General features: G+C 64.0%; 35 protein-coding genes and 2 pseudogenes. 14 read left to right on the forward strand and 23 right to left on the reverse strand.

Annotated elements, in window-relative coordinates; translation table 11 throughout:
- Positions 1 to 79 precede the first annotated feature (79 nt).
- Together K3M35_RS22705 and K3M35_RS22710 are read left to right on the forward strand one after the other, a co-directional pair.
- Positions 80 to 337, forward strand: a complete 258-nt coding sequence (locus K3M35_RS22705) for an alpha/beta fold hydrolase (protein WP_259444374.1) — start codon at positions 80 to 82, stop codon at positions 335 to 337.
- Between the two features lie 136 nt (positions 338 to 473).
- Positions 474 to 1,430 carry a 3-carboxyethylcatechol 2,3-dioxygenase gene (locus tag K3M35_RS22710; protein WP_220667001.1) on the forward strand — a complete coding sequence of 319 codons (957 nt, stop codon included), beginning with the start codon at positions 474 to 476 and terminating at the stop codon, positions 1,428 to 1,430.
- Positions 1,431 to 1,536: 106 nt separating this feature from the next.
- Here K3M35_RS22710 and K3M35_RS22715 read toward each other — a convergent pair.
- From K3M35_RS22715 to K3M35_RS22740, 6 genes and pseudogenes are all read right to left on the reverse strand, one after another.
- A pseudogene (locus tag K3M35_RS22715) lies at positions 1,537 to 1,990 on the reverse strand (ParA family protein); the annotation flags it as partial.
- Between the two features lie 179 nt (positions 1,991 to 2,169).
- A complete protein-coding gene (locus K3M35_RS22720) occupies positions 2,170 to 2,559 on the reverse strand; it encodes a DUF5313 family protein (RefSeq protein ID WP_024102225.1) in 390 nt (129 codons plus the stop codon).
- The gene (locus K3M35_RS22725; RefSeq protein WP_072740544.1) at positions 2,556 to 3,086 is read right to left on the reverse strand and encodes a MarR family winged helix-turn-helix transcriptional regulator; all 531 of its coding nucleotides are present in this window, start codon (positions 3,084 to 3,086) and stop codon (positions 2,556 to 2,558) included. The genes K3M35_RS22720 and K3M35_RS22725 overlap by 4 nt, the downstream gene beginning before the upstream one ends.
- Positions 3,087 to 3,545: 459 nt before the next feature.
- On the reverse strand, positions 3,546 to 4,160 hold the full coding sequence (locus tag K3M35_RS22730) for a TetR family transcriptional regulator (protein WP_039584677.1): 615 nt from the start codon (positions 4,158 to 4,160) through the stop codon (positions 3,546 to 3,548).
- A gap of 897 nt (positions 4,161 to 5,057) precedes the next feature.
- Positions 5,058 to 6,146 carry a helix-turn-helix domain-containing protein gene (locus K3M35_RS22735; protein WP_037215951.1) on the reverse strand — a complete coding sequence of 363 codons (1,089 nt, stop codon included), beginning with the start codon at positions 6,144 to 6,146 and terminating at the stop codon, positions 5,058 to 5,060.
- Positions 6,147 to 6,160: 14 nt separating this feature from the next.
- A complete protein-coding gene (locus tag K3M35_RS22740) occupies positions 6,161 to 7,240 on the reverse strand; it encodes an alpha/beta hydrolase fold domain-containing protein (RefSeq protein ID WP_308257107.1) in 1,080 nt (359 codons plus the stop codon).
- Positions 7,241 to 7,298: 58 nt separating this feature from the next.
- Here K3M35_RS22740 and K3M35_RS22745 point away from each other — a divergent pair, with 58 nt between their 5' ends.
- Entirely contained in the window at positions 7,299 to 8,480 is a 1,182-nt protein-coding gene (locus K3M35_RS22745) for a serine hydrolase (protein WP_006553291.1), read from the forward strand.
- Positions 8,481 to 8,807: 327 nt separating this feature from the next.
- Here K3M35_RS22745 and K3M35_RS22750 read toward each other — a convergent pair whose 3' ends face one another.
- From K3M35_RS22750 to K3M35_RS22760, 3 genes are all read right to left on the reverse strand, one after another.
- Positions 8,808 to 10,316, reverse strand: coding sequence for a sigma-54-dependent Fis family transcriptional regulator (locus K3M35_RS22750; protein WP_228044734.1), 1,509 nt, complete (start codon positions 10,314 to 10,316; stop codon positions 8,808 to 8,810).
- 683 nt (positions 10,317 to 10,999) lie between these two features.
- Positions 11,000 to 12,061 (reverse strand): alpha/beta fold hydrolase, encoded by a 1,062-nt coding sequence (locus tag K3M35_RS22755; protein ID WP_024102233.1) that lies wholly within the window; start codon positions 12,059 to 12,061, stop codon positions 11,000 to 11,002.
- Between the two features lie 119 nt (positions 12,062 to 12,180).
- Positions 12,181 to 13,779, reverse strand: coding sequence for a flavin-containing monooxygenase (locus K3M35_RS22760; RefSeq protein ID WP_374107779.1), 1,599 nt, complete (start codon positions 13,777 to 13,779; stop codon positions 12,181 to 12,183).
- A 1,265-nt stretch (positions 13,780 to 15,044) separates the two neighbouring features.
- Between K3M35_RS22760 and K3M35_RS22765 the strand changes: the two genes are divergently transcribed.
- Positions 15,045 to 15,938 (forward strand): MHYT domain-containing protein, encoded by an 894-nt coding sequence (locus K3M35_RS22765; protein WP_308257108.1) that lies wholly within the window; start codon positions 15,045 to 15,047, stop codon positions 15,936 to 15,938.
- A gap of 111 nt (positions 15,939 to 16,049) precedes the next feature.
- Here the strand turns inward: K3M35_RS22765 and K3M35_RS22770 are convergent, their stop codons facing one another.
- The 3 genes from K3M35_RS22770 to K3M35_RS22780 all read right to left on the reverse strand — a co-directional run bounded on the left by K3M35_RS22770 (position 16,050) and on the right by K3M35_RS22780 (position 18,942).
- Positions 16,050 to 17,495, reverse strand: a complete 1,446-nt coding sequence (locus K3M35_RS22770; RefSeq protein ID WP_039584682.1) for an NAD-dependent succinate-semialdehyde dehydrogenase — start codon at positions 17,493 to 17,495, stop codon at positions 16,050 to 16,052.
- A 135-nt stretch (positions 17,496 to 17,630) separates the two neighbouring features.
- A complete protein-coding gene (locus K3M35_RS22775) occupies positions 17,631 to 18,500 on the reverse strand; it encodes an alpha/beta fold hydrolase (protein WP_019288297.1) in 870 nt (289 codons plus the stop codon).
- 34 nt (positions 18,501 to 18,534) lie between these two features.
- A complete protein-coding gene (locus tag K3M35_RS22780; RefSeq protein ID WP_039584279.1) occupies positions 18,535 to 18,942 on the reverse strand; it encodes a hypothetical protein in 408 nt (135 codons plus the stop codon).
- Between K3M35_RS22780 and K3M35_RS22785 the strand changes: the two genes are divergently transcribed.
- Together K3M35_RS22785 and K3M35_RS22790 are read left to right on the forward strand one after the other, a co-directional pair.
- Positions 18,941 to 20,128 (forward strand): LysR family transcriptional regulator, encoded by a 1,188-nt coding sequence (locus K3M35_RS22785; RefSeq protein WP_269324910.1) that lies wholly within the window; start codon positions 18,941 to 18,943, stop codon positions 20,126 to 20,128. The two genes, K3M35_RS22780 and K3M35_RS22785, sit on opposite strands and share 2 nt — an antisense overlap.
- Positions 20,129 to 20,430: 302 nt before the next feature.
- The gene (locus K3M35_RS22790) at positions 20,431 to 21,447 is read left to right on the forward strand and encodes a nucleoside hydrolase (RefSeq protein WP_072740543.1); all 1,017 of its coding nucleotides are present in this window, start codon (positions 20,431 to 20,433) and stop codon (positions 21,445 to 21,447) included.
- A gap of 264 nt (positions 21,448 to 21,711) precedes the next feature.
- Here K3M35_RS22790 and K3M35_RS22795 read toward each other — a convergent pair.
- The 6 genes and pseudogenes from K3M35_RS22795 to K3M35_RS22820 form a co-directional block, all read right to left on the reverse strand.
- Positions 21,712 to 22,805 (reverse strand): annotated as a pseudogene (locus tag K3M35_RS22795) (hypothetical protein).
- 331 nt (positions 22,806 to 23,136) lie between these two features.
- Positions 23,137 to 24,516 carry an MFS transporter gene (locus K3M35_RS22800; protein ID WP_039584280.1) on the reverse strand — a complete coding sequence of 460 codons (1,380 nt, stop codon included), beginning with the start codon at positions 24,514 to 24,516 and terminating at the stop codon, positions 23,137 to 23,139.
- A gap of 54 nt (positions 24,517 to 24,570) precedes the next feature.
- Positions 24,571 to 25,581 (reverse strand): 2Fe-2S iron-sulfur cluster-binding protein, encoded by a 1,011-nt coding sequence (locus K3M35_RS22805; protein ID WP_039584281.1) that lies wholly within the window; start codon positions 25,579 to 25,581, stop codon positions 24,571 to 24,573.
- Positions 25,578 to 26,510 (reverse strand): PdxA family protein, encoded by a 933-nt coding sequence (locus tag K3M35_RS22810; RefSeq protein ID WP_235367005.1) that lies wholly within the window; start codon positions 26,508 to 26,510, stop codon positions 25,578 to 25,580. Before K3M35_RS22810 ends, K3M35_RS22805 begins: the two co-directional genes overlap by 4 nt.
- 77 nt (positions 26,511 to 26,587) lie before the next feature.
- Complete coding sequence (locus tag K3M35_RS22815) at positions 26,588 to 27,058, reverse strand: aromatic-ring-hydroxylating dioxygenase subunit beta (RefSeq protein WP_006552196.1); 471 nt, start codon at positions 27,056 to 27,058, stop codon at positions 26,588 to 26,590.
- Positions 27,055 to 28,320: an aromatic ring-hydroxylating dioxygenase subunit alpha gene (locus tag K3M35_RS22820; RefSeq protein WP_039584283.1), complete on the reverse strand. Its 1,266-nt coding sequence runs from the start codon at positions 28,318 to 28,320 to the stop codon at positions 27,055 to 27,057. Before K3M35_RS22820 ends, K3M35_RS22815 begins: the two co-directional genes overlap by 4 nt.
- A 92-nt stretch (positions 28,321 to 28,412) precedes the next feature.
- On the opposite strand from K3M35_RS22820, the gene K3M35_RS22825 reads away from it, so the two are divergent.
- Positions 28,413 to 29,219, forward strand: coding sequence for an IclR family transcriptional regulator C-terminal domain-containing protein (locus K3M35_RS22825; protein ID WP_174556300.1), 807 nt, complete (start codon positions 28,413 to 28,415; stop codon positions 29,217 to 29,219).
- Positions 29,220 to 30,048: 829 nt separating this feature from the next.
- Here the strand turns inward: K3M35_RS22825 and K3M35_RS22830 are convergent.
- The 4 genes from K3M35_RS22830 to K3M35_RS22845 are packed head-to-tail and all read right to left on the reverse strand — an operon-like array spanning position 30,049 to position 34,035.
- Positions 30,049 to 31,026 (reverse strand): PDR/VanB family oxidoreductase, encoded by a 978-nt coding sequence (locus tag K3M35_RS22830; protein WP_039584285.1) that lies wholly within the window; start codon positions 31,024 to 31,026, stop codon positions 30,049 to 30,051.
- Positions 31,027 to 31,028: 2 nt separating this feature from the next.
- Complete coding sequence (locus K3M35_RS22835; protein WP_064060771.1) at positions 31,029 to 31,535, reverse strand: hypothetical protein; 507 nt, start codon at positions 31,533 to 31,535, stop codon at positions 31,029 to 31,031.
- Complete coding sequence (locus tag K3M35_RS22840; protein WP_064060770.1) at positions 31,532 to 32,719, reverse strand: zinc-binding dehydrogenase; 1,188 nt, start codon at positions 32,717 to 32,719, stop codon at positions 31,532 to 31,534. The genes K3M35_RS22835 and K3M35_RS22840 overlap by 4 nt, the downstream gene beginning before the upstream one ends.
- Positions 32,720 to 32,751: 32 nt before the next feature.
- On the reverse strand, positions 32,752 to 34,035 hold the full coding sequence (locus tag K3M35_RS22845) for an aromatic ring-hydroxylating dioxygenase subunit alpha (RefSeq protein ID WP_006552202.1): 1,284 nt from the start codon (positions 34,033 to 34,035) through the stop codon (positions 32,752 to 32,754).
- Positions 34,036 to 34,349: 314 nt separating this feature from the next.
- Here K3M35_RS22845 and K3M35_RS22850 point away from each other — a divergent pair, with 314 nt between their 5' ends.
- The 4 genes from K3M35_RS22850 to K3M35_RS22865 all read left to right on the forward strand — a co-directional run bounded on the left by K3M35_RS22850 (position 34,350) and on the right by K3M35_RS22865 (position 39,132).
- Positions 34,350 to 35,180 carry an IclR family transcriptional regulator C-terminal domain-containing protein gene (locus tag K3M35_RS22850; RefSeq protein WP_248846222.1) on the forward strand — a complete coding sequence of 277 codons (831 nt, stop codon included), beginning with the start codon at positions 34,350 to 34,352 and terminating at the stop codon, positions 35,178 to 35,180.
- A gap of 253 nt (positions 35,181 to 35,433) precedes the next feature.
- Complete coding sequence (locus K3M35_RS22855) at positions 35,434 to 36,678, forward strand: nitrate/nitrite transporter (protein WP_039584292.1); 1,245 nt, start codon at positions 35,434 to 35,436, stop codon at positions 36,676 to 36,678.
- On the forward strand, positions 36,675 to 37,469 hold the full coding sequence (locus K3M35_RS22860) for an IclR family transcriptional regulator C-terminal domain-containing protein (RefSeq protein ID WP_039584294.1): 795 nt from the start codon (positions 36,675 to 36,677) through the stop codon (positions 37,467 to 37,469). Before K3M35_RS22855 ends, K3M35_RS22860 begins: the two co-directional genes overlap by 4 nt.
- A 397-nt stretch (positions 37,470 to 37,866) precedes the next feature.
- Positions 37,867 to 39,132, forward strand: coding sequence for an MFS transporter (locus K3M35_RS22865; RefSeq protein WP_228044743.1), 1,266 nt, complete (start codon positions 37,867 to 37,869; stop codon positions 39,130 to 39,132).
- A 204-nt stretch (positions 39,133 to 39,336) separates the two neighbouring features.
- On the opposite strand, the gene K3M35_RS22870 is transcribed toward K3M35_RS22865, so the two are convergent.
- Positions 39,337 to 40,812 carry an aldehyde dehydrogenase (NADP(+)) gene (locus tag K3M35_RS22870; protein WP_220667002.1) on the reverse strand — a complete coding sequence of 492 codons (1,476 nt, stop codon included), beginning with the start codon at positions 40,810 to 40,812 and terminating at the stop codon, positions 39,337 to 39,339.
- Positions 40,813 to 40,974: 162 nt separating this feature from the next.
- On the opposite strand from K3M35_RS22870, the gene K3M35_RS22875 reads away from it, so the two are divergent.
- The 3 genes from K3M35_RS22875 to K3M35_RS22885 are packed head-to-tail and all read left to right on the forward strand — an operon-like array spanning position 40,975 to position 44,409.
- Complete coding sequence (locus K3M35_RS22875) at positions 40,975 to 42,111, forward strand: CaiB/BaiF CoA-transferase family protein (protein WP_220667003.1); 1,137 nt, start codon at positions 40,975 to 40,977, stop codon at positions 42,109 to 42,111.
- A 50-nt stretch (positions 42,112 to 42,161) separates the two neighbouring features.
- Positions 42,162 to 43,280: an acyl-CoA dehydrogenase family protein gene (locus K3M35_RS22880; RefSeq protein ID WP_064060769.1), complete on the forward strand. Its 1,119-nt coding sequence runs from the start codon at positions 42,162 to 42,164 to the stop codon at positions 43,278 to 43,280.
- Between the two features lie 7 nt (positions 43,281 to 43,287).
- On the forward strand, positions 43,288 to 44,409 hold the full coding sequence (locus tag K3M35_RS22885) for a CoA transferase (protein ID WP_308257109.1): 1,122 nt from the start codon (positions 43,288 to 43,290) through the stop codon (positions 44,407 to 44,409).
- Positions 44,410 to 44,461: the final 52 nt, after the last annotated feature.

The following is a 44,461-nucleotide window of genomic DNA, read 5'->3' on the forward strand; positions in this document are numbered from 1 at the left end:
CGCCGCCGACGCCAAGCCAGGCTCGGCAGATTGACCCCTGTCGAATACGAGACCATCATGACCACACCAGCCACTCAGGCTGCGTGACCGAACCTGTCACCTGATCGTGCAGCAGTCCCTGATCACCGATGCCACCCTCCAAGGCATCACCGTGCCAACGATGGTTCTGTGGACCACCAAAGATCCCTCCGGTCCGGTCGACGAAGCAGAGCGCATCGCCTCCCACATCCCTGGCGCCAAGCTGGCGGTCATGGAGAACTGCGGACACTGGCCCCAGTACGAAGACCCCGACACCTTCAACAAACTGCACCTGGATTTTCTCCTCGATCGCAGTTGACACAGATGCAGCCGGTGCCGCCCTCCCCTGAAACCCCTGGCGGCACCGGCCGGACGCACCCATCCGACGAACCTCATCCGCTCTCGCTCGAACCATCCGGGCAGAGGCCGTGAAGTACCAGAAAGGAGGCTCCGCGATGCCTGTGGCGCTGTGCGCGATGTCGCACTCCCCCCTGATGGGACGCAACGACCCCGATCAAGAAGTCATCGACGCCGTCGACGCCGCCTTCGACCACGCGCGCCGATTCATCGCCGATTTCGCCCCAGATCTGATCGTGATCTTCGCCCCCGACCACTACAACGGGGTCTTCTACGACCTGCTGCCACCGTTCTGCATCGGAGCCGGCGCGCAGTCCGTCGGCGACTATGGCACCGAAGCCGGCCCCCTCGACGTCGACCGCGACGCCGCCCGCACTATTACGCGCGAAGTACTCGACAGCGGTATCGACGCCGCGCTCTCCGAACGCATGCACGTCGACCACGGTTTCGCCCAGGCTCTACAACTACTCGTCGGATCGATCATCGCAGTACCGACCGTGCCGATCTTCATCAACTCCGTCGCCGAACCCCTCGGCCCCGTCAGCCGAGTTCGGCTGCTCGGCGAAGCTGTCGGACGAGCAGCCAACAAACTGGACAAACGCGTCCTGTTCGTCGGATCCGGAGGGCTCTCCCACGACCCACCGATTCCGCAGTTCACCAGCTCGCCTGAGCAGGTGCGCGAACGGTTGATCGACGGCCGCAATCCGAGCGACGCCGAACGCAAGGCCCGCGAACAACGCGTCATCACCGCAGGTCGAGACTTCGCTGCCGGTACCGCCACCATTCAGCCGTTGAACCCCCACTGGGACCAGCATCTTCTCGAAATTCTGGCATCCGGCGAACTCGAACAAATCGACACGTGGACCAATGACTGGTTCGTCGAGCAGGCCGGCCACTCGTCCCATGAGGTGCGCACCTGGATCGCCGCCTACGCCGCGCTCCACGCCAACGGCCCCTACCAGGTCACCTCGAGCTTTTACCGCGCAATCCCGGAGTGGATAGCAGGATTCGCAATCACGACAGCCCTCACCCTCTCCTCGAACCACACGAAATGACCGGCACCTGAACCCACGAAAAAGGTTCCTGTCGTTGTTCGACAAATCCGACTGAGCGCGACCATCACCGCACCGCCGCGGCTATCAAGCAGTGCACTACTGCAAGCTCGCGGGTCTGTTCGAGGTCGACCTTGCCGTCGCGGGGATCCCAATTGTTCACCACGACAATGAATTTCTTGCCGAGCGGTTCGATGACCTGCTTGATCGTGCGCGCGGTGGGATCGAGACACAGCGGCTCGGGTTCGATCGGAACGATGACCAGATCGGCGACCTCGAGCACCGCGCGCAACGCGTCGGTGGAACTACCGGTGCCGAGGACATCGGTGCCGTCGTCGGCACCGGACAGGTCGATCCAGCCCGGGGTGTCGACATAGACGTGCTTGATGCCGGGCAACTTGTCGAGATTGCGTAGCACGTCGAGGTTGTCGTGGACCTGGTCGATCATGAACGGCAGTTCCTCGACACGTGAGGCCCCACCAGGCTGCAGAGCCCTGGGGGTCGACGGAGATCGCGGCGACCGGGGACTGAACATCGTCGTCGTCACCGCCGGCGAGTTGATCTTCTTCTTCCCGGCTTGCGCAGCACCGCTACTCCGAACGACGACTGTCGCCGCCATATGCAGTACGCACTCACCCTCCGGTTACACCGGGGATGGACCTGCTGCCCGACAACCCGCCGACATGGGTGAGATAGGCGCCGGTCCGCAACCCTGACTCCGCGTCAGGGTTGCGCACATTGCCTAGGCTGCGCGACCGAACCGACGTTCGTAGTCCTCGCGTTCACGCGAGGCACGCGCCTGCGCCTTCGCACCGAGCAGATCAGGATCGAGACCGTGTTGCTGAAGTCGATGACGTTGCCAGATGCTCATCAACGCCACAGAAAAGTACGTCCAGGGCAAGAGCAGCAACATCATCATGGAGACGGGAATCCATACCGGTCCCGGGATCAGCAGGAACAACAGCAGCAGCGGGATGACCGGTACATTCCACCTGAGAAGATAGCGGCGCACGCCGCCCGGCCCCAGGATGTCGTTACGGACCCAGTCCTGCATCTGCGGAGGCAGGGGGCGGCCAACCACATAGGCCAGGCGCTGAATTACGGTAGGTCGTGTGCGAAGTGGGGTCGTCACAGCGTTCCCTTCGTTGTATCCGGTGGCTCGGATGGATCTCGGGACGGACGTCGATCCGAACTGGTTATTGCATGTGCTGCAGCATCATTGAGAAGGGTCAGTGCCCGATGCAGCTCCTGGAGCTCCGCCGGCGAAACACCGAGCTTCTCGACCACGGCGACCGGGACTTTCTGGGCTTCGTTCCGCAGGGCTCGACCTTGGGCAGTGAGATCGATGACCAGTTGACGTTCGTCTACACGACTGCGCGAACGAGTGATCAGCTGTGAGGCTTCGAGGCGCTTCAACAAAGGCGAGAGCGTGGGCGAGTCCAGAGCCAGCGCTTCGCCGATCGCCTTGACCGACATCGGAGCTTTCTCCCACAGCGCCAACATCACCAGGTATTGCGGGTGAGTGAGGCCTAGAGGCTCGAGGATAGGCCGGTAGACAGCCAGGACGGCCCGGTTGGCAACGGCAAGCGCGAAGCAGACCTGCCGGTCCAACGCCAGGAGGTCGTCGTTCCCGATCGAAGCGAGGTCACCTGTGGTCACAGGACGAGCATACCGGACTCAGTCGTGCGCGAACGAATCGTGTGCGAGCAATATTTGAGATGTGCATCACCGGCACGACCTGCGATGCAGTTCGATATCCGAACAAGTGCGCCTCGCACCTGCGCACCCACTCCGATCCCTCGAAGTGTCGCGAATACCGAACCCAACGGCGCCACGCGCATCACCGGCCAGATACTTCATCAGTTCCCATTGGGTCGAGCGGCGACGAACCCTGCCTGGCCTGCGGGTCGGCACGATGCGGCGCCTCACGATCGACGGCCGGCATTCCGGACGGCGACGGGTCGGGAAACGGTGGGTCCCGTCCGGGGGCAGACCACCACCGCCACCGGCGGTGCATCGATCCGGTACATCGATCCGGTACATCGATGATGCGCACGTCACTGGACCTCGGGTACATCCCGCACGTAGGTCCGCCACTGCAGAGGAGGCCGATGCGCCTTACTTGTAAGGTTGTTCGTCGATCCACTTCTGCAGGCTGTACCCCAGCGAAGTCAACGACTTATCGAGCGTGGTCAACACCTCACCGGGGGATGCGGGAGACCTCACTCCCTCGCGCAGGACGGCGAGCACCACGGACTGCACCGCACCCCCGACAGCAGCCGGCACCACCGCCGCCGGACGCGTACCGATACGGGACGCAACGAACGTCGAGACGACCTCGGACCACACCAACCACCGTTGAGCACCCTCGGCCTGCAATTCCGGTGAGGCGTCGAGGATCCGAATCTGGGCGGTCCAGACGCCCTCGTCGTCGAGTCGGGCCGCTACCGTATCGATCACCCCGACCCGGATCGCCTCCATGACCGGCACCTCGTCGTCAACCGTGCCGAAGGAGCGCTGGAGGTCGCGGGTACTTTCCTCGAAAGGAAACCACACGAGTGCCGCTTTGCTGGAGAAGTACCGGAAGAAGGTGGTCTTGCTGATCCCCGCGGCCGCAACGATATCCATGATCGACGTCTCCGCATAGCCTCGTTCGAGGAACAGTTCGAACGCGGCGACCTCGACCTGCGCGCGAGACGACACCTGAGGACGCCCACGTCTGCCGGTAGCCATCGCATTCCCCCCTCTTTTCGACCCGAGACTTGATTTTGGGTACTCGGTACCGTAAATATAGGCGACGCGCGATGTGACCGATAAACATGATCTTGCAACACCACCACGATCCGTCACCCCCTGTAGGCGGACCGTGGTTCCCGGTCGGTGAACCGACCCCGTCCCGGATGCCCTGCCTGTCCCCCCCCTCCAACGGGCAGGGCATCCGGGAACTTCCACACCGACCCGTGTAGGGCGGGTTGTGTCCTATCCGTTCGATTGAGGGGCCCGCCATGCCCCATCGATGCCGTTCGTCGGCGTTTGCTTGCGGGACAGCCGGTACGCCGATCGCTCCCACCGTCGGAGCGCTCTCCCTTATCGGAATCCTCTTTACGCTTTCCCACGAACGAGGGCAGTGCCGCTCACAGAGACCGATTCGGGAGTCCGACTGCTCGTTCGGCGCCGGGCATGATCGACTTGATTTTCGGAACCGGGTAGCATAATTATAGTTGAATGCTCGATTACCGCTGCTGTCGTCCGAGCTGAACCGCCCGGACGATCACCTCCGGCACGTAGATGGCAGGTCTGATCGCGATCGGCAGACCCGTTCTCCCGACGGGACGCCTCGGCTCCACCGAACGACATACGACCAAGGAAGACCGTTCTCTGATGATTTCCAGCCTCGTAATCCGGCCTCTGGCTCGCGCAATCGCAGTCGTACTGATCGTCGCCGATACCGCCCTCGCCACCCGAGTGCCGGCCCTGCCCGGCTGGGATGAAGACGGCTCCGTCGCCCGGAGCTGACGTCGCAGGGACATCACCCGCACAACGCTGTGCCGCTTCCGGCGATCACCGACACGCCAACGCACCGAACCGGCACCGAGATGACCGAGACCACATCATGAAGCGTTGACGGCCTCATACCGTCGCGCGGCGAGCAGGACCGAGCACGGCGACATTGCCGGGTGCCGCAGCCGCCGGCAGGTCGAGGACCGTCGACGTACGCAAGCGATGCAGCAGGAACGCTGCCCCGAGCCGGCTGCGCCCGAATCCCTCGAACGGGTTGAAACCGAGTGTCGCAGTGATGGTATCGATCCTGCTCTGAAGCGTGCTGTGGTGGATGTTGAGCAGTCGCGCCGCTTCCCGAACGGACTGCGCAGCGACGACGGCATCGATCGTCTCCATCCCCCAGGCGTAGTGTGCGATGGCCTCGACACGGTCGGCGTCGCTGTGCGGAGCGTGCTCATCGGCGTCGGCAAGCAGTTCGATCAGACCCCCGTAGGAGTCGGCCACAACCTGGGGTTCCTTCGGGGTTCGGCACAGGCGCAGAGCGACCATCGCGGTCCGGAACGACCGATCCAACGAGTCCGGCGGCGTGGCTGTTCCGATACCGCACGGCGAAGCGCCGAACGGCGGGTACCGCTCCGGCACAACGATGGCGTGGACCGGACCGAACGGGGTGGCGATCACGTCCTCCGGGCCGGCGGGATGATTGCGCCACACCGCGAACAGCGGTGCCACAACGAGGCGATACAGGCCCGTTGCCGACAATCCGAGCGCACTCGCCGCGGTCAAGCGCTCGTCGGGAATGCTCTCGCGACCGGTGAGTATGCCGAGGTGGCGGCGATTGTCGATCTCCCGGGCTCCACGCCCGTTCCGGATCCGCACAGCCAGTGCCAAGCGCTCGAGGATGAGTGCGTCGTTCGGCCCAGCAGCACCGTCGCGTTCGAGCCAGACGTCGATGCCGTCCTCCGACGCCACGTGCAGGTTCGAAGGATCTGTCGGCGATTGACCCTGCACTGCTTCACCTTTCGGAGTGACTCGTAGAGTCCGCGGCGGGACGCTCTGCCGGAACCCTGCAGTACAACCGGCCAGCGCGGCAGCGGTTGCGAGCAGGGCACGGGTGTTGACGTTGCCGACGATCAACTCGTCGAAGCACGCGATGACACGCAGACCCAAACTGGCGCTGGGATCGAGGCGGGCGATCCGTCCGAGTAGCTCTTGCATATTCGTTCCTGCCCTCAGTCCGCAAGGATTTTCTCGACCCAGGTGTTGCGGGTCCGGATCATGGACCGGCCCACGCTGGTGTGCGGGGCGAAAATGTCGCACGCGTGAAAGGCGCCGGACCATACGTGCAACTCGGCATCGCCACCGGCTTGCCAGATCCTGTTGGCATAGCCGATCGCCTCGTCCCGGAAGATCTCGGCCGCACCGACGTCGATGAAGGCCGGCGGCAATCCGCGCAGATTCTGCGCGCGGGCCGGGGCTGCATACGGCGAGACAAGGTCGGTGCCCCGCTGCTCACCCAGCAGGGCGGTCCAGCCGGTTTCGTTGCTGATCCGGTCCCACACACCGATACCGTCGAACTGCTCGATCGAAGCGGTCGTGCACCGGTCGTCGAGCATCGGATAGTCGAGCACCTGCCCACACAACCGGGGACCACCGCGGTCCCGCGCAGCCAGCGCGAGACCGGCTGCCAGTCCGCCACCGGAGCTGGCACCTGCGACCAGGATCCGGTCCGCCCGCACGTCCAGATCGGTGACATGCGCAGCCAACCACTCCAGGGCGGCATACATGTCCTCACGCGGGTAGGGGTCGGGATACTCAGGGGCCAAACGATACTCGACCGTGACAAGAACCGCCCCCAGTTCGGTCACCCAGTCCAGCACCAGGTCCAGGCCGCTGAACATGTCTCCGAACATCAATCCTCCGGAGTGCGCGTACAGCACCGCAGGACGGGGCCCGCTGAAGTCCCGGGAACGAAGCACCGCAGCGTTGACGGCAGCGCCATCACCCCCGGGGAAGGTCACGTCGTTCACCGCGATCCGTCGGCGGTCGAATTCCTCGTCCATCGGAGGGGACGCATAGGACGTACGCATGAACTCGATCAGGTCCGCAGTGATGGTCGGAGGGAACATACCGCCTACCACAGCCAATCCCGCCTTGAGTTCGGCATCGAATGGTGGACGGGGCACTGCTCGGGCCATCGTCACCTCCTCGAAGACTCGCATCGAGGATACGGCGGCCGCTCGACCGAGGGACCCGCCATTCGGCGGGGAAACAGAGCGAAACTGCGCCGCTGCGTCGGTTGAGACACCCATCACACTCTTGTGAAACTTGGAGCAGCGTCACTGTCGACCGAACGAGAGGAACAACCCCATGTCCGATACCCAACGCGTCGTCGACTCAGCCCGCGAAGTCATCCACACCACGGTGAACAGCGGTGCCGTGCCCGGAGTAGTAGCGGGCATGACGAACGACCAGGAAACCCTGTTCATCGAGTCCGCTGGGGTACGGTCTGTCGACAACGATCAACCGATGACCGATGACACCGTCTTCAGCATCTTCTCGACCACCAAAGCCCTCACCGGCACCGTGGCGCTGCAACTCGTGGAATCCGGTGATCTCGACCTGGATTCCCCGGCCGAGGAGTACGCGCCCGCGATCGGCGAACTCCAGGTCATCGAGGGCTTCGACTCGAACGGCGAGCCGATGCTGCGAGCACCGAAGACCGACATCACGACCCGCCAACTACTGCTGCACACCGCCGGCTTCGGATACGACTTCTTCAACGAGACGTACAACCGCCTCGCCGAGAACCACGGTCAGCCCAGCATCGTCACCGCCACCAAGGACGCGCTCGAGACACCGCTGCTGTTCGATCCCGGCACCCAGTGGGAGTACGGCTCGAATATCGACTGGGCAGGCCAGGTGATCGAAGGCATCGTCGGCACCCGCCTTGGCGAGGCGCTGAAGACACGAGTCCTCGACCCCCTCGGCATGACATCGACGTCCTTCACTCCGTCCGACGACATGCGCGCGCGTCTGGCGACCATGCACCAGCGCACCGACGACGGACTCCAGGCCACCGATTTCGTCATCCCCACCCCGCCCGAGGTCGACATGGGTGGGCACGGACTGTTCTCCACCGTCGGTGACTACCTCGCCTTCATCCGGATGTGGCTCAACGACGGCGAGGCAGACGACGGCACCGTCATCCTCCGCCCCGACACCGTCGAGTGGGCGACCAGAAACGACCTCGGCGACCTGACCGTGAAGATGCTTCCGGGTGTCATCAGGTCTCTGTCGAACGACGCCGAGTTCTTCCCTGGCCAGCGCAAGGGCTGGTGCTACACGTTCATGACCAACGAAACCGAAGCACCCACGGGCCGTCCCGCAGGCTCTCTCGCCTGGGCAGGCCTGGCCAACCTCTACTACTGGATCGACCGGCACAACAAGATCGGAGGCTACTGGGCGACGCAGATCTTCCCGTTCGCCGACCCCAGCTCGCTCGGTGGTTACCTCGACATGGAGACCGCCGTCTACCGAGCCCTTTCCTGACCCCGGTTCCATCCCGGGCCGCGGCACCGGACATCGACCTCGATCCGTTGACCGCTCGCGTAACCGGCGCGCTCGCCGAACAGCCACACGACGACATCAACGAGATCGGGTGAAATCCCCACCCGACGCACGGACACCACACCGCTGCGGGTGTCGAAACACCCGCAGCGGTGTGGTGTTGCCACGCTGTTCGAGGTCTGGGTGCAACAGGTCGAGCGCGAACACCGTCGTCTCCCACGGGCTTGCCGCGAGGGCCGCACCTTCCGACAGTCACCGCTACCGCACGCAAGGCCATAGGACGACTCTCGGATCACGCATTCTGCGCGATCACACGTGGATGCCGAACGTGTCGATCTTGCGGTAGAGAGACGACCTTGCGATCCCCAGCAATTTCGCGGCGGCGACACGATTGCCACCGCTGTCCCGTAGCGCAGCCACTATGGCATCGCGCTCGACTCTTTCCATTGCCGTCATCGTCCGGCGAGGCGCGGAGCTGAGCGCTGGAGGCAGATCAGCTACTGCGATCGTTCCCGCGGGCTTGGCGCGAAGTACGTGATTGAGAGTGCCGACCAGTTCACGGACGTTGCCGGGCCAGTGGTACTTCTTCAGGGTTCGCATCGTGTCGTCGCTGAAAGCGGTTTCGCGGTGAGGTGCAAGGTGCATTCGGATGATGTCCGGGATGTCATCGGGGTGATGACGCAATGCGAGGACCTCGACGGTGGCGATGAAATGCTCGGCGAGAGCAGAATCCTGAAGTGCTTCCCCATCAGTGGATGTGGTCGCGACGATCCACCGAGCGGGGTACCGGTGCTGGTCGGCGGATATGAGGTCGGCAAAGAGCTCATCGGTGCTCGCGTCGAGTCGGTCGATGCGACGAAGGACGATCGTGGTCGCCGCGGAGTCGAGCGCAGTGCGCAATTCCTCGTGAGCGGACTTTTCAGCAGAGCAATCCACGACGACAATCGGGGCCTGCGGATTCTTGTACAGGTGCATGCCCCGAACGAGAGTGAGTTTGCCGCTTCCTGGTTCACCTTTGAGGATCACGTTGGCATCTGTCGCGGCGAGGGACGTCAACTCCCCTCGACACCGGTTCCATTGGAGCGAAGACCCCGCCACCCCCGGAAACACGGGAACCGTGCGCCGGGGTTGCATGATCTTCGTGGGACACGATGTCGCCTCGACTTCGAAGACGATGCCGGCGATGTCGCCGCCATGTTCGACGAGAGTGCGCTTGACGGTGATGCTACCTCCGGACGGAAGGCGCAGGTCGAACTGGGCAACTCGTGACGGATCGAGCATCGACTGTGCTTCCTCGCGGAGAAAAGCCTCGTCGATCGGGTCGAGAAGGCGCGAGCCGATCTCGTTCGACATGAAAACACCGCAACTGAGTGAGTACACCGCCGTCTGCCGGCGCCGACAGGCGACGAGGAACTCGCCGAGCACGAGTTGTTGCTTGATCGATCCCGTGGCGCGAAGAGCCGACTCGATATCACGAGCCGCTCCAAGGGCGAGCTGGCGCATCAACGGGTTCGATGTGTGGGTCAAGCCTGTGATGTCGATCAGTCCTTCGACACGGCCGGTGGTGGGGTTGTGAATGGGCGCGCCGGCACAGGTGAAATACTGGATCGATTCGTGATAGTGCTGAGCGCCGTCGACGTAGACGGCCATCCCGGTCTCGAGGGCTGTGCCCACTCCATTGGTACCGACGAGCTCTTCGGCGTAGGTGAACCCGGGAGCGAAGTACACCTTGTCCAGCTTCGCGGCGAGGACGGGATCATTGTCCCGCCGGACCAGCACACGCGCATGCTCGTCACTCAACGCGACACTGAGGGACATGTCGGACAGGTCGTCATGGAGCCGATCGAGGATCGGCAGGGCGCATCGCACCAGTCGTCGGCGAAGATCGAGGTCTTCGACGTACTGCAGCTGTGGAAGGTGCGAGCCGTCCGGGATGACACCCGCCTGACGTGAGCGTCGCCATGACTGTGCGATGAGGGGTGAGACGTCCTCGGAGGGGGAACCGGCGAGGTCATGGAGATGCCGGGCGGTGGTCACGCGGCGCCGGCGGTTATCACTGTCCATCACATTTCCTTGCAGGTCGCAGTACTGCCATCCCCCTCAATGTGCCGCACATCACATTCTATGAATGTCCCAGAATAGGACATCGATCTGCCGTCTCCAACGGCAGTAGCGGGGCGGGTACGGCCACCCCGCCGGCCGGAGATCGGCACTCGCGGTCCGCACCGCGCCTACTCCTCGGACCACCGACTGCCGCGATCCGGGGTGCACACCACCATCAGGAGACTGACGTCAGGTCGTCGACGGCGACCGGATCACCGGGCTCGGCTTCACCCCCCAGGGGAAGCCGAGCCCGTTCCATCACCTGCCCCGCCCTACGCATAGAGGTCGACATCGCCGGCAACCGCGCAAGAATCTCGATGTTCTCTGCCGCCACGACCGCCGGCGGGCACACTCACTACCGTCCCGCCCACGTGAACCGTTGTCGTGGCGGCACCGCTTCAGACCTCGATCGCGAGAAGATCCGCAAGGTGGCGGTCGATCTGCGGCATGTAGGTCGGAGCGACAGCGAACAGGCCCAAATGCCCGAGCACATCTTCGACCACGCGCAGTTCACTGCCCTTGATCAGTTCCTGCTCGGCAGCACAGTCGCGGACCGGGAACAACTGGTCTTCGTCAATGGGAATCACGAAGGTCTTGGCGGTGATCCGTCCGAGTGCAGCGGCCAGGTCTCCCCCGGTATGCCGAGAGACGTCGCCGCGTTGCCAGGCCCAGGATTGAGTGAGGAGTGCGTTGGGATCCATCGCCGTGAAGTAGGGCTCGAGGAATCCGGTCAGGAACGCGTCCAGGGATTCGAACTCCATTGCTCGCCATACTTCTTGCTTCCAGAACTCGGTCGAGAATCCGAGCACTCCCCAGATGTGAGCCTGCCTGGTGAGGCCGTCGACGACCTGCGTATGCGAGGTGTATTCGCCGCCGTTCCAGCCCGGATCCGACAGGATCGCTTCGCGCATGATCTCCGCGATCAAGAAATCACCGGGAGTGTTGCGTGCCGTACCGGCAATCGGTGCGGCGCGCAGAACCTTGTCGGGGAACCTCACTGCCCATTCGTAGGTCTGTTGAGCTCCCATGGAGCCTCCCGTCACCAACGCGAGGCGTTCGATACCGAAATGCTCCCGGAGCAGCCGCTCCTGGGCCACGACATTGTCCCCGATCCGAACACGAGGGAAGTTCGACATGGCGATCTCTGCGTTGACGCCGGTGGCGTTGTGGGGAGACGTCGACAGACCGTTGCCGATCTGATCCACGCAGACGATGAAATACTTGCTCGGGTCGAGAGCATGGTCAGGACCGATGTATGCGTCGCGCCAGATCTGGTGGGTCCCCGAGTACCAGGTGGGGATGAGGATTGCGTTGTCCTTGGCTTCGTTCAGCGTTCCGAACGTTGCCACTGCGAGCCGGCAGTCCGGGATCGAGCCACCCTCCTCGAGGTCGAGGGCTCCGATGCCGATCAGGTCGTAATCACCGTGGAAGTCGTGCGTGTAGTACGGGTTGTCGATCATCGAGATCGTCCTCCTGAGCTATGAGAAAGCGGTAGCAGCGCGTGCTCACCCGATGACATGTGCGTACGCCGCCGTGAGACGAGCAGTGGTCGACCGCAGGGGTCGGATATCCGAGAAGGTCAGCTCAGCTGGAATCCCTTGTAGCCGGCCGCGGCGGCCGCGAGAGTGAGTTCTCGATAGGTGCCGACCCCGCCGGTGTAGGACAGCACGCGACGAGGTTTTCCGGGAACGTTCGCGCCGTTGTACCAGGAATTGGTCTTCGAGATCAGCGTGGCATTCGCGGTTTCGTCGTGGTGGGCGACCCATTCGCCCTCACCCTCGACGGTCGGTTCGATGACGGTGTACCCGTGCTCACGCATGTGCCGGATGCATTCGGTGATCCATTCGGTCTGTTGCTGCAGACAGGTGGTCATGTTGCACAGAGCCGCGGAGGGGGCGAGTGGGGCACCGGTGGTCAGCATGTTGGGATAGCCGTGCACCATCAGGCCCATCGTCGTGCGGATGTCACGCGACCAGTCGCTCGTGAGCGATCGGTCCTCACGTCCACGGATGTCGATTCGTGTCAGCGCGCCGGATCCCGCATCGAATCCCGTGGCCAGGATGATGACGTCGACTTCGTGCAGCGTGCCGTCGTCCAACAGGATCCCTTCCGGGACGATTCGGCTGATCGGATTGGTGCGCACCCCCACTGCTTCGACATTCGGACGGTGGTAGACCTCGAGATAATTGGTTTCCAGCGGTACCCGGTGTGTACCGAAGCCGTAGTCGGTCGGAATCAACAGTTCACACAGCTTCGGATCCTTCAGTCGCGCACGCATCTTCTCTCGCACGAACTCGGACACCTGCTCACTGACCTCGTCATCGGAGAACACCTCCGCGAAAGAAGCGAGCCAGAGCTTGAGTGAACCGTTGTCATAGATCTCTTCGAGCCTTTCCCGCCGTTGCTCGGGAGTCAGGTCGACCCATGCATGCTCGAAGTCGTACTCGAAGCCACTGAACGTATGCGGCAACGTCGCGCGAAGTTCCTCGAAGCGCTCCTTGTACGCGGCAACATCCCGGTCGTCGTAGGACGGATTCTTCATCGGCAGGGCGTACTGCGGTGTACGGATGAACACCTTCAGATGTTCGACCTTGTCGGCGATGGTCTGGATGACCTGGATCCCGGTGGCGCCGACACCGATCACTGCGACCCTCTTGCCCGCGACATCGGCGCCCTCCTTCGGCCATCGAGAGGTGTGGAAGATCGGGCCGGCGAAGCTTTCCTGGCCCTCGAACACCGACGACATCGGTGCCGACAGCATGCCGGCGCAGGTGATCAGGAACTGGGTGGCAATCGTGTCCCCGCGATCGGTGCGCACGATCCATCGCTTCGAGTCCTCGACGTAATGCGCACTGGTGATCGTCGTCGAGAATTGGATGTCGCGACGCAGATCGAGACTGTCGGTCACATAATGCAACCACTGCTCGATCTCGGGTTGGCCGGGGAAACGCTGACTCCAGCTCCAGTTCTTGTACAGCTCATCGGAAAACAGGTACTGGTAGATGTAGGCCTCCGAATCGAATCGAGCACCCGGATAACGATTCCAGTACCAGGTGCCGCCGACGTCGGAGGCGGTATCGAAGGCGCGCACCCGCAGCCCCAGCTCGCGAAGCTGATGCAGCTGATACAAACCGGCGACTCCCGCACCGATGATCAACGCGTCCAGCTCGAGTGACACCTCGGTATCAGCAAGTCCGACCGCAGAGGAAGAGTGAGGCGACATGTCCTAGCCTTTCTGTAGTTCAGGTCACGTGGAAGCCATCATCGTGATGTGCGCCTCACTCAGCTGTCCCATCTTCGGACACTTCCCGGCTTCGCTGGCATGGATATCACCGAGTCCGGCGCCTCTCGCATCGCCAGCACCCCAGCAGAACCGATCTACAACTCGGGGATGTTTTCGACGACGCGGTGGGCAACCTTCGACACAGAGGCCTGTAATACATCCGAAATATACTGTCGTGCAATGATTCCTACCACCAGTCCAGTTCCGGGCCCATCTTGCCGCATGCTCGACACCGCCGCGATCGCGATCTCGATTCGGGTCGCTGTCGCACCGATATGAGCACACAGTCGGCGATCCGACACATTCCGGCCTTCCAACCGCGACCGTTGGCTGCCACAGAATCCGAACTCTGTTCTGGTAGCTGCAATTCGAATTGACATCGACTGATCCCTTGCGGCCGGGATCCGCCACGAAGACGGGACGAATCACAGCCTCCCGACGACCCGAACGAAGGGGACATTCGACGAAACATGGACACCAGACCGACCGGGCCTGTTCAAAATACGCATGATCTTGCAGAAAACGAATAATCTGCACGAGCACCGCCTGATCTTCTCGTCGGCGATCTTCTGCTGACGAGGAGAGCCGACGGGGCACGACACTTCCGGCGCAGGGGGCCGGAGTCGTCGATTGCCCCGTCGGCGGTCAGGCGACCGGCCGCGTCACCGGTCGCGATCGAACTCAACGCGATGACGGAAGGAAACGAGCGGGAATCCGACACCGACGGACAGCGTGGCGTCCGCCACCGCCACGGCCGGCGTCCGCCGAAGGAGAGGCCAATCGTTTTTGCTACGGCCTCAGCCTTAGTCCGTACATGGACGCAGACTCGTCCATACATCGTGCAGCCGACGAACTCGACCTTTGACTGCCTGAGGGAGATCGGGCGTACAGCCCTTCACGGTGCGCCGCGTCGAGTCGGCAACCATTCAGCGAAGGAACCGCCGCGACCGAGGAGGCGAGGCTGTCCGGGTCGCTCCGTTGTCTTGGTCTGGTTTGAAACATAAGTCGCGTTAGGTACGCTGCTGTCGCTGCTCGGGGGGCCGAGATCGCAGTCCTGCCCGGACGGTTCGGCACGCGACCGCCGGCGCAGGTGCTCGAGCGTGCCTTGGTAAGGAACACTGATGTCACACGAAATGCACCATTTCGATCTGGGACTGTGGGTGCTCTTTCTCGCCTACGGCACCTCGATCGCCGGGTCCTTCGTCGGCCTGTCCTGCGCTCGCCGAGCCGCTACCACCCCCCTCGGTCCGACGCGCTGGCGCTGGTTGGTGATGGCAGCCCTGTCCATCGGCGGTGTCGGGATCTGGATGACCCACTTCATCGCCATGATGGGCTTCGCGGTGCCCGGCACCATCATCCGCTACGACCCGATGCTGACGATCCTCTCGGCGGTCATCGCTATCGGCGCGACCCTGTTCGGGCTGTGGCTGGTCGATCTACGGGCCTTGGCCGGGCGTCCGATCCTGGACAGGTCGGCGTTACTGATCGGCGGCGCCGTGATGGGCGTCGCGGTGAGCCTGATGCACTACTGCGGCATGGCCGCTATCCGCATTCGCGGCGAACTGTCCCACGACCCGGTACTCGTCGCCGCCTCGGTGGCTATCGGGATCGGGGCGTCCATCGCCGCGTTGTGGTTGGTACGAACGGCATTCATTCGAGCCACCCGTCTGCTCGGCGCGCTGGTGATGGGTTGTGCAGTGGCGGCATTGCACTACACCGGCATGGCTGGAGTTCACGCGTCCTTGGACCCGACGGCCACCATGCCGGAGGGCGCGACGCTCCTCGATTTGATGCTTCCGGCATACATTTTCGGCACGATCATACTGGCCGCGCCGCTCGTCGCATTGGTGCTCGCTCGCCAGAGTGCCGACACCGAGGTCGACGAAGCGATCGCCACGTGGAGCGCGGAGATCAATGATGCTGTCCCCTACCCCGGTGGCCGGGGGCAGGAGGCCACAGCTGAACTCGACACTGGTCGGGACGTTCCGCGTCGACCTGCCGATCCCCTTCGCAAGGGTGATGTGCAGGTAGTGCCACACGAACGAGTGCGGTAACCACCTCTCTGGTGAAGGACCCACCGTTCGGCGGGTCCTTCACCAGACCCCGGCGCACGAGTGTTTGTTGAGGGCAGGGGCATTCGCCGGTCTGGATGCTGCCACCGGTGATCAGTGTGCGATGTACTTGGTGGCGAGATACTCGTCGATACCTTCGACCGATCCTTCGCGGCCGAAGCCGGACTCCTTCACCCCTCCGAAGGGTGCGGCCGCGTCGGCGATGATGCCTCGGTTGATTCCGACCATGCCGGTCTCGAGTGCGTTGGCGACTCGGGACGCTCGGTCGAGATTCTGGGTGTAGAAGTACGCAGCGAGGCCGTATTCGGTGTTGTTCGCCGCCGCGATCGCTTCGTCCTCCGTATCGAAGGTGGTGATCGCGGCTACCGGGCCGAAAATCTCCTCACGCAGCAGCCGCGCGTCGGGACTCACGCCATCGAGAACGGTCGGGGAATAGAACGTTCCCGGCCCGTCAGGACGGCCACCGCCGATGCGGATACGTGCACCCTTCGCGACGGCGTCTTCGACCAGAGCATCGACGGTGGCGCACTGCTTCGCGGTGATCAGCGGTCCGATATCGGTTCCTGCGTCGAGACCGTGTCCGGTGCGCAAGGCACCGATGCGTGCGGTGAACTTCTCGCTGAACTCTTCTGCGACGCTACGTGCGACGTGGAATCGGTTGGCTGCTGTACATGCTTGGCCGCCGTTGCGGAATTTTGCAGCCATCGCGCCGTCGACCGCTGCATCGACATCAGCGTCATCGAACACGAGGAAGGGGGCATTGCCTCCGAGTTCCATCGACATCCGCAGGAGCCGATCCGCCGATTGACGAACCAGCAGCTTGCCGACACCGGTGGATCCGGTGAACGTGATCTTGCGCAGATCAGCACTGTCGATCAGTGGTGCGGTCAGCGCTGCAGCATCGGAGGTCGGCAGAATCGACAGCACACCCTCGGGCAGACCCGCATCGGCGAAAATCTGACCGACGAGCAGCATCGCCAAAGGCGTTTCGGCCGCTGGTTTGACGATGATCGAACATCCGGCCGCCAGTGCTGGACCGATCTTGCGCGTGGCCATGGCCAACGGAAAGTTCCAGGGGGTGATGGCCAGTACCGGCCCGACCGGTTCTCTGGTGACGACGATGGTGCCGGTTCCCGAGGGGGACGGCGAGACTCGCCCGCTGATTCGGTTCGCTTCCTCGGCAAACCAGTGCAGGAATGATGCGCCGTATTCGATCTCCGCATACGCCTCGTGGAGCGGTTTACCCATCTCGAGAGTGATGGTGCGCGCGAGGTCGTCTGCCCGCTGGTGGATGAGTTCGAATGCGGTGCGCAGTATTTCGGCACGTCGACGCGAGGGAGTCCGCGCCCAGTCCCCCTGCACAGCAGTGGCGTGTTCGAGAGCTCGGCGTCCATCCTCGGGCGCGGCATCGGCGACATGCGCAATCACGGCACCGGTCGCGGGGTCCTCTACGGGGAAAGTGGTGCCGGTAGACGAATCGACGAGTTCTCCACCGACCCAGAGTTGGGTGGGGACGCCCGCGGGGAGAGTGTGGGTCATAGCTCCTGCCGAGTGTGTGAAGGTTCATCGCCACGCCCGACCAGTCGGCACCCGAACCGGGAGCCGAGGCCGATGCAGGTCGCTCGGGTGTAGCCACGCGCATTCGGTGGCCACACCCGAGCGGGCGAGCGGGTACTAGCTGGTGGTGATGGACTTGCGTGCCTTGTCCTGGAGGGTTTCGAGTGCCCGGATGAGGTATCCACGGAAGACAGTGTGGTTTTCGCTCATCGGGAAGTGGCCGATCTCCTTCATCTCGATGAACTCGGCGTTCGGGATCTGCGCCGCGGTCCGGGCGCTGTCCTCGGGGGTGGTGAGGTAGTCGTAGTCACCGGTCAGCATCACAACCGGGCACCGGTCACCGTCGATGTCCGCGAGCTTTCCGCGCAGGTCGTGATCGACCGAGTAGAAGTGCAGGTCACCGCGGAAGGACTCGGAACCCTGGCTGTAGTAGAACCAGGTCTTCCAGCGATCCGCCTCCGGCGACTGAGGTGCCATCAGGTCCCACACGCCGCTCGCGCAGACCTGTGCCGCGTTGGCGTGGGGGTGCTGCCACCAGTCGAGGTAGAAGCCCGGCGAATAGTCCGCACCCTCGACAGGGATGACGCCGGCGAAGCGGTCAGGGTGCCGAAGCGCAAGCTGCAGGGCGATGTTCCCACCGAACGAGGATCCCATGAAGATCGGGTTCTCCAGTTCGAGCGCGTCGCACAACGCCACGATGAAATTGGCGAAGTGGTCCGCGGAAAGCTGGTACTCCTCGGTCCACCATTCGGTGTTCTCCGGCGGATCGGACTTGCCGTGCCGCGGCAGGTCGTAGGCGATGACACGGTAGTTGGCGGTGATCTCCTCGTCTTCGAGCAGACCGCGCCACTGGTGGTTGTGGCAGCCGGCGGTGTGCTGGCACACCAGCGGCTGGCCGGTGCCGTTCTCGAGGTAGAAGACCTTATACAGCAGTCCGTCGACGTCGACGTCGACGTAGTGGCCGGTGACCGGGGAAATCTTGCTCATCAGTGTTCCTTACGGCTCAAAGGGGGTGGGAGGATCAGACCGGGACGCCGACGGTGCGCAGGAGTTCGATCTGGCGGGTGATGCACCGCAGGTTCTGCATCAACACCAGGATGTCGCCTTCGAGCTTCATGTCGCGCTGGAAGCTCGCGGCCCAGATGCCGTGGTACATCGGGGCGGGCACCGGGACGCCGAAGTTGCGCCAGGTCTCGGCGCTGGCACGCAGCGCGAACTGGTACGGCACATCCAGCGGACCGGGGTCGATCGCGATGTCCACCACGTTGCCGCGGCTCATCTGGATGACGAACGTGTGGTCGGTCATGTCGAGCAGGTACGAGCAGGTGAAGTACTTGCCGTGTGCCTGGATCTCGAGGTCGGTGTTGTTCGCCTCGGTGAACGAGGCAGCCCAGTCGGCCGTGTCGAGGGCACGCGTAGTGACGGTCATGTGGGATTCCTTCGATGAGGGAGACAGCGAGGCCGAGTGCGAGCACTCGCTCCGGTATGCCGACCCGAATCCGGAAAGTGCTGGCCTCCCGGATGCCGTGCCGGCCATGACAGCCATCACACCTCGTGTCCGCCGGGTGCGTCCAATACCTATCCGGCCCGGATCGATAGGCAATGACTACTGGTCTCCCGGGGTGGTGTTGGCTATCTTCGGAAACATGCAACCCCAGCTCGACCTGCGACTTCTGTCCTATTTTGTGGCAGTTGCGGAAGAGTTGCACTTCGGGCGCGCAGCCGCCCGTCTGCACATCGCTCAGCCCTCATTGAGCGTGCAGATCCGCAAACTCGAGCAGAACCTCGGCGCGGTGCTGCTGCTGCGCAGCAGCAGGCATGTCGAACTGACCCCTGCCGGCCAGATCCTGCTCGACGAAAGCCGCCGGTTGCTGGCGAACGCCGAACGAGCCGTCAACCTCACCCGCGAAGCCGCCCACGGCGTCAGTACCCGCAAGTTGGTCATCGGCTTCCAAGGCAACGCAGCTGCCGAGCTCACACCGCACATTCTCAGTACGTTCCAGTCGCTGCATCCGGGCATCCAGGTGCAGATGCATTCCTACGATTTCTCCGACCCGTATGTCGGGTTGGCCGACGGATCCTCCGATGTCGCCTTCGTCCGGCCCCCGCTGTTGATGCAGGACTGGCTGGGCATGGAAGCCCTGTTCGTCGAACCCCGGGTGATGGTCGTGTCCGCGAATCATCCGCTCGCCCAGTTGCCCGAGGTGAGCGTCGAACAGGTCACCAACGAGTTCTTCGTCGCACGCAAAGCCCCCGAGAACTGGCGAAACTACTGGCTGGCCACAGAATCGCGCCAAGGCGAACCGGTGCGGGTCGGCGCAGACGTCGCCACCGTCGACGAATGCTTCGAAGCGATCCTCGCCGAGCGCGGCGTGGCATTCTCACAAGCCTCGACGCAACGCTTCTACAGCAGACCGAGCCTGGCATTCGTGCCGGTGACCGACATCCCGCCCACGGCGCTGTCCATCGCCTGGCGCACGGATGTCGCGTCCAAACCCGTACAGGATTTCATCGACACAGCACGCGCTGTGGCCTCGCTCCACACCGTGCCCGGAGCATGGTCCACCCGGCCTCACAACTCGATCACCGAAGGTGCCCACCGCACGACAGGCTGACTTCTCCTGGCCCCTCGAATCAGCATTCCGATCACTGGTGTCTTCTTACCGAACCCATTGCTCAGCGTGCGAGACCTGACCCCGCTATCTCACCGGTCTTCCCCTTCGATGCTCCTGCGCCGGAGTCGCCGAGAGCCACGAGCCCGCGTCCTTCGACACCTGGCTCGTCTCGTTCTTTCATGCGTTGCCGCCGCGGGACCCCGTATCGCCCCTGGGACGGCATCGTCCTCGGCGACCCGGCCCGGCCCGAGGGTCACCGTGTCACAGAGAACGACAACAGCTTTCAAGATAGAATCGTTTCTATGGGAGAAAATTCAATCAGTGGGGACCCCGTCTTCTACGTCGATTGTGATCCGGGAATCGATGATGCACTGGCGTTGATATACCTCATCAAATGCCATGCCGATCTGCGTGGCATCGGAGCAGTTGCCGGCAATGTCGCCGTGGACCAGGCCGCAGAGAACGCGCGTCGCTGGCTCGCGCTGACCGGCCGCCCCGATATCCCGGTCGCAGTAGGAAGACAGGAACCGATGACCGGGGAGTTTTGGGGAGGTGCTCAATGGATCCACGGACCCAACGGGTTCGCCGGCCTGGACTTACCTCCGTCCCAAACGCCCACGGACCATATGGCCGCCGCAGAACGGCTGGTCGCAACGGCTCACGAGATCGGGTCCCGGCTTCACATCATCGCTCTCGGCCCACTGACGAACATCGCGGTCGCACTGGCGATCGACGAAACCCTCCCAGAAACTGTCGGTGCCATCACCATCATGGGCGGCGCTCACCTCGTTCCCGGCAATGTCTCCCCCCACGCCGAGGCCAACATCTTCGCCGACCCCGTCGCCGCATCGCAAGTGTTCTCTGCCCCCTGGCGGAATCTCACGCTGGTACCGCTCGACATCACGAATAATCACAGTCTTTCCCGAGCCGACGTGGACCTGCTGCAGACCGCATCCACCGATCCGGCAGTCCAACTCGCTGCAACGATGCTCGCCTACTATCTCGACCGACACCCGGAGTTCGACCACTCCAAATGCCTGTTGCACGACCCCCTTGCCGCAGCGATTGCCCTCGGTTCGGTCAGCTTGAACGAGTCCCCCTCATGCACGATTTCGGTAGAAACCGACGGTGAGCATCGTGGCCGCACGCTCGTGACCTTCGACGAGGACGCATCACCGGACACGTCGGCATCGCGGCACCGCATCGCCTTGTCCGCGACTGCCGATTTCGGCCCCCTTCTCATGAGCGCCCTGCTCCCGAATGCCCAGACACTTCGGGAGCCTGACGCACAGATCATCTCTTTGCCCAGTTGCCCATAATGAGCGCCGACCAGGTCACCGACAAGGCCCCCTTGCACGGACACCACCCGAAAACCGACGAAAGCATTGGCTGGCTCAGACGAATCACGACAACTCGGTCACCGATCACCCCACCACAGGCCGGCTCTCACCTACGACGTCGAGACCGCGTTCTTGTCACAATGGCCCCGTCTCACCGAACCCCGGTCAAGGTGCGAAACCTGACCACAACCATCTCCACTGATCCGTCTTTGACGTTCCCGCCACCGGATGCCCCGAGGACACCTACCCCGTCTCGTTCGACGCCTCGCTCATCTTCTCCATGCGTTGCCGTTGACGGACCCCGTATGCCGTCTCTCGGACGGCGGCGTCGTCCTCGAGCCCCGACCCGAGCGCCCCCCAATGGTCGCAATGGACGTCAGCAACCAGGTGAGCGTCAGATAGTCGGAGAAGCTCACCCCGTGCCCGAGAACACGGGACAACAGTTCCGGGGGAAGAGTCAAACTCGCAGTAGCCAACAGCAGACAAAACAGAGCCACGTGCAGCACGACGACACCAACGGTCAAGGTCACCACGGTCGCGGTATTGTACAGCACCGAACGGTCACGCTCCTCCGGTGATTTCGGACGCTCCCACAGTTCATGGTCGAGGATCAGCCAGAGAATCATCGCCATGATCGACAGGACCGTCACCGCACTCATACGCCACGGTCCCATCGTGTCGGCGAACAACCAGATCGTATTGGTGGCCAAGGCGATCGCCCCCGTGGCGAACGCGCCGACGAGAACCTTCGACAGTCCGGTCACCAGCCGCCACGGCCGGTTGGCACGCACCATCCCCGACAACAACCGCAGTCGCCGCAGTCCCGAAGGCGCAAAATACCGGATGCCGTCCTCGATCTGCGTAGACGGAAACTGCCGCGCGGCCCCGGGCGTGAGTTCCGGCTCACCGAGTATGTGGGTGATCGCAAGTTCGGTGACCGTGCGAACGCGACGCTCGATGCCGAAACCACCCACTCCCGCGACCGAGACGAGCGCGAATTTGTGGTCGGCGCTGACGTCGGCCACCACAGGCAGGGTGTCATCGCGGCGCGGCAGATCGGTGAGGTAGACGACGATGTCTTCGTGTTCCGAAGACGGATCGACCGTGTCGATGACCTCCGCGAACTCCGCTTGCTCGTCGGGAAGATACGGTTCGTTGCGCACACACACCGTCCACCGGCGCTCGACGCGAGCAGAGCTGCGCAGGCGTTCCGGCAGGTACTCCGCAATGCGTTCGGCCAGTGCCGCCGGCTCGCCCGGATCCGCGATCAACAACACCGAGACCTGCTCACCGCCGGCACCGGAACGCGATCCTTGCAGATGCTCGTTCGCCGACACCGTCTTCGCGTACCCGCTCGGTACCCCCGCAAACTCCATGCAGTCGCACGCACATTGCCGTGCAGCGCGACGTCGGCTGTCACCCGACGAACTCGCGAGCTTCCGCGATTCGCGATCTCCATCAACAACCCTGGGCACGGGCCGCCCTTCGGTTCGTCGACCTGACGAAAAGCGAACCGAAGGACGGCCCATGCCGTGGAGACGCATAACGGCAGCACTCACCGAACACCGACAGAGACGGCTCTACCCGGACCGACCCGCAAGCGGGTACGCGGACATCCGTTCGCGGAGCAGCCCCGGCTCCGACTCCTCGGCATGTCGCCGACTCGTACTACTTGTGCGCCAGCGACTGACTTTCCGCCACCGCACGGTCGGGGTGTTTGTCGCTCCGGACCCATCGACCCAGGAGCAGTACCGCCACGCCGGCCACGAGCATGGGAATCGACATCGCATAGAACACTGCACTGGCGGACCACCCCATCCCGAGAGCCGCTCCGACCACGATCGGCCCGACAATTCCACCGATGCGGCCCACACCCAATGCCCAACCGACACCGGTCGAACGCATCGATGTCGGATAGAACACCGCAGACAAGGCGATCAAGCTCTTCTGTCCGCCGCTGATACACACACCCGCAAAGAAGTTGGCAGTCAGCAGGACCCACAACGGCGCACTCAAAGCAAGACCGGTCAATGCGACGAACGCGAATCCGACGATGTACACCGTTCCGAGGGTGAGATACGCACCGAGTCGGTCCATACACGGCCCGGTGACAAACGCCGCAGCGATGCCGCCGACAGTCGTCAGGGTCGTAGCGGTGACCACCGTACCCATGTCGTAGTCCAGGCTCGTCATGATCGACGGTAGCCAGCTCTGCAGTGCGTAGAACTCACCGAGATTGATGACGAAGACCAACCACAGCAGCAGCGTGCCCAACACCCGGTCACGGGTGAACAGGTTCCTCAGTGCAGTGCGCTGTTCGTCAGGCTGCTTCTCTGCCTCGTAGGTGAAGTCGGAGCCGGCGGCGAGACCGGGATCGATCCTGCGCAGGATCGACCTGACCCGCTTGGGTTCGGCACCTTTGTTGATCATCAAGGTGAGCGAGTCCGGCAGAAAGCGCAGCAATGCCGGGAGCAGCAGAAGCGGTGCTACTGCGCCGACGACGAGCACCGAGCGCCAGCCGAAGATCGGGATCAGCCAACCGGAGACCAACCCTGCCGCGACGAAACCGAGGGAGAAACCGCAGTAGATCGCCAGGACGAAGGTCGCTCGAAGACGCTTGGGGCTGTATTCGCCCGTCAGCGCGATGGCACTGGGCGCAGCAGCACCGAGTCCCATTCCGGTGATGAAACGCAACGCCATCAGCTCGGTGACGTTCTGCGACCAGGCCGCGGCCAACGTGCCGAGCGCGAAGAGGACTGTGCTCGCAATAATCATCCGGCGGTGACCGAACCGCTCGGACAGCGGCGAGAGCGCCAGATAGCCGACCATCAGACCGGCGAGAGCGGCAGAGAAGATGGGCCCGAGCACTTGTTTCGACAGACCCCACTCCTCGGCGATGTGGGGCGCCATGTAGCTGATGCTCTGGGTGTCGAAGCCGTCGATGAACATGACCAACCCACACAGGCCGATCACGATGTACTGGTATCGACTCACCGGCCGCGAATCGATGAAATCCGGCAGTGTCACGCGCGATGGTGCGATGGACATGAGTGCCTCACAGTGTCTGGTACCGGGATTCCCGGATGTGGTGGTGGTAGCGGATCACGCGGTGACAACAAGATCGCCCGACGGTACGAAGGCGTCGCAGTAGAAGTTGTCCGGTGCCAAACCGGCCTCGTGGACGAAATCCTCGCGTGCCGCCGAGGTCATTGCGGGACTTCCGCATGCATAGACCTCGTGGCCGCTGAGGTCTGCATAATCCTCGAGCACGGCTCGATGAACGAGACCGGTGCGACCGGTCCAGTCCTCGGCGGGATGCGACAGGACCGGAGTGAAGCAAACCCGATCCGAAACCGAGGGCCACTTCTCGGGCAACTCGGGCAGGTAGATGTCCTCTTGCCGTCGTGCACCCCAGTAGAGATGCAACGACCGCTCTCCCCCGCGTTTGAGGTGGTCCTCGACGATCGACTTCACCGGGGCGAAGCCGGTGCCGCTGGCGACGAAGATGACGGGCCTGTCCGAGTCGGGGTTCAACGAGAACTCGCCGTAGGGCAGCTCGATTCTCAGTTTGCTTCCCTTCTCGAGCGTGCGAAGCACCTCCTCGGAGAATCGTCCCCCCTGCACGTGACGAATGTGCAGTTGCACTCCGTCGTTCTCGTGCGGCGGATTCGCCATCGAATAGTTGCGGCTGTCCCCGTCGTCGAGAAAAACCTTGAGGTACTGACCCGCGGCGAACTTCGCACGCACTCCGGTGGGCAGACGCAGCTGCACGACCGCGACATCGGGTGTCGGGCGAGTGATTCGGTGGACCTTCGCGGTGAGTTGCTTACGTACCACCTTGTCTCGTTCGGTGATCCGCTTCGGTGTGATGTCGACGTCCGTGGTGGGCTGCGCCTGACAGAACAGCACTCCGTTTTCGGGGCCTTGCGCCGTTCCCCGGCCGCGCACCGCGAGGCTGCCGGCATCGAGCGCACCTTCACAACTCGAACACACGCCTTTGCGGCACGAGTACGGGATCGCGTATCCCGCGCGTTCCGCCGCGTCGAGCACACTCTCGTCGGGCTCGCACGGAAAATTGATGTCCGATCCCGTGACGGTTACCTGGTAGGTCATGACGTGACTCCTGCGGTTACGTGTGATGAGGCGCCGGCGGTGGCGCCGACCAGCCGCACCGCCGCGACAACGGCGTCCGCATCGGCTGTTCCCTTGCCGGCGATGTCGAACCCGGCGCCGTGCCCGACACTGGAGAACCGCACGCCGGCGCCGATCGTCATCGCGGCTGCGGTGCGTCCGGCGAGGAGTTTGACGGGAATATGGCCCTGGTCGTGGTACATGGCGACGAACGCGTCGAAGCTGGTATCGCCGAGCATGAGGTCGGCTCCGACCGGTCCGCAGGCGTCGATCCCTGCGGCGCGCAGCCGCTCGACCGCAGGCGCTGTCACCCGCAGATCGTCGTCGCCGAACAGGCCGCCTTCTCCGGCATGCGGATTGATACCGAACACGCCGATACGCGGGGACGCGATGCCCTGGTCCTGAAGGGTCTGCACCACAGCGTGCGCTGCCCTGTACACCAGCTCCGGTGTGAGGCGCCCGAGCGCATCTTTCAATGATTCGTGCAAGGTGGCGTGCACGATGCGCAGGCCGGCACCGACGAGCATCAGGAAAACCTCGTCCCGTCGCGCGCCGACGAGTTCGGCCAGCATGCCTGGATATCCGTTGAAAGAGATACCGGCGGCGTTGATCGCGGTTTCCGAGTGCGGGCACGCGACGATGCCGCGGGCTCCACCGCCCTGCAGGCAGCGCACCGCGCGTTCGAGGTACGCCACGGTCGCCGTCCCGGCTTCTGCGCTCACCCGGCCCGGAGCGAACGCTCCGGGGGGCAACGAGTCGACGGGGAGGATGTCGACCACACCGGCGAGGGGTGCGCGGTGGCCGTCGACCGTCTCGCGGAGCGTCATGCCGCCCTGGTGGGCGAGCGATTCGATGACATGTCGATCGCCCACCAGGACCGGATTGAATGCGGGATGTTCCTGTGCTGCCACGACGGCTTTCACCGCGATTTCGGGGCCGATTCCGTTCGGGTCGCCGATTGTGAGCAGGACCCGGGGCGGGGACCCGTTCATAGTGGGAGCGCCAGCAAGGTATCGATGTTGGTGCTGTCGCACACCACGACCCGTTCGGCAATCTTCAACTGACCGTCGACCTCCACGTACCGGTCGACATATCGCCCGCTGGTGAAGATGTCGGATTGGCCGTCACGCATCACCCGCACCACCAGGAAGCTGGTTTCGGCATGGATACCGTCGCCGTTCTCGTCCAGCACCAGGGGCTGGCCCAGGATATGACGGTAGGTGTGTCGCTCGTAGATGTTGGCTTCGCGCAGTGCCGATACGCGGTCGACGAGCATGCGGCGAGTGTTGGCCCATACCAGTCCTGCGGGCAGGCCCTCGCTGTAGTTCTGCGCGGTGGTGATCCGGTACATGCAGTCCTCGACGAAAAAGTCCGGCCAACGCTCGAGCGGGCCCTCGTCGATGCAACGGGAGTAGTCGGCCTGCACACGGCCGATTCGCTGGAAGTCGTTCATGCTCATGCCTCTTCCTGTCGGTTCATCGCGGTCCGGTATGCCTTCCAGAAGCCGCGTACCGATGCTTCGGTGACACGGCTCTCGCTGGATTCGGCCAGACTTCCTCCCATTTCGAGCACTGCAGACTCGCTTGCTGCACCTGCGATTCCGCGTTGCACGAAACCTCCGACGCAGCCGTCCTCCATCGAGATGTAACCTGCGGGGCCCACCAGGTTGGACTGCTTGAGACGGATCTCTCGCTGCTCGGGCGTGTCTTCTTCGAATCCGAGATATGTCCAGTTCAAGCGGGTTTGCTCGACTCCGGTCGGCAGGATCTGGCGCACGGCCACGGAGTTCTGGATCTGTTGCAGCACGAAACCCGGGAAGACGGAGAGGATCTGCAGCGTCGTATCGTCGCCGACCTCGCTGAACCCCTCGAGCAGCGACGGATCGGCCAGTTTGTAGGCGCTTTCGGATCGGATGTTCTGGTCGGCGTAGGCGACGTCCTTCTCGGCGTCTCGGTCGATCGCCGAGTAACTGACGTGGTGGCCGCCGCTCTCGTCGACGATGATCCCGCCGCGCTGCGACAGGCGGTTGAGTTCGAAGGTGGTGAAGAACAGGTGCAGGATGCTGGCGTGGTAGGAGTCCTTGACGTTCTCTACGTACAGCTTCCAGTTGTTGGGAAGCACCTGCGTGAAGCGTCCGATGATCTCGGGCGTACGGCCACTGAGGACCCGGGCGATCCGGCTCGTGATCTCTTCGCCGAGATACTCTTCGATGTCCGGCACGTCATCGGAAAAGCTTCCGAAGACCAGGCCGTGGAGGACGGCGATGCGCATCTTGCGCGGGCCGTGATCCTCCATGCAGAACGAATCAGGCATTCCCCCTTTGCCTTTGATTCCGTCTTTGAAGGCGACGCCGGTCAGATCGCCCTGCAGGTTGTAGCTCCAGGCGTGGTAGACGCAGGTGAAGTCCTTCGTGTTTCCGCGGTCGTCCAGTGCCAGGAGGGCACCGCGGTGGGCACAGCGGTTCTCGAATCCGTAGAGCTCCCCGTCGCGATCACGTGCCACGATCACCGGCGTCTCGCCGACGAAGGTCGAGCAGTAGTCTCCCGGGTCGGCCACCTCTGCCTCGAGGCACAGGTAGCTCCAATACGGCCCCTGGAACAGCTTGGTCTGCTCGGCGGCGTAGACATCCTGGTCCTGGAACACCCGATACGGCACTCGGGTGAGGTCGTCGGTCCACTCCACCGGGGTATCGCGGCCTGTGTCGACAACGCTGCTTTCCATTATTTCTCCTCAGTCTGGACAACCAGTCGGGACATCAGAGAACTCGCTCGCTTGGGCTTGACACACCCCGCGCTTGTTCGTATAACGAACAGATGAGCAATTCTCGAACAATTAAGCAGGACGCCCAAGAAAGTGTCAAGAGTTCTTCCCGCGCCCCCGAAGGAATGGCCGGATTGGCGAAGGGTCTGGCGGTCATCGAAGCCTTCGACATCCGCCACCCACAACTGACCGTCACCGATGCCGCACAGCGGACCAACACCTCTCGCGCCGCGGCACGGCGCTGCCTGCTCACCCTCGTCGAGCTCGGCTACCTGACCCACGACAACGGAAACTTCCGCCCGACACCCAGAATGCTCCGTCTCAGCGGCGCCTATCTGGACACCGCGCCGCTCCCGCAACTCGCCCAGCCGCAATTGACCGAGGCTCGCGATGCGTTGGACGAATCGGTATCGCTCGCTGTTCTCGAAGACGGATGGGCCCTGTTCGTCGCCCGCGCCGAGGCCACCCGGATCGTGTCGACCGGAGTCCGTGTCGGCGCCAAACTGCCCGCCCACAACTCGGCAACCGGTCGAGTACTGCTGGCAGGACTGACCGATACACAACTGGACGACTATCTCCGACAGTGCAACCTCCAGACACGCACACCCCAGACGCTGACCGATATCGATGCCGTCAGGGAACGGATTCTGGCAGCAAGGGAGAGCGGCATGGCGTATACCGACGAAGAAATCGAACGCGGCATGCTGTCGATAGCCGTACCGGTCCGAACCGCCCGCGGTGAAACCGTGGCGGCCATGAGTGTCAGTGCATCCACTGCCAGAACCACCCTCCACGACCTCCAGAAAGCGGCCGTGCCCGTACTGAACGAGTACGCCGAAAGGCTCGGCCGGCTTCTGTGAGATCCCTCGAAGGGTGCACCCAGGCGCGACATCCGTGCGCGAAACGATCGCTGCACCCTGCAGGCGTGCCTCCGGAAGAACACCGACATCAAGGAGGCGACGACCGATCCATGGAATCAGGTCTTGATGCGGTCCTGAACACCTCAAGAAGACATGCGCGAGGGCGGTTCGCAGGGCCCTCAAAGGGTGCGAGGTCGACAAGTATGAGAACTTCTACCCGCGAACAACAGTGCCCACGTGCACGGACAGCTGGTCGCACTATCGGCGCTTCGGCGCTGGCGACCGGTCTCCAGGACCGGCAGGCCGGACGTCATCGACGTCCGGCCTGACAGTCCTGCGAGGGCAACGAGGCACTCGCGGGGATAGCCGATCTCGCCGCGGTGATTGGTACGGAATCCGAGTGCACGGTCGACGATTCCGCTCCGCACGCGGTAGTCGGCGCCCGCGGGGTCAGCACATCGGCTGGTGGAACGATTCGATCGATCATCGCTGCAGCGACCATCCGGTCGCCGCAGCTTCCACCCCGCCCGAAGAATGGACGAGCGCTCGTCAGGGCCGCCGAGGTGTGTTCGCGGCCGGAAGAAAGGCGCTGGAAGTCTCACCGATCGCGTCGTCCAGGAAGTTAGATCCGATACCGGAATCGAGGGACGCGATAGCCCCTGCCGATGCGGCACCGTCGACGCATGGTTCGAGAAGTTCTTCGGCAACGAGCATGCCCGGTTGCAGCAACCGCAGGCCCTGCAATGGATAGTGCGAGTGCGGGTGGTCCGTCCCGTGATCCGAAAACATGGGAAGGCGGACACCCGACTCCTCGCAGCATCCCGCTACGTCAAGCGTCGAGGACCAGAGTGGGTGTGCGAGAACGTCCGACACAGATCATCATCGTCTGGCCCTTGTCTCGGTCTGCCTGAGAGAGGATCGAATCGTGATGTTCGGGAACTCCGTCGAGCACGCGGGTTTCGCAGGACCCGCAGAATCCGTCCTCGCAGGAGTACAGGATGTTCGGGTTCGCTTCGAGAACGACTTCGAGCAGGGTGCGGTCTGCAGGCACCTTCAACGTGCACCCGGTCCGGCGCAGTTCGACCTCGAATTCGGTGGGCGACTGCCCCTCCGATGCGTCGGCAGCCTCGGAAGAATCGACCTCCACGACAGGGGCACCGAACCGCTCGAAATGAATTGCTTCGTCACCGAGCGCCGGACCACACACCGATTTCACCGCCTGCAGTAGACCTTCGGGGCCACAGCAGTACACGGCGGTGCCGGCCGGAACGTCGGCCACGGCGCCTGCCAGGTCGAGGTTTCCGAATTCGTCTGCAGGACAGACGTCTACTTCGCCGAGTCCGCAAATCTCTTCCACGAATGCCATCGTGGCGCGGCTGCGGCCGCCGTAGAGCGCGGACCAGCTGGCGTTCTCCCGTGACAGTTTCCGTGCCATCGAAAGAATGGGAGTGATTCCGATTCCTCCGGCGATCAGGAGGTAGTGAGGTGCAGGCTCGAGGGCGAAGTGGTTGCGGGGTCCCCGCACCGCGAGGAGGTCCCCCACCCGGACACTGTCGTGGATTTCCTTCGACCCACCGCGTCCTTGCTCTTCTTTGAGAACGGCGATCCGGTAGGCAGTCTTGTCCTCGGGGTCACCACACAGGCTGTACTGCCGAACGGTCCCGGAGGGCAGCACGAGGTCGATATGTGCTCCGGGCTCCCATTCGTCGAGGGCGGCCCCCTCCGGGTGCTCGAGGGTCAGCGACAACACGCCGTCGGATTCGAGTCGTTGTTGCCGGACCACGAGGCGGCTGGTCTCTTGTGTCATTGTCAGATCCTTGGGGTCGAGAGAACTGGCGCGTAAGCACCCGGGGTGCGGTATCCCCCTTTGAGAACGTCGACGAAGGCAGTGGCGAGAGAGACCTGGGTGATGGACACCAGCATGTCGAGTTCCATCCGCAGTACTGCCATCGCTTCGGCCCCTTGCGGGCTGTCCCAGTCCTGTTGGTCGATCAGGACACCGGCGAGCAGGTTGCCCGATTCGCGGGCTGCTTCGGCCATGGCGGTGGCAAAGCCAATGGGGACCTGAGGCAGTACCGAACCGATGAGAATGACCATGTCCGATTCGGTGACCAACTCGTCGATACGACGCACCACCGTGGCCTCGGCGTTGATGTCGCGTACGGCCGCCTCGGCGGGCGAGTGCGCGGTGACGACGTCGACATCGGTCAACCCCGCCCGAGCCATCTGCTCGACCAGGTCGTCACCGGACTTCCCCAGGGGCACCAGCAGTATTCGAGCTACGTAGGACATCCGGCGGGGTGTCGTCTCGCTCATGACAGCGTTCCTCGTTTCTGAGTGTTCGGGCGGTGCAACTGTGGACGGATCACGACGTGAGGACTCACCGGCCCCTGTCCGGTGGCCATCCGCCCCAACATGTCGTCGACCTCGTCGAGGCCGACGTCGACGGAGGGCACGATCTCCAATCCGGATCGGCCGCCGGCGAGAAGTTCGATGCTGCGTGTGACTGCATCAGGAGAGCGGCCTCGGACACCGACGATGGTGTTGGCGCCGCGCACCAGAGATTTGAGATCGAGTTCGCAGACCGGCGTCGACCCCAGTCCGCCGATGACCAGCCGGCCCCGCTTGCGCAACGCACGGGCGGCGGCGGCCACGGCCTGTCCTCCGAGTCCTACGGTGTCGAGGAGTACATCGGCTCCCTCACCGCCGGTGGCTCGCAGGATCAGTTCGGCAAGGTCGTCGTTGTCGTTGATCACCGGCACCGCACCGAGCGATTCGGCGATCTCGAGGCGCCCGGCCGACTCCGGTACCCCGATCACGACGATGCGGGCGGCACCGACAGCCCGGGCTGCGGCTACTGCGGAGATACCGTGGTAGCCGGGGCCGATGATCACGACCGTCGACCCCTCCTCGGCGCCGCCGGCATCGACCGTCCAATCCAGCGCGTTGGCGAAGGGCTGTGTCCACGCTGCGAGGTCCGCATCGAGATCCGCCGGTAGGCGGTACACGAGGCTGTTTGCGCTGAGCTGCATGTATTCGGCGTTGCCGCCGTGCAGACCGGACCCGTCGTTCGCCGGGACCAGACCTACTCGCCGCTTTCCTACGAACAGATCGGTCTGGGGGCACATGCGGTGATCACCGATGCGGCACGCCGGGCAGTCCTGCTGCATACACGGCAGGTACTCCTCCAGCGCGACCCGGTCGCCGGGCCGCACGTCCCATGCGGCGGACTGGGTCCGATCCACCGAGACGACGGTCCCGACGACGTGATGGCCGAGCACTGTGGGCGAGTCCAGTCCGGCCCGATAGAGACCGACATCGGTTCCGCACACCGCGGAGGATTCGACTTCGAGCCAGCCCACGGCACCGACGGCTGCGCTGGTGTCGAGGTGGCGGATGGTCGTGGTTGTGTCGGGCATCGACACCGCGGCGCGGACCATCGTCGGCGGGCCGGCTAACGAGGGTGTCGATGCGGTGTCGATGTCGGCTCTATTGGTCACGACGGATTCCTTGTTTCTTGTTGCCGGAGTGGTCAGATGGAGACGAAGTCTTCGCCTTCGACCATGCGGAGTGCGTCCTCTGCACCTTCCTGGAAGGGCGTTGCCTTCGGCAGCAGGACCGAGGTCGACCGCACACGCTGGTGTTCGGGCTGCAGACCGGGCAGGGTTTCCGCTTCGAGTTCCTCGAGGGCGGCGAGCAGTCGGCGGCGGGCCAAGATGATGCCGGCGTCGGAAGTTCCGAGGCGTTCCTTGGTGCGATCGCAGATTGCTCCCATCGATTCCTGCAGGGAGAAGTCCTGGGCGGCGATGCCCTCGATGCCGGAGAACGTCTTCTTCTGCTTCTGGGCCTCGCGGTCCATCAGATAGTCGTTGTCCTTGTTCGCCAGCGTCCGGTAGGTCCCGGGGATGTACTTGGCGTGGATTCCGTCTCCGTTGCGCATCGACGCGAGTTCGTCCTCGCGCAGCTCCCGGGTGGGGTGGTAGTTGATGCTCCACGCCCAGCACGTCTCGTCGTCGATGGGCACCCAGGCGTGCCCGCCGAGCGGATTGTGGGTGCCGAACGGGGGAATGATGGTGTACCAGGGCATGATCCACTGGGTGATCCGCCAGTAGTACTCGTCGTCGTTGGCGTTGCGGCGAGCACCGATGACCAGACCGCCGTCGCTCTCGGCGACCTCGAACTTGGGGCGGGTGTCGGCCTTGAGGTACTTGTTGCCCTCGGTCCCCGAGTGCATCGGGTCGTCGTCGAGGTTGAATCGGTGGGCGAACGAGACGTGGCTCGAGTCGATGCCGCCCTCCATTGCCTGCAGGTAGTTCGTCTCCTGCAGTCGCTTCGAGACGAATCGGTGGCCGTCGCCGAGCATGGCCCATTCGAGTTCGGGCAGTTCGGGCTTGAGCTCGGGCGGACCCATGTACGTCCAGATCACGCCGCCGCGCTCGACACACGGGTATGCCTTCTGCTTGATCCGGGACTTGAACTTCGAGTCCTCCGGTTCGGACGGCATGTCGACGCAGTTGCCCTCGACGTCGTACTTCCAGCCGTGGTATGCGCAGCGCAGGCCGCAGTCCTCGTTGCGGCCGAAGTACAGCGAGGCGGTGCGGTGACTGCAGAACTCGTCGAGCAGTCCGAGCCTGCCCTGGGTGTCGCGGAATGCGATCAGTTGCTCGCCGAGCAGCTTGACCCGGACCGGGGCGCAGTCCGGCTCCGGCAACTCCTCCGCCAGCAACGCCGGGATCCAGTACCGGCGGAAAAGCCGGCCCATGGGCGTATCGGGGCCCGTCTGAACCAGCAGAGTGTTCTGGTCTTGCGTCAGCATGGCAGTCCTTTCGACCTTCAACGACTGATTGCGTCCGAATAGCGCGCACGTGCGCGGAAATTGATCGGTGGGAGCACTGTGGCACACGTCGCTTCGCACCGTCAACCATGGGCGGCCTTACTTTTCACCCTAAGACCCCTGGTACTCGCTGTTTCTGTCGCCGAGACACGCGATGGATCACCACCGGCGAAGGTGCGCACGCCGCCGTGGAAGGTCCGAAAAGAACGCGCATATGCGCGCACATCGGACTCCACTACACTCGCGGTCGTGGGATCGAAGAAGCCCACTCAGTGAGGGCACCGGAGAGGGAACAGATGACGCGAGCCAATAGCGCGGTGGACGCCATGCCGACGTCGACCCCCGTGCGGCCGGCCCGCCCGAAGGACGCGGTCCAATCACTCGAACGCGCCATCGCAGTGCTGACCACCTTCGACCGCGAGCATCGCCACCTCACACTGACCGAGGTGGCAGAGCGGTGCCGACTCCCCCGCTCGGCGGCGCGCCGATTCCTGCACACCCTCGTCGAACTCGGATTCGTCGAGGTCTCCGGCCGCAAGTTCACCCTGACACCGCAGGTACTCGAGCTGGGCTATGCCAACCTGTCGAGGTTCACCCTCGCCGACGTGTGCCAGCCACACCTCGAGGCACTTGCGCGAAACCTGGGTCTCTCCGCGTCCGTCACAGTGCTCGACGGTCCGGACATCCGGTACGTCAGCAGAGTGGAGGTTGCGTCCGGCATGTCGGTGTCCTTGAAGGCGGGCAGCCGATTGCCCGCCCATCAGACAGCGACCGGACGGGTGCTGCTGGCCGCACTTCCCGAAGCCGAACTGAACCGACATCTCGACTTCTCGGCTCCCCAGGACCCGCACCCGGCGCCCGCCCACGACGAGCGCAGTCGACTCGAGCGCGAATTGGACATCATCCGCCGCCAGGGCTGGGCCTTCGCCGACCAGGTTCTCGATGTCGGAGTGCAAGCGTTGGCCGTGCCGCTGCGCTCCCGAACCGGCCGCGTCGTCGGCGCACTCACCGTGTCGATGTACCAAACGCACGAATCCGCGCGCACCCTGGTTCCGCGGTACCTTCCCCCACTCCTCGAAACCGCCGGTCGAATCTCCCTGGAACTGCGCGCCGGAATCGACGTCTGAGCGCATCCCATCCCGCGAGGACGCGCGCGTCCACCCGTCGCCGAACACCCACGGCGTGCTCCGCGGCCTCCCGTCACATCTCGCCACGCTTCGATGGCCCACGAGAGTCGGGGACGCGGCGAGGTAGGTGCCACACCCGAGGACGTGCGACACTTGCGTCCGAAGATAGGTTTCTTGAACGCTATGCGGACGCTTTGCGCTGAGATCGTGCGCACCGTCGCGCAGCGATAGAACTGTCGATGGAGTGCCTGTAGTGAACAACCGCAATTCCCGAGCACTACTGCCGTTGCTGACGGCAGCCATGGCGATCGGCCCACTGCTGACCTACGGCCTGAGCGCGACGAGCGCGCTGGTCATCGACTCGCTCGGCATCACCGCGGCGCAGTTCGGAATGCTCGCCACGCTCAGCTTCCTGGCGGCGGCTGCCCTGTCCCTGTCCTTCGGGCGATTCAGCGACCGCTTCCCCGCTCGCGCACTGCTCGTCACGATCTTCGCGGGCGCCGCACTCTCGTTCGTCATCGCGGCGCTGTCGACGAACTACCTGTGGCTACTGGCAGCCATGGTCTTGTCCGGGGCTGCACAGGCCCTGTCGAATCCCGTCACCAACCGCGTGATCAGCGATAATGCCCCACCGGCCAAACGCTCTCCCTGGATCGGAGTGAAGCAGTCCGGGGTGCAGGTCAGCCAACTCGCCGCCGGAGTCGGATGCCCCACCCTGGCACTTGCCTGGGGATGGCGAGGCCCACTATGGGTCGGCGCGGCCATCGCGGGCATCTCGGCCCTCTGGGCCTGGCGTTGCGCACCGTCCCGGAACCGTTCCCAACGGTCGGCGAGCGCCCCCGAGCGTGCCGCACCCTCCTCCGACCGCACCGAGCGCCGCACCCTGCCTCCGGCCGTCTGGCTGTTCGCCGCCTACGCCTTGTTCTCCGGCGCCGCCCTTCAGGCCACCAACGTCTATCTTCCGTTGTTCGCGCACGACGAAATGGGATTGAACCTGACCGTGGCCGGGCTGACCGCCGCGATCGCCGGCCTGATCGGTGTCACCGCGCGAATCGGCTGGGGCCGCGCGCTTTCCGGAAGAACCGGCCCCTTCACCCTGCTGCTGGTCCTCGCATCGGGCTCCCTGCTCGGCGCACTCGCCCTGCTCGGTGCCGAACTCTGGGGATGGCTTGCCCTCCTGTGGATCGGCGTCGGCGTGCACGGTGCGACCGCCCTCGCAGCCAATGTGGTGTTGATGGCCGGTGCGCTCCGCGTGGTTCGGACCAGCACCGTAGGCCGCGCCTCGAGCGCCATCGCAGTCGGGATGTATCTCGGATTCGCCGGCGGGCCCGCTCTGATGGGCCTGCTGACCGATCACACCGGCGGATTCGCGACCGGCTGGTCTGCGGCGGCAGCGCTGTACGCAGTATGCGTCGCGCTCGGCCTCTGGGGGATCCGCACTTCTCACGCCCCCACTCGATCGGCAGCATCACACGAAGTAGATAGGTTGAGCCTGTGAGCGAGAACGAAGCAACCACGACGACCCCGGAGCAGAACCGCGATCACGTTCAAGCTCTCGGCCGGGGGCTCGAGGTACTCAAACTGTTCGGGCGAGAACGTCGCCCCCTGTCGGTCACCGAAGTCGCGACCCTCGCCGGTATCACCCGCACCGCGGCCCGGCGCTTCGTGCTGACACTCGAGTACATGGGTTATCTGTCCTACGACGGCACCGCCTACACCGCCCGCCCCGCGATACTCGAGATCGGCGACGCCTACGTCCTGAGCAGCGGACTTCCCGAGATCGTCCGGCCCCACCTCGAACGCCTGGCCGAGCAGACGCAGGAGACGGCCTCGCTCACCGTGCTGCATCACGACAGGATCTTCTATGTCGACCGGGTCCAGGCCGACCGGGTCCTCACGGTCGAAATCGTGGTCGGGACGAGTCTGCCGGCCTACGCCGTCGCCACCGGTCGTGTACTCCTGGCCGACCGCACCGATGCCGAACTCGACGCCTATCTGGCTAGCGTGGACACCCACAGTTACACCGCGGCCACCACGATCGACACCGACGAACTACGCGAGAAGATCCTCGCCGCACGCAACGAGGGATGGTCGCTGGCGGACGAGGAACTCACCGAGGGAGTGCGGTCGATCGCCGTGCCCGTTCGCGACGCCGAAGGCTACGCAGTCGCCGCTCTCAACGTCTCCGCTCAGTCCTCGCGGGTATCACTCGATCACATGCGGGGATCGATCCTCACCGCTCTGCGCACTGCGGCCGAGCAGATCCGCGAGGAGCTCGCAACGATGTGAGGCCCTGTCCGGTGATCGCGGTCGTCATCGGGACAGCGCCCTGCGCGCCGCGTGATCGACGGATCGAGCGGCGATCACACGATCCGGCCGATGGCCTCCCGGACCGGACCGATGGGCAAGATCCGTCCGAATAGCGCGCAATTGCTCCACAAACGGACGCAAACATTGTGTGAACGCGATCACCTTGATAAAACAGGTGCAGCGCTCGACCGGTCGAAGGTGACCCACCCTGAACTTTCCGCGACATACCCCCTCGTGACGTTCACAGCCCCTTCCACACCTCGACTGCATCAACGCTATTCGACCGACGGCAGCGATCCTCTCCCCCGAGAACCCGGGTAGCAGCAACACAACCCGAGACCCCCTTATCGCGCCGAGACCAGACAGGAAACCCCTCGTGCAGACGATTTCCACATCACCTGATCAACAGGCACGCAACCGATATCGGTGGGTCGTGCTCGTGCTCTGCTGGCTCGCCTTCACCATGACCTCCGTCGATCGCTCCACCTGGGGCCCGGCATCGGTGTTCGTCGGCGAGGACCTCGGCGTACCACTGGCCAGCCTCGGCGTGTTCGCCACCGCGTACTACATCGGCTACGTCTGCTCCAACGCCCTCACCGGGGTGCTCTCCGACCGGTTCGGTGGCCGCGAGGTGGTCACCGTCTCACTCGCCGGCGCAGGCGTGTTCATGATGATCTTCGGATCGACCACCTCCGCGGTCATCGGCATCGGCGTGCAAGCAGTCGTCGGCTTCTTCGCCGGTGCGGATTACGCCGCAGGCGTCAAGCTCCTGGCAAGCTGGTTCCAGCCCAAGGAACTCGGCAAGGTCATGGGACTGTTCACCTCCGCGACCTCGCTCGGCACCGTCATCGCCAACACCGCCGTCCCGTGGATGATCAACCACTACAGCTGGCACGCCTCCTACCACCTTTTCGGTGCCATCTCGATCGTCACGGCCGTCATCTGTTACGTGATCATCCGGCCGGGACCGGTCACCAACACGATCGCTACCGCGGGCGACGGCAAGCGCCCCTCCGCCTGGAAGACCCTGACCACCAACCGCGATCTCATGCTGCTCTCCCTCGCCGGATTCGGCGGGTTCTGGGGCACATACGGATTCGTCACCTGGTCCAACGCCCTGCTCATCAAGGGACACGGCGTTTCCGGCACCACCGCCGGGTTCATCGTGGCGATCTTCGCGGGCGTGGCGGTCGTCAGTAAACCCCTCACCGGAATACTCGGCGACCGGATAGGCAGCGCCCGAAAGCCCGCGATCGTCATTCTCGCGCTGTTCTCCATCATCCTGATCTTCTTCGGAACGCTGGACAACGTCCCTGCGCTCCTCATCGCAGCACCCATCCTCGGCCTGGTCGGTTACGGATACCTGCCCCTGATCGTCGCGATGATCCCCCGCCTGGTCTCGAGCGACGTCACCGGCACAGCCGCCGGCGCATCCAACGCCTTCTGGCAGATCGCCAGCACCCTCGTCCCCCTCGCCATCGGCGCGGTCTTCTCCGCCACCGGCTCGTTCCTGGCAGCGTTCGCGGCCCTCGCCGTCGGACCGATGATCGGCGCAGTGATCCTGTACTTCGTCGACGAGAACGGCGGAAAGACCACCGTCGCCGACACAGAACCGGTCACTCCCGACACCACCACCTCCTGAGACCCACAACCAACGACACGGCGGCCTCCCTCCGGAGACCGCCGTGTCGTTGGTTGTGCAGCACACCTGGGCGTGACTACCCGCGCCGGTCCGGAAGGTCGTGTGACACAACGCCACATACAAACCCGGTCCGAAGCCACGCAACAGACGTAGTCCTCTGCGCACCCAGTCCGAACCGAGGCGACATCGCGAGCACCGGTGGCCCTACGACAGCCGGCCGTTCACTCGGCGGGGGATACCCCACGGGTTCGCATCGACGAGAGCGGACGGCAGGTTCGCTTCGGGCACCGACTGGTAGGCGACCGGACGCAGGAATCGCCGAATCGCGGTCGCTCCGACGGAGGTGTGTACCGAGTTGGTGGCCGGGTAGGGACCACCGTGGTGCTGAGCCCAACCCACGGCCACACCGGTGGGCCATCCATTCCAGATGACGCGCCCCGCACGGCGCGCAAGCGCACCGAGCAGTCCCGCAGCATCGGGATCGTCATCGGTTCCGTGGACGGTCGCTGTCAACGTGCCCGGCAGGACAGCCATCGCCGCGTACAGCTCCTCGATCGATGCGTAGGTCACGATCAGCCCGAACGGACCGAAGCATTCTTCGAGCAGGTCCTGAGGGTTTCGACGCAGTGCCCGAGCGTCGGTCACGCCGATGACCGGCCGCACCGACAGTTCGTCCAGACCACTCTGCTCGGGCACTGCCACAGGCCGGACCTCGGGATGGTCGAGGATCTGCAGGGACACCTCGAGAAACGACTGCCGGATCCCTGCGTGCAGCAGACGGAACGAATCATCGGCGACCGCGGTTCGAACGAGCCACTCGATCGAACTCTGCTCGGGAACGAACAGCAGCCCCGGCTTGGTGCAGAACTGCCCCGCGCCGAGCAGCAACGATTCGAGGAACTCACCGGCGATCTTGCCCGACCGGTCCTCGGCGGCCGCAGGTGTCACGAACACCGGATTGGTGCTGCCGAGCTCACCGTAGAACGGGATGGGATCCGGGCGACCGGCTGCCAGATCGGCCAGCGCACGGCCACCCGATGTCGAGCCGGTGAACCCGACGGCGGTGATACGCCGATCCTGGACGAGCTGACGTCCGATCTCGGCGCCCTGCACAACCCCGAAGGTGCCGTCCGGGGCGCCGCACGCCCGCAGTCCCTCGTCGATCGCCCGCGCATAAGCGGCGGTCAATCGCGGCTGAGCAGGGTGGGCTTTGGCCACGACGGGGCAGCCGGCAGCCAATGCCGAAGCAGTGTCTCCGCCGCCGAGTCCGAATGCGAACGGAAAGTTGCTCGCACCGAACACTGCGACAGGTCCGGTGGGCACGAGCATCCGGCGCAGGTCGGGACGCGGAGCAGGGTGCGCATCCGGATCGGCCGTGTCGATGATCGCTTCCAGCCAGGAGCCCTCCTCGACGACCTCGGCGAACATCCGCAGCTGCGTCGTCGTCCGCGTGACTTCGCCGCGCAGGCGCGGCTCGGGCAGTGAACTGTCGGCGGCCGCCAGCGGTACCAGTTCCGACGCTGTGGCGTCGAGCGCATCGGCCACCGACCGCAGAAGGTGCGCTCGCTCGTGCAGGTCCGTACGAGCAAGAGGCACCGCGGCGGCCTCGGCGGCGTCGAGAATCCGCTCGTAATCCTGCGCGGAGGTGTCGAGAAGAGTGTCTGTCGCAGTGGTTTCCATTGCTGTCCTGTCGAATTCGGAGCATTCCGTGCTGAGTGTGTGGATCTCAGTGTGCGGGAGAACCGATGTGATGCGACATCTCCACATGGAGATGGTGTGAGTGCAGTCACCGCCTCCAGGATGGGCATCACACGAGATACCGGATGACTTTGGAGGACGACGATGACCGCAACGACAGGACCACTCGCGGGGGTTCGGGTACTGGATATGACACGTCTGGCGCCCGGACCGTACGCGAGCATGCTGCTCGCGGACCTCGGCGCAGAAGTGATCGCAATCGGTGGTGGTCGTTCCGGGCTTCCGGTGCCCGCGCTGTCGCGAGGCAAGGAATTCATCTCGCTCGATCTCAAGACCGCCGACGGCCTCGACGCCCTGCACACCCTCGTTTCGGAAGCCGACGTCTTCATGGAAGGATTCCGCCCCGGAGTGGCAGACAAGCTGGGCGCCGGCTACGCGGAACTGTCGGCCCTCAATCCCGGACTCGTCTACTGCAGCGTGACGGGCTACGGCCAGAACGGGCCCATGGCGCAGCGCGCCGGGCACGACATCAACTACCTGGCCATCGCCGGTGCCCTCGGGACCTTCGGCCCCTCGGATCACCCGCCGACACTGCCGCTGAACCTGGTCGCCGACTTCGCAGGCGGCGGATTGCTGTCGGCATTCGGCATCATGTCCGCCCTCTACGACCGCACGCGTACAGGCAAAGGCCGGTACATCGATGCCGCCATGGTCGACGGCGTGCTGTCGATGATGGGAATGAACTTCGTCGATTGGCAGACGCCGACGCTGCCCGGACGTGGACACGGCGTACTGACCGGATCGATGCCGTTCTATCGGTGCTACCGCTGCTCCGATGATCGCTACGTCGCAGTCGGGGCACTCGAGACCGCCTTCTTCGAGCGGTTGTGGACCACCCTCGACCTCGGTGCCGTTCCGAACCATTTCGACGAGTCCATCTGGGACCACATCGAAAAGTCACTGACCACAGCATTCGAGACGAAGACGATGGCGGAGTGGACCACAGTGTTCGCCGATGTCGATGCCTGCGTGACACCGGTACTCGAACCGCACGAACTGGCCACCTTCGATCAGATCGTCGCCCGGGACCCGGACTTCGCACTGGATTCGGTCCCCGTGGTCCCGGTGTTCTCCGACGGCCCGACACGGCGCGCCACCGACACCCACGTCAAGACCGAGGAAGTGCTGCGCCGTGCCGGTGTCGCCGAAGACCTCGCCCACCGGGCGGCCGCAGCCGGTATCCCCTCGTCCGTGACGGGTCTGAGCTGGCCCCCACTGTGACCGTCGAACTTCCGAATCATCACCTTCCCCACACAGACCAGGAGTAATTCATGAGTATCGAATATCGCGAATTCCGCGAGAGCGTCCGCAAACTCGCGCAGACCAAGATCGCACCGCACGCCGCCGATGTGGACGACAAGGAACGATTCCCCTCGGAATCCTGGGCAGCCCTGCGCAGCAACGACCTGCCCGGACTCGCCTACCCCGAGAGCCTCGGCGGCAGTGGAGCCGACCTGCTCGCCCAGGTCATCGCTGTAGAAGAAGTCGCAGCGTCCTGTGCAAGCACGGCACTGGTCATGCTGGTCAACTGGGCCGGCACCTCCACCGTGCTCCGTCAAGGCTCCGACGAACTCAAGCGACTGGTGGTACCGAACGTCGCATCGGGCGCCGCCGGCGCCGCATGGTGCATGACCGAGCCGCGCGTGGGCTCGGACCTGTCGGCGATCGCAACGACCGCAACCCAGGATGGGTCCGACTGGATCCTCAACGGTCAGAAGCGGTTCATCAGCAATGCGCCGTGGGCCGACTGGTACGCCGTGCTGGCGAAGACCGGCGAGAAGTCACTCGGCATCTTCATGGTGCACAAGGACGACGCCGGCGTCAGTTTCGGCGCTCCCGAAAAGAAGATGGGTATGCGCGGCAGCCCCACGACCGACGTGAACTTCGACGAGTGCCGACTGCCCGCCGTCCGGGTCGTCAACGACCCCTACCAGGGGTTCGCGTACATCTCCGAGGAACTGAACGTCAGCCGGGCACTCATCGCCGCGCAGGCTCTCGGCATCGCACAGGGCGCATTCGATGCCGCAGTGTCGTACACGACCGACCGCGAGCAGTTCGGCCAGTCCATCTCCCGCTTCCAGCTTCTGCGCGGCATGGTCGCCGATATGGCCGTCAAGATCGAGTCGGCCCGCACGCTGCTGTACGACGCAGCCCGTCTCATCGACGACGGGGAACCGGCGGGACGGACGAAGGCGGCCATGGCGAAGCTGCTGTGCAGCGACACCGCCATGTCGGTGACCACCGATGCGCTCCAACTGCACGGCGGATACGGCTATGTCCGTGATTATCCGGTCGAGCGGATGATGCGCGACGCCAAGATCACCCAGATCTACGAGGGCACCAACCAGATCCAGCGACTCATCATCGCCAAGTCGGTATACGGAAAGTAGGCGCACCGTGCACCACCCCCAGCAACAACAAGCGCTGAGCGGCATCCGGGTCCTCGACCTCGGCGAGATCATGCAGGCGCCCGTGGCCGCGCAGGTTCTCGGCGACCTCGGCGCCGAAGTGATCAAGGTCGAGCGCGGTGTCAACGGAGACATGCTGCGAGGCCTCGATCGCGAGTCACTCGACGAAGGTCGCCCCAGTGCCTACTTCGCCGCGGTCAACCGCAACAAGCGCAGCATCGCACTGAACCTGAAAACCTCTGAGGGGCAGGACATTCTCCATCAGCTCCTCGCGGAGGCGGATGTTCTCATCCACAGCTACCGGACCGCGGCAGTCGAACGACTGGGCTTGACCTACGACGATCTGCACGAGCGCTATCCTCGGCTCGTCTACGGCACTGCGACCGGATTCGGCGAGACCGGGCCATACGCCCACAAAGCAGGCCAGGACATGCTCGCGCAGGCACTGAGCGGAATGGCACGCGCGTGCGGCGACCCGTCGATCTCGGCATACGTACATCCGGTACCGACCGTGGACTACGCCTCGGGTATGGCCCTCGCCCAGGGAATCTTGGCAGCACTGTTCGAACGCGAGCGCTCCGGCCGCGGCCAGAAGGTCAGCGTCAACCTCTTCGATACAGCACTGGCCCTGCAGACTCTCGAAAGCTCCACACTGCTGGCGTACCAGCGTGAGACCAACTGGGTCAGCGACTGGTACAGCGGCATCTTCGAAACGACCGACGGTCTGCTCTTGGTACTCGGCCTGTTCCGCGAGAACGCTCTGGGTCTGGCATGCAAAGCTCTCGACATCGACGATCTGTCCGTCCAGCCGACGTTCGCCACACCACAGCTCCAGGCAGAGAACAAAGAGGCCGCCAACGCGGTTCTGCGTCCGCTGGTCGCACAGTTGAGCACCGCCGAGGCGGCAGAGTTGTTCGACGGGGTCGATCTGCTGTGCGCACCGCTGCTCACCTTGCAAGAAGCGCTCGATCATCCCCAGACGCGGCACAACGGCACGCTCGTCGACGTCGAGATCGAGGGTGTGCGCACCACCCGGTTGATGGGGGGCCTTACCCCCAGCAAATGGACACGGGTGGTGGATTACGCCGCGGATGCCAGCGTAGCGATGTAGAGGGTCTCGTAGGTGTTCGGGGACCGGTGTCCGCACCAGGAATGTCGTCGTC

The sequence above is a fragment of the Rhodococcus sp. DMU2021 genome, from assembly GCF_019641445.1.
Taxonomy (GTDB): Bacteria; Actinomycetota; Actinomycetes; order Mycobacteriales; family Mycobacteriaceae; genus Rhodococcus; species Rhodococcus pyridinivorans.

What these genes read in the sequence shown, in the direction of transcription:
- K3M35_RS22745 (WP_006553291.1), top strand. Translation starts at nt 7,299, where the DNA reads ATGTCCGATACCCAACGCGTCGTCGACTCAGCCCGCGAAGTCATCCAC.
- K3M35_RS22740 (WP_308257107.1), bottom strand. Translation starts at nt 7,240, where the DNA reads ATGGGTGTCTCAACCGACGCAGCGGCGCAGTTTCGCTCTGTTTCCCCG.
- K3M35_RS22850 (WP_248846222.1), top strand. Translation starts at nt 34,350, where the DNA reads ATGACGCGAGCCAATAGCGCGGTGGACGCCATGCCGACGTCGACCCCC.
- K3M35_RS22815 (WP_006552196.1), bottom strand. Translation starts at nt 27,058, where the DNA reads ATGAGCATGAACGACTTCCAGCGAATCGGCCGTGTGCAGGCCGACTAC.
- K3M35_RS22845 (WP_006552202.1), bottom strand. Translation starts at nt 34,035, where the DNA reads ATGCTGACGCAAGACCAGAACACTCTGCTGGTTCAGACGGGCCCCGAT.
- K3M35_RS22870 (WP_220667002.1), bottom strand. Translation starts at nt 40,812, where the DNA reads ATGGAAACCACTGCGACAGACACTCTTCTCGACACCTCCGCGCAGGAT.
- K3M35_RS22780 (WP_039584279.1), bottom strand. Translation starts at nt 18,942, where the DNA reads ATGACCGTCACTACGCGTGCCCTCGACACGGCCGACTGGGCTGCCTCG.
- K3M35_RS22830 (WP_039584285.1), bottom strand. Translation starts at nt 31,026, where the DNA reads ATGACACAAGAGACCAGCCGCCTCGTGGTCCGGCAACAACGACTCGAA.
- K3M35_RS22735 (WP_037215951.1), bottom strand. Translation starts at nt 6,146, where the DNA reads ATGCAAGAGCTACTCGGACGGATCGCCCGCCTCGATCCCAGCGCCAGT.
- K3M35_RS22770 (WP_039584682.1), bottom strand. Translation starts at nt 17,495, where the DNA reads ATGACCCACACTCTCCCCGCGGGCGTCCCCACCCAACTCTGGGTCGGT.
- K3M35_RS22805 (WP_039584281.1), bottom strand. Translation starts at nt 25,581, where the DNA reads ATGACCTACCAGGTAACCGTCACGGGATCGGACATCAATTTTCCGTGC.
- K3M35_RS22790 (WP_072740543.1), top strand. Translation starts at nt 20,431, where the DNA reads ATGGGAGAAAATTCAATCAGTGGGGACCCCGTCTTCTACGTCGATTGT.
- K3M35_RS22750 (WP_228044734.1), bottom strand. Translation starts at nt 10,316, where the DNA reads ATGTCCCTCAGTGTCGCGTTGAGTGACGAGCATGCGCGTGTGCTGGTC.
- K3M35_RS22755 (WP_024102233.1), bottom strand. Translation starts at nt 12,061, where the DNA reads ATGATCGACAACCCGTACTACACGCACGACTTCCACGGTGATTACGAC.
- K3M35_RS22775 (WP_019288297.1), bottom strand. Translation starts at nt 18,500, where the DNA reads ATGAGCAAGATTTCCCCGGTCACCGGCCACTACGTCGACGTCGACGTC.
- K3M35_RS22835 (WP_064060771.1), bottom strand. Translation starts at nt 31,535, where the DNA reads ATGAGCGAGACGACACCCCGCCGGATGTCCTACGTAGCTCGAATACTG.
- K3M35_RS22825 (WP_174556300.1), top strand. Translation starts at nt 28,413, where the DNA reads ATGAGCAATTCTCGAACAATTAAGCAGGACGCCCAAGAAAGTGTCAAG.
- K3M35_RS22785 (WP_269324910.1), top strand. Translation starts at nt 18,941, where the DNA reads ATGTGGGATTCCTTCGATGAGGGAGACAGCGAGGCCGAGTGCGAGCAC.
- K3M35_RS22820 (WP_039584283.1), bottom strand. Translation starts at nt 28,320, where the DNA reads ATGGAAAGCAGCGTTGTCGACACAGGCCGCGATACCCCGGTGGAGTGG.
- K3M35_RS22730 (WP_039584677.1), bottom strand. Translation starts at nt 4,160, where the DNA reads ATGGCTACCGGCAGACGTGGGCGTCCTCAGGTGTCGTCTCGCGCGCAG.
- K3M35_RS22880 (WP_064060769.1), top strand. Translation starts at nt 42,162, where the DNA reads ATGAGTATCGAATATCGCGAATTCCGCGAGAGCGTCCGCAAACTCGCG.
- K3M35_RS22875 (WP_220667003.1), top strand. Translation starts at nt 40,975, where the DNA reads ATGACCGCAACGACAGGACCACTCGCGGGGGTTCGGGTACTGGATATG.
- K3M35_RS22710 (WP_220667001.1), top strand. Translation starts at nt 474, where the DNA reads ATGCCTGTGGCGCTGTGCGCGATGTCGCACTCCCCCCTGATGGGACGC.
- K3M35_RS22800 (WP_039584280.1), bottom strand. Translation starts at nt 24,516, where the DNA reads ATGTCCATCGCACCATCGCGCGTGACACTGCCGGATTTCATCGATTCG.